Source organism: Nocardioides sp., from assembly GCF_025965415.1.
Classification (GTDB): domain Bacteria; phylum Actinomycetota; class Actinomycetes; order Propionibacteriales; family Nocardioidaceae; genus Nocardioides.
The window spans coordinates 1-51,025 of the sequence record NZ_JAOPWY010000022.1; the positions used below are offsets into that span (position 1 = coordinate 1).

Consider the following 51,025-nt stretch of genomic DNA (forward strand, 5'->3'; position numbering starts at 1 on the left):
CGAACCGCGACCTGACGTTCGCGGGTGCCATCGTCGTCGCACCCGGCGTCTTCACCCACTCCGGAGAACGCGCACCGGACGAGACGATCACCGACGAGCAGAAGACCGCGCTGGACGCACTCCACCTGCGGAAGATCGACCTGGCCGACCGGGTCCTGGTGATCAACCCCGGTGGGTACGTCGGCGAGTCCACGAGCCGGGAGATCGCGTACGCCCGCGCCACCGGCAAGCCGGTCTCCTTCACCGATCCCGTGCAGCACCCGTCCTAGGGCGTGATCACAAGGTTGCCCACCTTGCGACCGGAGTCCACGACGCGGTGCGCCTCGACGATGTCGCTGAGCGGGAGGGTGCGGTCGACGACCGCCCGCAGCTCGCCGGCGGCCAGGCGCTCGAGCAGCCACGCGAAGTCGGCCGGGTCCTCCGACGAGACGCCGGCGCGCACCCGGCCGCGCGCGAGGACGGTGTCCGCGAGGCTGCCCGCCACCAGCAGGAGGACCCCGTCGGCCGACAGCAGCCGCAGCCCCGAGTGCCGATCGAGGTTGCCGACCGTGTCCAGCACCACGTCGTACGTCGTGGCCAGCTCGAGCACGGGGGTGCTGGCGTGGTCGACCACCTCGTCGGCGCCGAGCGAGCGCACGAGCTCGGCGTTGCGGGCGCTGCACACGCCGGTGACGTGGGCGCCGGCGAGGTGGGCGACCTGCACCGCCGCACTCCCGACCGCGCCCGACGCGCCGTTGACCAGCACCCGCCGTCCCGGCGCGAGCCGGTCGCGCAGGAAGTGGCGTGCGGTCTTGCCGCCGAAGAGGATGGCGGCCGCCTGCTCGTGGTCCACCCCGGCGGGCTTGGGGGTCATCCGGTCGGCGCGCACGGCGACGAGCTCGGCATGGGCGCCCATCCCCGCCCCGGTCATCCCGCAGACCTCGTCGCCGACCGCCACGTCGTCGACCCCGGGACCGACCGCCTCCACCACGCCCGAGTAGACGCCTCCCAGCACGGCACGCCGTGGACCGCGGATGCCCAGGGCGAGCCGCCCCGGCAGCGCGAAGCCGCGGGGGAAGCGGCACCCGCGGATGCGGGCGTCGCCGGAGTTGAGGGTCGTGGCCCGCACCCGCACCAGGACCTGTCCCTTGCCCGCGACCGGGTCGGGTGCGTCGACGACCGACACGACCTCCGGCGGCCCGTACCTCGCTACCACGGCTGCCCTCATGACGTCTCCCCTCGCCTTACACCTGTAAGTCTGGTCCCCTGCACAGTAGCCTTACGCCCGTAAGTCCGCCACCCCAGGAGCAGCCCGTGTCCAGACCACCCCTCTCCCGGCAGCGCGTCATCGACGCCGCCAGCCGGGTCGCGGACGCCGTCGGGCTCGCCGGCGTGAGCATGCGCAGCGTCGGGCGCGAGCTCGACGTGGAGGCGATGTCGCTCTACCACCACGTCGCCAGCAAGGACGCCCTGCTCGACGGCCTGGCCGACTGGGTCTTCGAGCGCATCGACACCCCCTCGGCCTCCGCACCGTGGCGCCCCGAGATGGAAGCGCGCGCCCGGTCGGCGCGTGCGGTCCTGGCCGCCCACCCGTGGGGCCTCGGCCTGATCGAGTCGCGCCGCTCCCCCGGTCCCGCGACCCTGCGCCACCACGACGCCGTCCTCGGCTGCCTGCGCGCGGCCGGCTTCCCGGTCGCGCTGGCCGCGCACGCCTTCTCGGTCCTCGACGCCTACGTCTACGGCTTCGTGCTCACCGAGGTGAACCTGCCCTTCCAGCCGGGTGAGTCGGCCGAGGACTTCGTCGAGGACCTCGGCGCGGCCATGGCCGACTACCCCCACCTCGCCGAGATGGTCGCCGAGCAGGTCGTCGGGCGCGACTACGCCTACGGCGACGAGTTCGACGACGGCCTCGAGCTCATCCTCGACGGGCTCGAGGCCCGGCGGGCGTGAGCCCTCAGACGAGGAGCGTCACGACGAGCACGACCGCCGCGGCCGCGATCAGGCCGAGCGGGAGCCACGCCGGCTCACGGCGTACGGCGTCGGGCAGCGCCAGCTGGTCCGGGGAGCCGGGCCGCACCCCGGCGGCGGTGCGCGCGGAGTCGACGAGGTCGTAGAGGCGGTTCTCGACGAAGTCGGCGTAGGGCATGTCCTGGTGGGGCGTCGCCTCACCAGGGGCCTGCCGGGACGTGATCGTCTTGCGCCACGAGCGCCCCACGACGGTCGAGACCCAGCGGCGGTCGGCGGCGCGCACCGCGAGCACCTGGCGCACGGCCATCTCCTCGACGGCGGCGAGCCGGATGTGGACGGTCTCGGCGAGGTTGCGCATCACGAGGTGGTCGCCCGTGGCCCACAGCGCCGGGCGCAGCATCGCGGCCCAGGCGAGCACGCCCACGAGGAGCGCGGCGCCGATCACCCAGGTCGGGAACCCGTCGTCGAGGTAGGCGAGCCCGGCCATCACCACGACGGCCGCCACGGCCACGGTCATCCATCCGGTGACCCGACCACTGGTGGCGTGGAACCTCTCCACGACCGTCGTGTGGTCGTCCTGCAGGCGTGCCATGTCGTCCTCGTCCGATTGGGCAGATGTTGGCCCTCCGTGGATTGCCGGAGGCCTCGACACCAACTCTATGCTGGGTCGGTGACAGCCACTGCCAGCTCAACGCCGAGCGCCGGGGTCTACGACGACATCGTGCGCTCGGACTCCTCGCTCCGCCGCTTCCTCCACGGCCTCCCCGGGGTCGACCAGGTCGGGTGCGAGGCCCGCGCCGCCGGTCTCGGCACCCGGTCCATCAAGACCACGTCGAAGGCCTTTGCCATCGACCTGGCCATCCGGATGGTCGACCTCACCACGCTCGAGGGTGCCGACACCCACGGCAAGGTCCGCGCGCTCGCCTCGAAGGCGATGCGCCCCGACCCGGCCGACCCGTCGTGCCCGGCGACCGCCGCCGTCTGCGTCTACCCCGACATGGTTGCGACGGCGAAGAAGACCCTCGGCGACAGCGGCGTCCACGTCGCAGCCGTCGCCACCGCGTTCCCCAGCGGTCGCGCGGCGATGGACATCAAGCTCGCCGACACGCGTGACGCGGTCGAGGCCGGCGCCGACGAGATCGACATGGTCATCGACCGTGGTGCGTTCCTGTCGGGTCGCTACCTCGACGTCTACGAGGAGATCGTCCAGGTCAAGGAGGCGTGCGCCAAGCCTGATGGGTCGAGCGCCCACCTCAAGGTGATCTTCGAGACCGGCGAGCTGCAGACCTACGACAACGTCCGTCGCGCCAGCTGGCTCGCGATGATGGCCGGCGGCCACTTCATCAAGACCTCCACCGGCAAGGTGCAGCCGGCGGCCACGCTGCCCGTCACCCTGATCATGCTCGAGGCCGTCCGCGACTTCCGTGAGCAGACCGGCCAGATGGTCGGCGTGAAGCCCGCCGGTGGCATCAGGAGCACCAAGGACGCCATCAAGTACCTCGTGATGGTCAACGAGATCGCCGGGCCCGACTGGCTCGACCCCGACTGGTTCCGCTTCGGCGCCTCCACCTTGCTCAACGACCTGTTGATGCAGCGCACCAAGATGACGACCGGTCGCTACTCCGGTCCCGACTACTTCACGCTGGACTGATGGAGATGACCACCATTTTCGAGTACGCCCCCGCACCCGAGTCGCGCGCGATCGTCGACATCAAGCCGTCCTACGGCCTGTTCATCAACGGCGAGTTCGTCGACGGCCACGGCTCGTCGTTCAAGACGGTCAACCCCGCCACCGAGGAGGTCCTCGCCGAGGTCGCCGAGGCCGACGACGCCGACGTCGACGAGGCCGTGAGGGCCGCTCGTCGCGCCTACACCCGCGTCTGGTCGCGGATGTCCGGCGCCGAGCGCGCCAAGTACCTCTACCGCATCGCCCGGATCATCCAGGAGCGCGGCCGCGAGCTCGCCGTCCTGGAGTCGATCGACAACGGCAAGCCGATCAAGGAGTCGCGCGACGTCGACATCCCCGTCGTCGCCGCCCACTTCTTCTACTACGCCGGCTGGGCCGACAAGCTCGAGCACTCCGGCTACGGCTCGACGCCGCTCGGTGTCGCCGGCCAGGTCATCCCGTGGAACTTCCCGCTGCTGATGCTGGCGTGGAAGATCGCCCCGGCGCTCGCGTGCGGCAACACCGTCGTGCTCAAGCCGGCCGAGACCACCCCGCTGACCGCGCTGCTGTTCGCCGAGATCTGCCAGCAGGCCGACCTCCCGCCGGGCGTCGTCAACATCGTCACCGGCGCCGGCGACACCGGCCGCGCGATCGTGTCGCACCCCGACGTCGACAAGGTCGCCTTCACCGGCTCGACCGAGGTCGGCAAGGCGATCGCCCGTGCCGTGGCCGGCACGGACAAGAAGGTCACCCTCGAGCTGGGCGGCAAGGCCGCCAACATCGTCTTCGACGACGCGCCGCTCGACCAGGCCATCGAGGGCATCGTCAACGGCATCTTCTTCAACCAGGGCCACGTGTGCTGCGCCGGGTCGCGCCTGCTCGTGCAGGAGTCCGTCGCCGACGAGGTCATGGAGCGCCTCAAGCGCCGCATGGCCACGCTGCGCGTGGGCGACCCGCTCGACAAGAACACCGACGTGGGTGCGATCAACTCCGCCGAGCAGCTGGCCAAGATCCGCGAGCTCTCCGACATCGGCGAGGCCGAGGGTGCCGAGCGCTGGTCGGCCCCGTGCGACCTGCCGACCAACGGCTACTGGTTCGCCCCGACCGTCTTCACCGGCGTGTCGCAGGCCCACCGGATCGCCCGCGAGGAGATCTTCGGCCCGGTGCTCTCGGTGCTGACCTTCCGCACGCCGTCCGAGGCGATCGAGAAGGCCAACAACACGCCGTTCGGGCTCTCCGCCGGCGTGTGGACCGACAAGGGCTCGCGCATCCTGTCGATGGCCAACCGCCTGCGGGCCGGCGTGGTCTGGGCCAACACGTTCAACAAGTTCGACCCCACCTCGCCGTTCGGCGGCTACAAGGAGTCCGGATACGGCCGCGAGGGCGGCCGCCACGGTCTCGAGGCCTACTTGAAGGGAGCGGACGCGTGAGCCGCATCGACGTGCGCAAGACGTACAAGCTCTACATCGGTGGGCAGTTCCCGCGCTCGGAGTCGGGCCGCTCCTACGTCGTCAACGACGCCAAGGGTCGCCTCCTGGCCAACGCCGCGCAGGCCTCGCGCAAGGACGCCCGCGACGCCGTCGTGGCCGCCCGTGCCGCCTTCGGCGGCTGGTCGGGCAGGACCGCCTACAACCGCGCGCAGGTCGTCTACCGCATCGCCGAGGTGCTCGAGGGTCGCCGCGAGCAGTTCGAGGCCGAGCTGCGCGCCTCGGAGGGCATCAGCCCGGCCAAGGCCCGGACCTACGTCGACGCCGCCGTCGACCGCCTCGTCTGGTACGCCGGCTGGGCCGACAAGATCACCCAGGTCGTCGGCAACGCCAACCCGGTCGCCGGCCCCTACTTCAACCTCTCCACCCCCGAGCCGAGCGGCGTCATCGCCGTCGTCGCCCCGCGCGGCGCCCTCCTGGGCCTGATCAGCGTGGTGGCCCCGGCCATCATCACCGGCAACACCGTGGTCGTGATCGCCAGCGAGCAGAACCCGCTGACGGCCATCACCCTCGGTGAGGTCATGGCGACCAGCGACCTGCCGGGCGGCGTCGTCAACGTGCTCACCGGATCGGTGGCCGAGATCGCCCCGTGGCTGGCGTCGCACATGGATGTCAACGGCCTGGACCTGACCGGTGTCACCGACACCGAGCTGGCCACCCAGCTCGAGGTGGCCGCGGCCGACAACCTCAAGCGCGTGCGCCGTCCCGCCCCCGACACCGACTGGCTCCTCGAGCCGTCCCTCGACCGGATGACACGGTTCATGGAGACCAAGACGGTCTGGCACCCGATCGGCGTCTGAGACCCGGCAGCGACCAGCAGCGACGACGAAGGCCCCCAGAGATCCTCCGGGGGCCTTCGTCGTAGGGCTGCGATCAGCGGTTGAGCAGCGACGAGGAGAGGACGCCGAGGATCTCGTTGGGGTCCTTCACCAAGAAGTTCTGGCCCCCGGTCGCCGCGGCGATCTGGTCGAGCTCACCGGTGTCGGCGTCGTCGGAGATGCCGATGATGATCACCTTGACCGGCTTGGCGGGGTCGCGGATCGACTTGAGCTGGTTGACCAGGGACTCCAACGACAGCGAGCTCGAGTCGTCGCTGGCACCGTCGGTGAAGATCACCACGGAGTTGAACCACGCCGGGTCCCACTTCTCCTGGGCGTACTTGTAGGCCGCGAGCGTCGTGTCCATGACGCCGGTGCCGCCCTTGACGCGCTCGACTAGCTTGACGGCCTCGGCCCGGACCACGTCGCCGTGCGTGCCGGCGTCGCCCGCGGGGGCGTCGAGGCGGTCGAGGGGGGCGTACTCCTCGTAGGACACGCCTCCTTCGCCACGGTTCTTGGAGAAGCCCCAGATGCCGATGCGGGCCTGGTCCGGGAAGGCGTCGAGCGCGACCTGCGAGGCGTTGACGGCCAGCTGGATGCGGGTGATGTCGCCGATCGAGGTCTTCATCGAGCCGGACAGGTCGACCACGGCGAGGATGCTCGACGGGACCGAGAGCACGCGCCACTTGCGGAGCGCGTCGTCGGTGGTCTTCTGCGGCACCTTGGCGAGCACCTCGGCGTCGCCGAGGCCGATGTCGTTGGCCAGCGGGGCGCCGTCGGGGCCACGCAGCTCGGCGGCCGCGATGGCCTCCACACCGGCGGATGAGGTGAACCAGCGGGTCAGCGCGCGGCCCACGCGGGCCGAGAGGTCGCCGCCGGAGGCGAGGATGTCCTTGTTGCCCCGGTTCACATCGACCAGCGGGTACTGCAGCATCGGCGCACCGGTGCCGGGTGCGACCAGGTTGATCTGGTCGTTGCTGCGCCGAGCCGCGAGGTAGGCCTGCTCGGTCGCGGGCACCAGCTGGGTGCTCGAGGCCGAGATCGTGCTGAGGTCGGTCTCGGTGGAGGCACCGGCCACGGCCCGCTCGCCGTAGGTCTGTGCGACCGGGACGGTCTTCTCCTCGATCGAGAGTGCCGTCTCACCGGTCTGCTTCATCTCGGCGTACGGCGCCAGCAGCGCGAGCGCGGAGGCACCCTCGGCGCTCGGGTCGGCCATCGCCAGCACACCGCTGCCGAGCGCCCCGGTCCACGACGAGGGCGCCTTCGCGGCGGGCCCACCGATGAGGCCCACGGGCGTCTGGGCGAGGACGTCGGCGATCGGCGTACCGGTCCAACCGGCAGCGGTCAGCTGACCCTTCCAGGTCGGGCTGTCGGGGATCCAGATCTCGGGGAGCTCGGCGTTGGGGTCGGCCAGGAGCGCCACGACGTCCTTCACGGTGCCGATGGTGACCTGGATGTCGATGCACGGCTCGTCGGCGTTGACGTCCTTGACGGCCTCGGCGACGAGGCTCTCCATCACCGGAGCGGTGGTCAGGGTGACCTGCTCGGAGACGCAGTCGGCCGCCTCGGAGTCGTCGCTCCCGCCCAGGGTGAGGAAGGCGACGACGCCGACCACCAGGAGGAGGGCGAGGCCGACGAGCAGCGGCACGCTGCCGGCCAGGCCGGTACGTCGGTCTGCTCCGGCGGAGCTGGGCGCACTTTCGGGCGCGGTCGAGTCGTCCTGACTCATGAGGTCCTCCCACAAGGCACGTTCGATCTGGGGTCTGCGCGAGACTAGTCTCCGGCGTGACCGTCCGTGGCCGAACGAGGAAATGAGTCCCCAACGATGCAGCGTGCCCAGGTGGTCGTCCTGGCGGGTCCGAGCGGCGCCGGCAAGTCCCGGCTGGCCGAGCGGCTCGGACTGCCGGTCCTCCGGCTCGACGACTTCTACAAGGACGGCGACGACCCGACCCTGCCGCGGATCACCCACGGCGCCAACGCCGGGCTGGTCGACTGGGACGACCCGGAGTCGTGGCACCGCGAGGACGCCCTGACGGCGCTGCGTGAGCTCTGCGCGACCGGTCACAGCGAGGTGCCGGTCTACGAGATCTCGCAGAACGGCCGCTGCGGCTCACGCACCGTCGACCTCGGTGCCAGCACGAGGTTCGTGGCCGAGGGGATCTTCGCCCCGGAGGTCGTGGCCGCCTGCCGCGAGGAAGGCATGCTCGCCGCGGCCTACTGCATCACCCAGCACCCGCTCGTGACCTTCTGGCGACGGCTCACCCGCGACCTGCGCGAGCACCGCAAGCCCCCGCTGATGCTCCTGCGCCGCGGCGTGGCCCTCGCCCACGACCAGCGGGAGGTCGTCGCGCGGGCGCTGCGCCAGGGCTGCCGCCGGGCGACGGGCGACCAGGCGTACGCCGAGCTGACCCGGCAGCCGCAGGGGTCGACGGGGTCGCGCTGATGGCCACCGCCCCGCTCCGACAGCCCGACCGCCGCTCCTGCGGCGCCGCCTCGCTGGTGATGGCCCGGCGACTGGTGCACCCGCGCTATGCGGGGCTGGTGAGCGACCAGGCGACGTTCGCCCACGAGGCGAGCACGCTCCACCTCCGCCTCACCTCGCTGGCGGACACCGCCGGCGGCTGGCAGGTGCCGTGGCCACGGGCCATCGGCACCCCGCCCTGGGCCGTGGCGCGCGAGCTGCGGCTGCTCACCGGCACGCCGTACGCCGTCCACCTCGTGCGCCTGCGCCGCCACGCGTGGACCCACCTCCGCGGCACCGGCCCGGAGCGCCCCGCCGCGGTGTTCGTCGGCGACCGGTGGCTGCCCCGCCACGTCGTGCTGGTCACGGGGGTCGACGACGCCCGCGCCACGACGTACGAACCGGCCTCGGGTCGCACGCTGGCGATCGGCCGCGAGCGGTGGGAGCGCGACGACCTCGACCTGGCCGGCTGGGACCGGCCGTGGCTGGTGGTCAGCCCGCGGTGATCACCCCTGGGCGATCAGGTCGGCGTAGCCCGGCTTGACGACCTGCTCGATGATCGCGAGCCGCTCGTCGAAGGGCAGGAAGGCCGACTTCATCGCGTTGATGGTGAACCAGCGCAGGTCCTCCAGCGTGTAGTCGAAGGCCTCGACCAGGCCGAACATCTCCTGCGTCATCGACGTGCCGCTCATCAGCCGGTTGTCGGTGTTGACCGTGACCCGGAAGCGGAGCTCGGTCAGCAGCCCGACCGGGTGCTCGGCGAAGGACTCCGCCGCCCCGGTCTGGATGTTGGAGCTGGGGCACATCTCCAGCGGGATCCGCTTGTCGCGGACGTAGGCGGCGAGGCCCCCGAGCTCCACCGACCCGTCCTCGGCGACGGTGATGTCGTCGATGATGCGTACGCCGTGGCCGAGCCGGTCGGCGCCGCACCACTGGAGCGCCTCCCAGATCGAGGGCAGCCCGAAGGCCTCGCCGGCGTGGATGGTGAAGTGCGCGTTCTCCCGCTGGAGGTACTCGAAGGCGTCGAGGTGCCGGGTGGGCGGGAAGCCGGCCTCGGCGCCCGCGATGTCGAAGCCCGCCACGCCCCGGTCGCGCCAGGCGATGGCGAGCTCGGCGATCTCCATCGACCGGGCCTGGTGGCGCATCGCGGTCAGCAGCTGGCGTACGACGATCCTGCCGCCGCTCGCGGCCATCCCCGCCTCGAAGCCCTCCTGCACGGCCGCGACGACCTCGTCGAGGGTCATGTCTCCGCTGACGTGCTGCTCGGGGGCGTAGCGCACCTCGGCGTAGACGACGCCGTCCGCGGCGAGGTCCTCGACGCACTCGCGGGCCACGCGGGCGATCGCCGGGCCGTTCTGCATCACCGCGACCGTGTGGTCGAAGGTCTCGAGGTAGCGCACCAGCGAACCCGAGTCGGCCGACTCGGCGAACCACCGGCCCAGCGACTCCGCGTCGTCGGCGGGGAGCCGGTGTCCGATCTCGGCGGCGAGCTCGACGATCGTCTGCGGTCGCAGGCCGCCGTCGAGGTGGTCGTGCAGCAGCACCTTAGGGGCCGCGTGCACCTGCTCGCGGGTGGGGGTGGTCATCGGGCCATCCAATCAGGCTCGCCCATGAGCGAGCACTAGGGTTCGTGCCCATGCGCACCTTCACCACCCTCGACGACGTCGCCGCGGCAGCCGGGTCCGAGATCGGCACCAGCGAGTGGCTCGTGGTCGACCAGGCCCGCATCGACGCGTTCGCCGACGCCACGCTGGACCACCAGTGGATCCACGTGGACGTCGAGGCGGCGGCCGCCGGGCCGTTCGGCACCACGATCGCCCACGGGTTCTTGACCTTGAGCCTGCTCCCCCACTTCGCCTCGCAGGTCTTCGCGCTGGAGACGCCGGGCGCGCGGCTCAACTACGGGCTGGAGAAGGTCCGCTTCCCCAACCCGGTGCCCGTGGACAGCCGGCTGCGCTCGCACGTGCGCTTCGGCGAGGTCCGCGACCTGCCCACCGGCAAGCAGCTGATCGTCGAGCACACGATCGAGATCGAGGGACACGACAAGCCGGCCTGCGTGGCCGCCCACGTGGTGCTGCTCCTCGCCTGACGGCGAGCTCAGCGCGACATCACCGCCCGGGCGAACACCTCGAGTATGTCCTGCGGTTGCGCCGCGAGGTAGGCCTCGCCCCCGGTGACGTGGGCCATCTGCTGCAGCGCGGCCAGGTCGGCGTTCTCACTGATCGCGATGCCGACCAGCCGCACGGGGCGGTCGGGGTCGCGCAGCGCCCTCAGCTGCTGCAGCAAGGGGCGCAGCCCGATGGACCCGGGGTCCTCGTTCTGGCCGTCGGTCATCACGACGACGGCGTTGGAGTAGTGCGGGCGATAGCTGCGCACGCCCTCCCGGTACGCGGCGAGCGCCGTGTCGTAGAGCCCGGTGCCGCCGCCGGTGAGGCCCGGTATCTCCTCCGCCCTCTGGCGCAGGGCGTAGCGCTGGGTGCGGCCGAACCGCAGGTCGTCCAGGCGCCGGATCGGCTCCAGCTCGCGCCAGTCCTGGCCCGGGCCGCCCTTGTCGATGGAGAAGATCCAGAGCCCGACGCGAGCGTGGTCGGGCAGGAACGACAGGGCGATGCCGGCCGCGTCGGCGAGCAGGTCCATCCGGGTGCCTGCCCCCGCGCTGAAGTCCATCGACCCCGAGGCGTCGACGACGACCAGCATCGAGGACGGCACGGCGAGCGTGCGCCACGACGCCACGGTGCCGGCGATGGCTTCGGCGGACGGCGTCGGGAGCACCGTCGTCACGCCCGACACGGAGCCCGGCGACGTCCGCTCGCCCGTGGCACGGAGGCCCTGCGCGTGGAGCTCGGCCCGGCCGTCGGGGCTGCCGAGGTAGTCGGCCACGGCACGTGCCACCTGCCGGGCAGCCGGCTCGGCGTCCTTGCTCACCGTCATCGGGAAGTCCAGGACCGGGGCACCGACCTCCGGGGTCAGGTCGTGCAGGTCGCTGCGGCCTTGGACGGCGGTGAGCTCCTGCTCGGTGGTGACCACCAGGCGTGGCGACCTCCGAGGGAACATCGCCGGCGCCACGTCGGCGTCGTCCCCGCGGGAGCGGCGGGCGCCGTAGCCCTGCGCGAAGGGTACGACGAGCTGGCGCGCGTCGGCGGCGGTGCGGCCGACCGCCCTGGCTTCCGCCTGCGGTGCGACGACGGCCAGGATGCCGGCGACGGTCGTCTCGGGGTCGGGCACCGAGACCAGTCCCGAGGCCTCCGCCTCACCCCACGACGCGAACCGGCGCGCGGCCTGCCCTCCGACGAGGAGGACCGGCGTGTGCGCCAGGCTCCGCGCGACCACCCGCGGGCGCGCGTCACCGAGGTAGCGCTCGGTGGTCAGGAACCGCGACTCCGGGATCCAGATGTCCGGCAGCGCCCCGCCCGTGCCCACGCCGAGGGCCACGGCCAGCCCACGACGCATGTCGGGCTCCACCCGGGTGCACTCGGGTGCGGTCTCCTCGACCGCCTTCAGGACCGCTCCGTAGAGCTCCGGGCCGACCGTGAGCTCGACCGTGTCATAGGCACCGCAGGACCGGGCGTCGGCCGCGGACGTACCGTCCCGCGACATCAGCAGGTAGGCCGCGCCGCCACCGACGACGACGCCGGTCAGCAGGAGGAGGACCACGAGGACAGGCGCCCCCAGCGCGCTCGCGCGGCCAGCGTCGCGCTCGTCCAGGTTGTTCATCGGGACCCCCCGCCCCTTGGGACATCCGCGACGCTAGGCCGCACGGCACAGGGACGAGGGGTTACCGGCGGGTCTTCGTCAGAGTTGGGGACGCTCCTGCGTCAGCCGATCCGGCCGAGCACGAGGTCGGTGGGCGTGAAGGACGCCCCGTCGCCGATGTCGTAGCCGCCCTCGAGCGAGGCCAGTGCACGGTCGAAGCGCTCCGGCTCGTCGGTGAGCAGGGTGAAGAGCGCCTGCCCCTCGGTGACCTCGTCGCCGGGACGGGCGTGCCAGACGACGCCGGCGCCGGCCTGCACCGGGTCCTCCTTGCGCGCGCGGCCCGCACCGAGCCGCCACGCGGCCAGGCCGACGGCCATCGCGTCGAGGCGGGTGAGCGTGCCGGTCGCGGGGGCGTTGACGACGTGCGACTCCCGGGCGACCGGGAGCTCGGCGTCGGGGTCGCCTCCCTGGGCCCGGATCATCGCCTTCCAGGCGTCCATCGCGGAGCCGTCGGCCAGCTTCTCGGCGGGGTCGACGTCGCCGCGCCCGGCGCCGGCGAGCATCTCCCCGGCCAGCGCGAGGGTCAGCTCGACCACGTCGGCGGGGCCGCCCCCGGCGAGCACCTCGACCGACTCGCCGACCTCGATCGCGTTGCCGGCGGTGAGCCCGAGCGGGGTGGCCATGTCGGTGAGGAGCGCGACGGTGTGCACGCCGGCGTCGGTGCCCAGCGCGACCATCGTCTCGGCGAGCTCGCGCGCGGTCGTCAGGTCCTTCATGAAGGCGCCGCTGCCGACCTTGACGTCGAGCACCAGCGCGCCGGTGCCCTCCGCGATCTTCTTGCTCATGATCGAGCTGGCGATCAGCGGGATCGCCTCGACCGTGCCGGTCACGTCACGCAGGGCGTACAGCTTCTTGTCGGCCGGCGCGAGGCCGTCGCCGGCGGCGCAGATCACGGCGCCGACGTCCTCGAGGATGGAGAACATCTCCTCGTTGCTGAGCGCCGCCCGCCAGCCGGGGATCGACTCGAGCTTGTCGAGGGTGCCGCCGGTGTGGCCGAGCCCGCGCCCCGAGAGCTGGGGCACGGCGACCCCGCAGGCCGCGACGAGGGGGGCCAGCGGGAGGGTGATCTTGTCGCCCACGCCGCCGGTGGAGTGCTTGTCGGCCGTGGGACGCGACAGCGTGGAGAAGTCCATCCGCTCCCCCGAGGCGATCATCGCCGCGGTCCAGCGGGCGATCTCGGTGCGGTTCATGCCGTTGAGCAGGATCGCCATGGCCAGGGCCGACATCTGCTCGTCGGCGACCTCGCCGCGGGTGTAGGCGTCGATCACCCAGTCGATCTGGCTGTCGCTGAGCTCGTGCTTGTCGCGCTTGGCGAGGATGACCTCGACGGCGTCGTGGGTGGGCATCAGGACAGTCCTTCCCGGGCCGCGGGTGCGGCGTCGGCCACGAGGGCCAGGTCGTCGGGCCCGAAGGCGTCGGGCAGCACCTCGGACATGGGCCTGACCCCCGCAACAGTCCAGAGCAGCAGGTCACGGCCGCCGTGCTCGAAGAGCAGTTGGCGGCACCGTCCGCACGGCATGATCACGTCGCCGTCGGCGTTCACGCACACGAAGTGGGTCAGCCGGCCGCCGCCGGTGGCGTGGAGCTGAGACACCAGACCGCACTCGGCGCACAGCACCACGCCGTACGCCGCGTTCTCGACGTTGCAACCCACCACCACGCGGCCGTCGTCGACCAGCGCGGCGGCTCCGACCGGGTAGTGCGAGTAGGGCGCGTAGGCGCGGCCCATCACCTCGACGGCAGCTGTCTTGAGGTCGTCCCAGTCCTTCTGATCCACGCGGCAACTATGGCGCATACCTTGAAGCCGTCGTCTTTGGCAGGTTCCGCCGAAAGATCTCCGGCGACTTTTAGGTCTCAAACGCATATCAGGAGTCGCGATCCTGATGACGGGGCCCTCAAGGCGGGGCATCATGCTCCCGAACGCTGACCCCACCCCGGGGTTCATAATTTGGAGGCATTTGTGAAGAAGTCGAGGAAGGTCGTCGCGAGCGGCCTCGTGTCGCTGCTGGCGGCCGCGACCCTTGCTGCGTGCGGTGACGCGCCCGAGGAAGACACCAACACCGGAAGCGGGAGCGAGACGCCCGCTGCCAGCGACTTCCTGCCGTGCATCGTCTCCGACGCGGGCGGGTTCGACGACAAGTCGTTCAACCAGCTCGGCTTCGAGGGCGCCAAGCAGGCCGCCGACGAGCTGGGCGTGGAGCTGAAGGCCGTCGAGTCCAACAGCGAGAACGAGTTCGCCCCCAACCTGGAGAGCCTGGTCGGCGAGGGCTGCGACGTCATCGTGACCGTCGGCTTCGCGCTGGCCTCGGCCACCAAGGAGTCCGCCACGGCCAACCCCGACATCGAGTACGTCCTCATCGACGACTCGGCCGACGGTGGCGACGACGGTGCGACCTTCGACGGCAAGGCCGACGTCGAGAACATCAAGCCGCTGCTCTACAACACCGCCCAGGCCGCGTTCCTGGCCGGCTACGCCGCTGCCGACTACACCAAGACCGGCAAGGTCGGCACCTACGGCGGTCTGCCGTTCCCGACCGTGACGATCTTCATGGACGGCTTCAAGCAGGGCGCGGAGTACTACGCCCAGGAGAACAAGAAGGACGTCGAGGTCGTCGGCTGGGACGGCAAGGACGGCTCCTTCACCGGTGGCTTCGAGGCCAACGAGGCCGCGACCAGCACCGCCAAGCAGATCCTCGACCAGGACGTCGACGTGATCCTCCCCGTCGGTGGCCCCATCTACCAGGGCGCCATCACCGCGATCGAGGACTCGGGCAAGGACATCGCGATGCTCGGCGTCGACGCCGACCTCTACGAGACCGACCCGGCCACCCAGGACTACGTCATGACGTCGATCCTCAAGGGCATGAAGGTCTCGACCTACGAGGCCGTCCTGGCCGCGGGCAACGACGAGTTCGACTTCGCTCCCTACGTCGGCACCCTCGAGAACGACGGAGTCGGCATCGCGCCGTTCCACAACTTCGAGAGCAAGGTCAGCCCCGACCTGCAGGGCAAGCTCGACGAGGTCAAGGCCGGCATCATCGACGGCTCGATCGAGGTCAAGTCCTACCTGGGCTGATCTCGCCAGCACGCTCCACAAGCGGAGGGAGGCCGACGAATTCGTCGGCCTCCCTCTTCTTTGCCAGAACGACGGTCTGACCTTTGGCACATCTGTGTCCAGACCACCCACGCCGTCGGTCGGTACCCTTCCGGCGCCCCTCCGCAGGGCCCCGCCTGACCCAGACCGGGGCTGACCCCCGCCCGTCCCGACCCTAGGATGCGATGCCATGAGACTCGTCCTGCGAGGCATCACCAAACGCTTCGGCAGCGTGGTGGCCAACGAATCGATCTCCCTCACGGTCGAGCCCGGCGAGATCCACTGCCTGCTCGGTGAGAACGGGGCGGGCAAGTCCACCTTGATGAACGTCCTCTACGGCCTCTACAAGGCCGACGAGGGCGAGATCGAGCTCGACGGCGAGGTCCAGCACTTCGCCGGCCCCGGCGACGCGATGGCTGCCGGCATCGGCATGGTCCACCAGCACTTCATGCTCATCCCCGTCTTCTCGGTGGCCGAGAACGTCATGCTCGGCAACGAGGCGACCGGTTTCGCCGGCACGCTCGACCTCGACGCCGCCCGGCAGCGCGTCACCGAGATCTCCGACCGCTTCGGCTTCCACGTCGACCCCGACGCCCTGGTCGAGGACCTCCCCGTCGGCGTGCAGCAGCGGGTCGAGATCATCAAGGCCCTCTCGCGCGACGCCGAGCTGCTGGTCTTCGACGAGCCCACCGCGGTCCTGACGCCCCAGGAGACCGATGAGCTGATGGAGATCATGCGCCAGCTCAAGGAGGCCGGCAAGGCGATCGTCTTCATCACCCACAAGCTCCGTGAGGTCCGCGAGGTCGCCGACCGCATCACGGTCATCCGTCTCGGCAAGGTCGTCGGCGAGGCCGACCCCAAGGCCAGCAACGCCGAGCTCGCCTCGATGATGGTCGGCCGCCCGGTCGAGCTGGTCGTCCACAAGGACGCACCGACCCTCGGCGACGACGCCCTGGTGGTCAAGGACCTCCGCGTCACCGACCTGGCTGGGCACCGCCAGGTCGACGGCCTCAGCTTCACGATCCGCGCCGGCGAGGTGCTCGCCGTGGCCGGCGTGCAGGGCAACGGCCAGACCGAGCTCACCGAGGCGCTCCTCGGCCTGCAGGACGACGTCAGCGGCTCGATCGTCCTCGACGGCGTCGAGCTGGTCGGGCGGTCCACGCGCAAGATCCTCGACGCGGGGGTCGGATTCATCCCCGAGGACCGCCAGGTCGACGGTCTGGTCCCCAACTTCACCATCGCCGAGAACCTCATGCTCAACCGCAGCTTCAGGTCGCCGTTCGTCAAGAACGGCGGCCTGCGCCTCGGCGCGCTGCGCGAGTTCGCGCAGCAGAAGCTCAAGGAGTACGACGTCCGCGCGCGCGACATCGACTCGCTGGCCGCCAACCTCTCCGGCGGCAACCAGCAGAAGGTCGTCGTGGCACGTGAGCTGTCGCGTGACCTGCGCCTGCTCGTCGCCGCCCAGCCCACCCGTGGCGTCGACGTGGGCTCGATCGAGTTCATCCACAAGCAGATCGTCGCGACCCGCGACAGCGGCATCCCGGTGCTGGTGGTCTCCACCGAGCTCGACGAGGTCGTCGCCCTCGCCGACCGCATCATGGTGCTCTACCGCGGCCAGATCGTCGGCGTCGTGCCGGCCGACACCCCTCGCCAGACCCTCGGTCTGATGATGACCGGCGAACGCCCGAAGGACCTGAAGGACGTGGTCGCGTGAGCACCCCACGAAACTGCTCGCTGCACTCGCACTTCCGAGGGGACCCCGCATGACCGACACCACCAAGCCCCAGCCCGACGACAAGCCCGGTGCGGCCACCACGGACGGCGCTCCGCAGGACGTCGAGCCGGACGTCGAGCCGGAGCGCGAGGCCCGGTCCCGCTCGCTGCTGAAGGAGATCGCGTCCGGTGACGCGCTGTCCGGCGCACTTGCCGTGCTGCTCGCCGTGTTCGTCGGCTCGGTGATGATCGCCGCGACCGACGAGGGCGTGCGCGAGACCCTCAGCTACATCACGGCCCGCCCGTCCGACTTCTTCTCCGCCCTGTGGGACGCCATCTCCGGCGCCTACAGCGCGATGTTCCGCGGTGCGATCTTCAACTACAACCTCGACGACACTGCGCAGCAGTGGCGTCCGCTCACGGAGACCCTGAAGTTCGCCGGCCCGCTGATCCTCGGTGGTCTCGGCGTCGGCATCGCGTTCCGCGCCGCGCTGTTCAACATCGGCGGCCGAGGCCAGATGCTGATCGCGGGTGGCGCCGCGGGGCTGGTCGGATCACAGATCGACCTGCCGATGGCGGTCCACCTGCCTCTGGCGATCCTGGTCGGCATGGCGGTGGGCGCCCTGTGGGGCGGCATCGCGGGCCTCCTCAAGGCCCGCACCGGCGCACACGAGGTGATCGTGACGATCATGCTCAACTACGTCGCCTACTACCTGCTCTTCTACGCCCTCGCCGAGGACTTCCTCTTCAAGACGCCTGCGTCGAACAACCCCAAGTCCCTGCCGATGAACGAGACTGCGATCCTGCCCAAGGTGCTGGGCGACCGGTTCAACCTGCACCTCGGCTTCGTGCTCGCCCTCATCGCCGTGGGCGTCGTGTGGTGGGTGATCAACCGCTCCACCCTCGGCTACCGGATCCGCGCCGTCGGTGAGAACCCGCACGCCGCTCGTGCGTCCGGCATCAACGTCGGACGCACCTACACCGTCGTGATGATGATCGCCGGCTCGCTCCTCGGCCTCGCGGGCGTCAACCAGGTGCTCGGCACCGTGAGCAGCGGTGTCTCGCTCGACCTTGACGCATCCATCGGCTTCGACGCCATCACCGTGGCACTGCTCGGCCGGTCACGACCGCTGGGCATCCTGGCCGCCGGGCTCCTCTTCGGCTTCCTCAAGGCCGGTGGATTCACGATGCAGTCGTCCGAGAACATCTCAGTCGACCTGGTGCTGGTGGTCCAGTCGCTGATCGTTCTCTTCCTCGCCGCTCCTCCCCTGGTGCGTGCGATCTTCCGGCTCCCCGCCCAGGAGGCCAAGTGAGCACCGTGACCACTCCGACGCCCGCCGAGCAGGGCGGGCTGGCACCCGACACGGCGATCACGCCCGCCAGGTCGGCCGGCGCCAAGAAGCTGCCGATCATCTTCGGCGTGATGGTGGCGCTGCTGGCGCTCATCCTGCTGCGCTCGTCCCACAAGGGTGACACCACCTTCCAGCTGGCCGCCGACTCCGACTTCGTGACGCTGCCCGACATCACCGTCCCGTCGATGGTCACGGCCTGGTTGATGGTGCTGGTGTGCGCGGTCGTCATCGCCGAGTCCGTACGCCGCCTGCTGGCGCACGCACGGCAGCCCGCGTGGCTGCCGATCGTCTTCGCGCTCGCGTGGATGACCGGCTTCCTGAGCTGGGCAGCCGCCGACGGCCGGATCCGCGTGGTCAGCCTGTTCGCCGGTGCCGTGGCGCTCGCCATCCCGCTCGTCTTCGGCGCGCTCGGCGGCGTGCTCGGCGAGCGGGCCGGTGTCGTCAACATCGCGATCGAGGGTCAGCTGCTCTTCGGCGCCTTCGCCGCCGCCGTCACCGCCTCGCTCACGGGCTCCCCGTGGGCCGGCCTCGTCGCCGCGATGGTGGCCGGCGCGCTGATCGCGCTGATCCTCGGCCTGTTCGCGATCACCTATCTCGTCGACCAGGTGATCGTCGGCGTGGTGCTCAACGTGCTGGTGGTCGGGCTGACGAACTTCCTGTTCCGCCAGGTCCTCACCCCCAACGCCGACACCCTCAACTCCCCCGACCGCATGCGGGTGATGCCGATCCCGATCCTGGGCGACATCCCGCTGGTCGGCCCGATCCTGTTCCGCCAGACCGCGCTCGTCTACGTGCTCTACGCCGTCGTCGCGCTCGTCGCGTTCGCCCTCTACCGCACCCGCTGGGGCCTCCGAGTCCGCGCGGTCGGCGAGCACCCGAAGGCGGCCGACACGGTCGGCATCAAGGTCAACCGCACGCGCTACCGCACGATCCTGCTCGCGGGCGCGATCGCGGGCCTCGGCGGTGCCTACTTCAGCCTCGTCTCGGTCGCCGGCTTCAACCGCGAGATGACCGGTGGTGCGGGCTACATCGCCCTGGCCGCCGTGATCTTCGGCAAGTGGGACCCGATCCGCGCCACGCTTGCCGCGCTGCTCTTCGGCTTCGCGACCAACCTGCAGGGCGTGCTCTCGGCGATCGGCTCCCCGGTGCCGACCCAGTTCATGCTGATGCTCCCCTACCTCGTCACCATCTTCGCGGTGGCGGGCCTGGTGGGCCGGTCCCGGCCGCCCGCGGCCGACGGCGTCCCCTACCAGAAGCAGTGAGCCCCACCCCGTGACCACCAGGAGGGCCCGGCGCGCGCCGGGCCCTCCTGCGTCGTCGCCCCACTCGGCCCTCGCGTGGCCAGGCTCACCCCCTGCTCCGGGCGTAACGAACGCACGGGGCATCGTGTTGTACTGGATGGCACCTCCGACCGAGTCGACCTGGGGTGCTTTCCTGCTCCCGGTGGCCGACTCTCGGAGGTTGAGATGAATGCTCGACAGCCCGACCCCGCGGCGTCCGCAGGAGGCTGGCTCGGCGAGGGAGCGCTCGCGCAGGGCACCGAGCGCTACGCGTCCCTGTTCACCTACCACCCGCACGCCGCCTACTCCGTGGACCGGCACGGCTACTTCACCGACGCCAACCCCCGGGCGCTCGAGATGACCGGGCTGAACCTTCAGCAGATGCGGGAGACGCACTTCTCCGAGGTCATCCACCCCGACGACGTGCACCTCCTCGAGGACGGCTTCGAGGGCGCCATGAGCGGGCAGCCCCAGGTGGTCGAGGCACGCGTGCTGCGAGCCGACGGCGACATCGTCGACATCCGGTGCACCGCGATCCCCGTCGTCGTCGCCGGCGAGGTCGTCGGCGTGCACGGCATCACCGAGGACGTCACCGAGGCCAAGCAGGTGCTGCGGGAGCTCGAGGAGGCCAACGTCGCCAAGTCCCTCTTCCTGGCCACCGTGAGCCACGAGGTGCGTACGCCGCTGGCCGCGCTCGTCGGCGCCACCGACCTCCTGCTGCACGCCGAGCTCGATCCCGAGCCACAGCACTACGCGCAGCTGGTGCAGCGCTCCAGCGAGCGCCTGATGCGCCTGGTCGACGACATCCTGGAGTTCTCCGGGCTCGAGGCCCGCCGCACCGTGCTGCGCCCGAGGCCGTTCTCGGTCCACGCTGTCGTGGAGGACGTCGCCGAGTGGGCGGTCCCCCTCGCCGAGAGCCGCGGCCTGACGCTGACCCTCGTCGTCGACGAGTCCGTCCCGGAGACCAGCACGGGCGACGCGCTGCGGGTGACGCAGGTCGTGACGAACCTCGTGCAGAACGCCCTCACCTTCACCGAGTCCGGTTCCGTCGACGTACGCGTCAGCGCGGGCGCGGCCCCGGCCACCTGGGTCGAGTTCGCGGTCGCCGACACCGGCGTGGGCATCGCCGAGGACCACCTGCGCACGCTGTTCCGGCCGTTCCGGCAGGTGGACCCCCACACCGCCCGTCCGCACCGGGGCACCGGGCTCGGCCTGGCGATCTGTCGCGAGCTCGTCGACCTGATGGACGGCGAGCTCGGCGTCCGCTCCACGGTCGGGGAGGGCAGCACCTTCACGTTCCGCGTCCCGCTGCGACCCGGCACCGAGGACCTCGGGGCAGAGGGCTCGATCAGGCGCTGAGCGCCGTCACCGCAGCCTCGGCGAGCACGCGGGCCGCGATGCAGGTCGCCGCCTCGTCGATGCGGAGGTTGCCCTGGTGGAGGTCGTACGTCGGCCCGCCAGGGGTCCGGGTGCCGAGCCGGGCCATGGCGCCGGGGACGGAGTCGAGGTACCAGCCGAAGTCCTCCCCGCCGAGGCTCTGCGTCGTGGTGACGTGCCCGCCCGGGCCGAGGACGCGGTCCAGCGCGGCGCCGAGCAGCGCGGTGGAGACCACGTGGTTGACCACGGGCGGGACGCCGCGCTGGTAGGTGACCTCGGCGGTCACGCTGTAGGGGGCGACGATCGTGGTGATGAGCTGGCGGATCAGGTGCTCGGCGTCGGCCCAGGCGACGGCGTCGAGCATCCGGACGGTGCCGGCGACGACACCGCCGTGCGGGATCACGTTGGGGGCCGAGCCGGCGCGCACCATCCCCCACACCACGCTGACCCCGGCCCGCGGGTCGAGCCGGCGGCTGAGGATCGCCGGCAGCTCGGTGATCACCTTGCCGAGCGCGAAGGTGAGGTCCTCGGTCAGGTGCGGGCGCGAGGTGTGGCCGCCCTTGCCGATCAGGCGGACGGTCAGCGAGTCGGCGGCCCCGGTGAGCGGTCCCTCGCGCAGGCCGATCTGGCCCACGTCGAGGCTCGGGTCGCAGTGCAGCCCGAAGACGTGGCTCACGCCCTCGAGCGCTCCGGCGGAGATCAGGTGCAGCGCCCCACCGGGCATCACCTCCTCGGCGGGCTGGAAGAGCAGCCGCACGCGGCCGGGCAGCAGGCCGCGCGCGGAGACCTCGGCGAGGGCGAGGCCGGCGCCGACGAGCCCGGCGGTGTGCACGTCGTGGCCGCAGGCGTGCGCGACGCCGGGCGTGGCGCTGCGCCACGGGTCGGAGATCAGGTCGTCCACCGGCAGCGCGTCGAGGTCGGCGCGCAGCGCCACGAGCGAGCCCCCGGTGCCGATCTCGGCCAGGACTCCTCCGCCGTCGGGTCGGGTGACCGCCCAGCCGGCTCCACCGAGGGCGGACGCGACCGCGTCGGAGGTGCGGTCCTCCTCCCAGCTCAGCTCGGGGTGGGCATGGAGGTCGCGACGGAGGGCGACGAGGTCGTCGGCGTGCTTGTCGACGACCTCATCGATGACGGACGTGGCGGGGAGGGTGGGTTCAGGCATGACCCACCCACCCTAGTTCGTCCCGGTGTCGTAGGCCGCGAGCAACCGGTCCGCGGCCAGTGGTGCCGGGAGCTCACCCGCCAGCACCGCCCGCCGTACGTCGTCGCGCACCGCGGCGACCCCGGCCGAGGACCGCAGGCGCTGGGCGAGCTCGTCGCGCACCAGGGCCCACATGAAGTCCAGCTGCTGCTCGGCGCGCTTGTGGGCCAGGCCGTCGACCCCGAGGTGCTCGCGGTGCTCGGCGACCCGCTGCCAGACGTCGTCCACGCCGGCGCCGGTCAGCGCGGAGCACGTCACCACGGGAGGAGCCCACTCCGCGTGCCCGCGCACCAGCCGGAGCGCGCCGGCCAGCTCGCGCGCCGCGACCCGCGCGTCGGCCTCGTGGTCGCCGTCGGCCTTGTTGACCGCGACCACGTCGGCGATCTCGAGGATGCCCTTCTTGATGCCCTGGAGCTGGTCGCCGGTGCGGGCGAGGGTGAGGAAGAGGAACGTGTCGACCATCCCGGCCACCGTCACCTCGGACTGCCCGACGCCGACCGTCTCCACCAGCACGACGTCGTGGCCGGCGGCCTCGAGCACCACCATCGCCTGCACGGTGGCCCGCGCGACGCCGCCGAGGGTGCCCGCCGACGGCGAGGGCCGGATGAAGGCGCGGGGGTCGACCGCCAGTGCGGCCATCCGGGTCTTGTCGCCGAGGACCGAGCCGCCGGTGCGCACCGACGACGGGTCGACGGCGAGCACACCGACGCGGTGGCCGGCCCCCGTCAGCCGGGTGCCGAGGCTCTCGATGAAGGTCGACTTGCCGACGCCGGGCACGCCGCTGATGCCGACCCGCGTCGCCGGGGGCCGTTCGACCGCCGCCAGCCCGGTCAGCAGCTCCCGGGCCGCGGCGCGGTGCTCGGTCCGCGACGACTCGACGAGGGTGATGGCGCGCGAGACGTCGGCGCGTCGACCCGCCACCACCCCCTCGACCAGTGCAGGGACGTCGACCGGACGGGGCATCACGTCCTCACGCCGAGCGCAGCCGGGCCAGCAGGTCGAGCGCGGACTCCGCGATCACGGTGCCCGGCAGGAACACGGCGGCGGCACCCATCTCCCTGAGCGTCTCGACGTCGTCGGGCGGGATGACGCCGCCGATCACGATCATGATGTCCGGGCGCCCCTGGTCGGCCAGCGCCTGCTTGAGCGCGGGCAGCAGCGTGAGGTGGCCGGCCGCCAGCGACGACACCCCGACGATGTGCACGTCCGCGTCGATCGCCTGCTGCGCGACCTCTTCCGGCGTCGAGAACAGCGGGCCCACGTCGACGTCGAAGCCGAGGTCGGCGAAGGCGGTGACGACGACCTTCTGGCCGCGGTCGTGGCCGTCCTGGCCCATCTTGGCGACGAGGATCCGGGGGCGCCGGCCCTCCTCGGCCTCGAACTCCTCGGTCGCCCTCAGCACCTCGGCGACCTTGCTGCCCTCGGCGGTGCCTGCCTCGTCGCGGTACACGCCGCTGATCGTACGGATCACGGCCTGGTGGCGGCCGTAGACCTTCTCCAGCGCGTCGGAGATCTCCCCGACCGTCGCCTTCGCGCGGGCCGCGTCGACGGCCAGCGCAAGGAGGTTGCCCTCCAGCGAGCCGCCGCCGACCGGGCCACGCTCGGCCGAGGCCGTGAGCGCGTCCAGCGCACGGCGTACGTCGTCGTCGTCGCGCTCGGCGCGCAGCCGCTCGAGCTTGGCGACCTGCTGGCGGTAGACGTCGTCGTTGTCGACGCGGAGCACGTCGAGCTTGTCCTCGACCGGGAGGCGGAAGGTGTTGACGCCGATGACCTTCTGGGTGCCGGAGTCGATGCGTGCCTGGGTGCGGGCGGCCGCCTCCTCGATGCGCATCTTGGGGATGCCCTGCTCGATCGCCGCGGCCATGCCACCGGCGCGCTCGGCCTCGAGGATGTGCGCCCACGCGCGCTCGGCGAGGTCGTGGGTGAGCTTCTCGACGTAGTAGGAGCCGGCCCACGGGTCGATGATCTCGGTGGTTCCGCTCTCCTGCTGCAGAAGGAGCTGGGTGTTGCGCGCGATGCGCGCCGAGAAGTCCGTCGGCAGTGCGATCGCCTCGTCGAGGGCGTTGGTGTGCAGCGACTGCGTGTGGCCCTGCGTGGACGCCATCGCCTCGATGCAGGTGCGCCCGACGTTGTTGAAGACGTCCTGCGCGGTGAGCGACCAGCCCGACGTCTGGCTGTGGGTGCGCAGCGAGCGCGACTTGGGGTTCTGCGGGTCGAAGTCGTCGACCAGCCGCGCCCAGATCGCCCGGGCCGCGCGCATCTTGGCGACCTCCATGAAGAAGTTCATCCCGATCGCCCAGAAGAAGGACAGGCGCGGCGCGAACTGGTCGATCGTCATGCCGGTGCCGAGGCCCGCGCGGATGTACTCGACCCCGTCGGCCAGCGTGTAGGCGAGCTCCAGGTCGGCCGTCGCCCCGGCCTCCTGGATGTGGTAGCCGGAGATCGAGATGGAGTTGAAGCGCGGCATCCTCTGGGAGGTGAAGTCGAAGATGTCGCTGATGATCCGCATGCTCGGCGCCGGCGGGTAGATGTAGGTGTTGCGGACCATGAACTCCTTGAGGATGTCGTTCTGGATCGTCCCCGCGAGCTGTTCCGGCTTCACCCCCTGCTCCTCGGCCGCCGCGATGTAGAGCGCGAGCACCGGCAGCACCGCGCCGTTCATCGTCATCGACACCGACATCTCGTCGAGCGGGATGCCGTCGAAGAGCGTGCGGGTGTCGTAGATCGAGTCGATCGCCACGCCCGCCATGCCGACGTCGCCGCGCACCCGCGGGTGGTCGGAGTCGTAGCCGCGGTGGGTGGCGAGGTCGAAGGCGACGCTCAGGCCCTTCTGCCCGGCCGCGAGGTTGCGGCGGTAGAACGCGTTGGACTCCTCGGCGGTGGAGAAGCCGGCGTACTGCCGGATCGTCCACGGCTGGGTCGTGTACATCGTCGGGTAGGGCCCGCGCAGGAACGGCGCGATGCCCGGCCAGGTGTCGAGCCCGTCGAGGCCCTCGAGGTGCTCGGGGCCGTAGACCGGGAGGATGTCGATGCCTTCGGGGCTCGTCCACGGCTCACCCCCGCCCTCGGTGGTCGAGGCTGGGGCGGAGCGAGCCTCGAGACCACTCAGCGGCACCTCGGCGAAGTTCTTCGGGATGCTCACTTCGAGAGCTCCTCTCGGGTCCGGGCCAGGAAGGCCAGGGCGTCCACCCCCATGGCACACGAGTCGTCGACGTCGGTCACGGTCCGCTCCCCTGGCTTGCCCGCCAGCACGACGTACGACGCTCCTGCCGCACGGAGCGCGGTGACCAGGTCGGCGCCCCACTCGGCGTACGCCGCATCGGTGCCGGCCAGGCAGACGACCGGCTGGCCGGCGTAGGCCGACGTGACCGCCTCGACCCCGTCGGTGGCGCCGGCCGCCTCGACGGCGACGCCGCCGGCGGCGAACAGGTTGGTGGCGAAGGTGGCCCGCGCGGTGTGCGCGGCGACCGGGCCCATGGTGGCCAGGAAGACGGGCCGGGTCGCGGGCTGGGCCCGGAGGTCCTCGAAGGCCGAGCCGTAGTGCACCCCGGTCCTGCTCCACGGCTCCCGCTCGGGCAGCACCTCGGCGAGGTGGGGGAACTCCGAGATCCCGGTCAGCGGGCGCGAGCGGTCGGCGATCCCCGCCGCGCGCGCGTCCCGGACCTCGCGCACGCGCGCCTTGACGCCCGCGGCGGCCTGCTCGCCGAACCCCCCGTCGGCCTCGATCCGGCCGAGCTCGGCCCAGCCGGCGACGGCGAGGTCGTCGGTGAGCTTCTCGACGGCGTACGAGCCGCCGGCCGGGTCGGTCACGGTCGCGACGTGGGACTCCTCGATCAGCAGCGAGGAGGTGTTGCGCGCGATGCGGCGACCGAGCGCGTCGGGGCGGCCGAGCCGCTCGTCGAAGGGCACGACCGTGATCGCGTCGGCCCCGCCCACGCCGGCGGCGAAGGCCGCGACCGTGCCGCGCAGCATGTTGACCCAGGGGTCGACCCGGCCCATCATCGCGCGGCTGGTGATCACGTGCTGGCGCTGCGGGACGTCGACCGCGACACCGCTGGCCTCGAGCACCCGCGCCCAGAGGCGGCGGGCCGCGCGGAGCTTGGCGATCGTGGGGAACTGCTCGTCGGTCGCGGCGTAGCGGAACTCGACGAGCCGCGCCGCCTCCTCGACCGAGAAGCCGGCCTCGGCGAGGAGGCGGAGGTAGTGCACCCCGACGGCCATCGTCCAGCCGAGCTCCTGCGCGTCGCTGGCGCCGCGGTCGTGGAGCGCGGTGCCGTCGACGACCGCGCCCAGCACGCCGAGCGACTGCGCGCGGCGGACGGTGCCGACGAAGCCGTCGGCGACCGTGCGGCCGTCGTCGTCGACCCGCTCGCCGAACATCAGCGCGGTGGCGGGGTCGGCGGAGAGGTTGTTGCCGGGGTGCGGCTCGGCGGCGGTGTCCTCGAGCAGCTGCGCGAGGGCCTCGGACTGCTCCGTGCTCGGGCGTTCGAGCGTGACCGGGGCGAGGTCCAGCAGCACGCCCTGCAGCGCGACGGCCAGGTCGGTGCCGTGCTCCACGTCGAGGTGCAGGGAGGTGGCGCCGTTGTCGAGGTCGACCAGGGCGTCGTCGTTGACCGCCTTCGCGTCGTCGCCGACCACGGACGTGCGCACGTCCCAGGCACCGGCGCGCACCGGCCGCCCGGCGGTGACGAGGCCCTCGAGGTCGGACTGCTGGCCGATCGGCGCGACGTCGATCCCGTCCAGCGTGGTGCGCGTCAGCGCCGCCCAGACGTCGGAGTCCGGGGCGTCGTCGCCGAGACGACGGGCCTTGCGCAGCACCGCCGCGGTGGCCGCCTCCCACGCGGCGACGTCGTAGGTGTCGTCGTCGCCCACGAGGCGCAGCGAGCCCTCCTCGGGCTGCAGCTCCTCGGGCTCGGCCAGTCCACCCTCTGCGACACCATCGGGGGCGCCCTCGCGGTCGGTCATGAGTCGCAGGATAGGACGAGCGTCACGCCACGGGCACTGCGCGGCCCTATGGGATACGTCTCAGACCTCGGTGCGGCCTTCGTTGTCCTTGGTGCGCAGCCCGATCTTGTTGCCCAGCCACACGAGCGGGTCGTACTTCTTGTCCACGACGCGCTCCTTCATCGGGATGATCGCGTTGTCGGTGATCTTGATGCCCTCGGGACAGACCTCGGTGCAGCACTTGGTGATGTTGCACATCCCGAGGCCGGCCGCACCCTGGGCCAGCTCGCGCCGGTCGTGGGTGTCGAGCGGGTGCATGTCGAGCTCGGCGTAGCGGAGGAAGAAGCGCGGTCCGGCGAAGAACTCCTTGTTGTCCTCGTGGTCGCGCACGACGTGGCACACGTCCTGGCACAGGAAGCACTCGATGCACTTGCGGAACTCCTGGCCGCGCTCCACGTCGATCTGCGCCATCCGCCGCTTGCCGTCGGCGTCGCGCGGACCGAGCTGGGCCGACGGCACCTGCTTGGCCTTCTCGTAGTTGAAGGACACGTCGGTCACGAGGTCGCGGATGACCGGGAAGGTGCGCATCGGCGTCACCGTGATCGTCTCGTCCTCCTCGAAGTCGGAGAGCCGGCACATGCACATCAGCCGCGGCCGGCCGTTGACCTCGGCGCTGCACGACCCGCACTTGCCGGCCTTGCAGTTCCAGCGCACGGCGAGGTCGCCGGCCTGGGTCGCCTGGACGCGGTGGATCGCGTCGAGCACGACCTCGCCCTCGGAGACCTCCACCGGGAAGTCCTTGACCTCGCCGCCGTCCTTGTCCCCTCGCCAGATCCGCAGCTTCAACGTGTAGCTCATGCGCGTACTCGCTTCGCTCCGTGCGCGCATGAGGCACGTGGCGCACTGTGTTGGATGACTCGCTCGCTCCGCTCGCTCATGCGAAGTACCCCTTCAGCTCGTCGGGCATCTCGGGCAACGGCTTCTCGTGCAGGTCCACCCCGGTGCCCTCGGCGTTGAGGGTGACCACGAGGTTCTTGGTGCCCCACTCGGCGTCGGGTCCGGGGAAGTCGTCGCGCGTGTGGCCGCCGCGCGACTCCTCGCGGGCGAGCGCCGCCCTGGCGATGCACTCGCTGACGATGAGCATGTTGCGCAGGTCGAGGGCGAGGTGCCAGCCCGGGTTGTACTGCCGGTGCCCCTCGACGACCATCGTCTGTGCACGCACCTTGAACGCCTCGATCTCGCGGAGCGACTCCTCGAGCTCGGTGCGGGTGCGGATGATGCCCACCAGGTCGTTCATCGACTGCTGCAGGTCGGACTGGATCGTGTAGGGGTTCTCGCCGCCCTCGACCTCGAACGGCGCCAGCGCGCTCTGCTGCGCCGCCTTCACGTCCGCCTCGTCCACCTGCGGCCGCGGGCCGAGCGGGGCGGCGTACGACGAGGCGTGCTCGCCCGCCCGCTTCCCGAAGACCAGCAGGTCCCCGAGCGAGTTGCCGCCCAGCCGATTGGAGCCGTGCATGCCGCCGGAGCACTCGCCGACGGCGTACAAGCCGGTCACCGCGCTCTCCTGGGTGTCGGCGTCGACCTCGACGCCACCCATCACGTAGTGGCACGTCGGGCCGATCTCCATCGGCTCCGCGGTGATGTCGACGTCGGCCAGCTCCTTGAACTGGTGGTACATCGAGGGCAGCCGCTTGCGGATGAACTCAGGACTACGACGTGACGCGATGTCGAGGTAGACGCCGCCGTGCGGCGTGCCCCGTCCGGCCTTGATCTCCGCGTTGATCGCCCGGGCCACCTCGTCGCGGGGCAGCAGCTCGGGTGGACGCCGGTTGTTCTTCTTGTCGTCGTACCAGGCGTCGGCCTCCTCGACCGTGTCCGCCGTCTCCGACCTGAAGAACTCCGGGATGTAGTCGAACATGAAGCGCTTGCCCTCGGAGTTCTTCAGGATGCCGCCGTCGCCGCGCACGGACTCGGTGACCAGCAGCCCCTTCACCGAGGGGGGCCAGACCATGCCCGTCGGGTGGAACTGCACGAACTCCATGTTGATGAGGCTCGCGCCGGCCCGCATCGCCAGGGCATGGCCGTCACCGGTGTACTCCCACGAGTTCGACGTCACCTTGAAGGACTTGCCGATGCCGCCGGTCGCGAGGATGACGCTCGGCGCGTCGAACACGATGAAGCGTCCGGACTCGCGCCAGTAGGCGAAGGCGCCCGCGATCTTCCCGTCTTCCTTGAAGAGGTCGGTGACGGTGCACTCCATGAAGACGTCGATGCCGAGCGCGACCGCGCGCTGCTGGAGCGTGCGGATCATCTCCAGGCCGGTGCGGTCGCCCACGTGGGCGAGCCGGGCGTACTTGTGGCCGCCGAAGTCGCGCTGGGAGATCAGCCCGTCCTCGGTGCGGTCGAAGAGCGCGCCCCAGTCCTCGAGCTCCTGCACTCGCTCGGGCGCCTCCTGCGCGTGCAGCTGCGCCATCCGCCAGTTGTTGAGCATCTTGCCGCCGCGCATGGTGTCCCTGAAGTGGACCTCCCAGTTGTCCTCCGGCCAGCGGTTGCCCATCGCCGCAGCGATGCCGCCCTCGGCCATGACGGTGTGGGCCTTGCCGAGCAGCGACTTGCACACGATCGCCGTACGGGCGCCCGCGTCGTGCGCCGCGATCGCCGCGCGCAGCCCGGCCCCGCCCGCGCCGACGACCACGACGTCGTAGGAGTGCCGCTCCATGCCGCCGTGGGCGTCGCCGGACAGCGCGTTGCCGGTCATCGGGTGGCGGCCCTCCGCGGGTCCGCTTGTCTGGGTGTTCAAAAGAACCTCAGGTCCTGGATCGTGCCCGTGGCGAGCAGGAAGATGTAGAAGTCGACGAGGGCGACCGAGAAGAGCGAGTACCACGCCCACCTGCCGTGGCTGGTGTTGAGCCTCGACACCCAGGTCCACAGCCGGTAGCGCACCGGGTGCTTGCTGAAGTGGCGCAGCCGGCCGCCGACGACGTGGCGGCACGAGTGGCACGAGAGCGTGTAGAGCCAGATGAGGACGACGTTGGCGAGCATCAGCACGGTGCCCAGCCCCATGTGGATGCCGCTGGTCTCGCCGTCGCCGACGGCGTACTCGGCCGGCATCGGGCGGAAGGCCAGGAACACGTCGAAGGTGAGCACCAGGCCCACCAGCACCGCGGCGTACCAGAAGTAGCGGTGCACGTTCTGCAGGATCAGCGGCAGCCGCGTCTCACCGGAGTAGGCCCGGTGCGGCTCGGCGACGCCGCACGCCGGCGGGGACAGCCAGAAGGCGCGGTAGTAGGCCTTGCGGTAGTAGTAGCAGGTCATCCGGAAGCCCAGCGGGAAGATCAGGATGATCAGCGCGGCCGAGAGCGGGAACCAGCCGAAGGGCTGGCCGAAGTCGGACGCGCCCTCGACGCAGTCGCCCAGGCAGGGTGAGTAGAACGGCGAGAGGTAGGGCTCGGCGTAGTAGTCGCGCCCCATGAAGGCACGCACGGTGGCGAAGACGACGAACCCCGAGAAGACGATGAACGTGGTCAGCGGAGCCAGCCACCATCGATCCTGGCGCAGGGTGCGGGCGTCGATGCGCGCCCGTGTCGGACTGGTCACGCCCTGATCGGTCGATGCCATGCATCCTCCACGAGGTCCGGAAATGGCGTCCGGGGAACACAGGCGACTATGTCGTGTGTCACACGCAAGCGGAAGACAACGCGCCCAGCAAAACGTCACACGGCCTCGGCGCGTCGGTTGCGCGAGCGGGGCGATACGGTGAATGGGTGGCAACCCAACTCACTCCCCCGACCCTCGTGAAGGGCGCGCGGGCCTCGCGCACCACCATCGCGCTCAAGCTCGGCATGGCGCTGAGCGGGATCATCTTCCTGGGCTTCGTGCTCGCGCACATGTACGGCAACCTCAAGGCGTTCGGCGGTCACGACGCCTTCAACGAGTACGCCGAGCACCTGCGCGAGATCGGCGTGCCGATGCTCCCCCACTCGGGGCTCCTCTGGATCCTCCGAGTCGGCCTAATCGCAGCGCTCGTCGTGCACGTCTACTGCGCCGTCGTGCTGTGGCGCCGGGCCGCTCGCGCCCGGACGACCAAGTACGTCATGAAGAAGCACACCGGCGCCACCCGCGCCAGCCTGATGATGCGCTGGGGCGGGGTGACCATCTTGCTGTTCCTGGTCTGGCACCTCCTCAACTTCACGATCGGCAAGGTCAACGTGCAGGGCGGGGCGACCAACGACCCCTACAACCTGCTCGTCGACACGTTCGACGTCTGGTGGCTGACCCTGATCTACATCGTGGCGATGCTCGCCCTGGGTGCGCACCTGCACCACGGGATCTGGAGCGCCGCCCAGACGCTCGGCTGGACCGGCACCGCGGCCAAGCGCCAGCGGGCCAAGGCGATCGGCTTCGTCATCGCGCTGATCGTCTCGGTCGGCTTCTCCCTCGTCCCCCTCGGCGTCCTCGCCGGCATCATCACCAAGTAAGGGATCACCTTCGTGAGCCACGACATGGACATGCCCGACACCATCACCGCGGCGGAGGCGTCGGTCTCCGGTTTCCTCGACGGCGACTACGACGACGCGGCCGGCTACTACACGCCGGGCGCGCCGATCGCCGACACCAAGGCGCCCGACGTCCCGATCGAGGAGCGCTGGCAGACGCGCAAGTTCGAGGCGCGACTGGTCAACCCGGCCAACCGCCGCAAGCTGTCGATCATCATCGTCGGCACCGGTCTAGCCGGAGCCTCCGCCGCGGCGACGCTCGGCGAGGCCGGCTACCGGGTGAAGTCCTTCTGCTACCAGGACTCCCCGCGCCGCGCGCACTCGATCGCCGCGCAGGGCGGCATCAACGCCGCGAAGAACTACAAGGAGGACGGCGACTCGGTCCACCGTCTCTTCTACGACACCGTCAAGGGCGGCGACTACCGCTCGCGCGAGTCCAACGTCTACCGGCTGGCCGAGGTCAGCGCCAACATCATCGACCAGTGCGTCGCGCAGGGCGTCCCGTTCGCCCGCGAGTACGGCGGCCTGCTCGACAACCGCTCGTTCGGTGGCGTCCAGGTCTCGCGCACCTTCTACGCCCGCGGCCAGACCGGCCAGCAGCTGCTGATCGGCGCCTACCAGGCCCTCGAGCGCCAGGTCGCCGCCGGCACCGTGACGACGTACACGCGCCACGAGATGCTCGAGCTCGTCGTGGTCGACGGCAAGGCGCGCGGCATCATCGCCCGCGACATGGTCACCGGCGCGGTCGAGACCCACCTCGCCGACGTCGTCGTCCTCGCCTCGGGCGGCTACGGCAACGTCTTCTACCTCTCCACCAACGCGATGGGCTGCAACGTCACCGCCGCGTGGCGCGCGCACCGCAAGGGCGCCTACATGGCCAACCCGTGCTTCACGCAGATCCACCCGACCTGCATCCCCGTGTCCGGCGAGCACCAGTCCAAGCTGACGCTGATGTCGGAGTCGCTCCGCAACGACGGCCGGATCTGGGTGCCCAAGAACCAGGCCGACTGCGAGAAGGACCCGCGCGACATCCCGGAGGAGGACCGCGACTACTTCCTGGAGCGGATCTACCCCTCGTTCGGCAACCTGGTCCCCCGCGACATCGCCTCGCGCGCCGCGAAGTACATGTGCGACGAGGGCCGCGGCGTCGGCCCCAAGGTCGACGGCGTACGCCGGGGCGTCTACCTCGACTTCGCCGCGGCGATCGAGCGCCTGGGCCGCGACGGCGTGGAGGAGAAGTACGACAACCTCCTCGACATGTACGAGCGGATCACGGGCGAGAACCCCTACGAGGTCCCGATGCGGATCTACCCCGCCGTGCACTACGTCATGGGCGGCCTGTGGGTCGACTACGACCTGCAGTCGACCATCCCCGGCCTGTTCGTGACGGGTGAGGCCAACTTCTCCGACCACGGCGCCAACCGCCTCGGCGCCTCGGCGCTGATGCAGGGCCTGGCCGACGGCTACTTCGTCCTCCCGCACACCATCCGCGACTACCTCGCGGACGGTCCGTTCGAGGAGATCCCCGAGGACCACCCGGCCGTCGTCGAGGCCCGCGAGTCGGTCACGAGCCGCATCGACCACTTCCTGTCGGTCAACGGCACCCGCAGCGTCGACTCCTACCACCGCGAGCTCGGCAACATCATGTGGGAGTACTGCGGCATGGAGCGGAGCGAGACCGGCCTGAAGAAGGCGATCGACCTGATCCGCTCGCTCCGGGACGACTTCTACCGCAACGTGAAGGTCCTCGGCAGCGCCGAGACCCTCAACCAGTCGCTCGAGAAGGCCGGCCGCGTGGCCGACTTCTTCGAGCTCGGCGAGCTGATGTGCATCGACGCCCTCAACCGGCGCGAGTCCTGTGGCGGCCACTTCCGTGTCGAGTCGCAGACCGAGGACGGGGAGGCGCTGCGCCACGACGAGGAGTACGCCTACGTCGCCGCGTGGGAGTGGGCCGGCGACGACACCGCCCCCGTCCTGCACAAGGAAGAACTCGTCTACACCGCCATCGAGATGAAGCAGCGGAGCTACAAGTAATGAACCTGACCCTGAAGATCTGGCGCCAGCCCGACACCGAGACGGCGGGTGCCATGCACACCTACCAGGTCTCGGACGTGTCGCCGGACATGTCCTTCCTCGAGATGCTCGACGTGCTCAACGAGCAGCTCAACGACAAGGGCGAGGAGCCGATCGCCTTCGACTCCGACTGTCGCGAGGGCATCTGCGGCGCCTGCGGTCTGATGATCAACGGCGACGCGCACGGGCCGGAGGTCACCACGACCTGCCAGCTCCACATGCGCTCGTTCAGCGACGGCGAGACCATCACCATCGAGCCGTGGCGCTCCGACGCCTTCCCGGTGCTCAAGGACCTCGTGGTCGACCGCAGCGCCTTCGACCGGATCATCCAGCAGGGTGGCTTCATCTCGGTCAACACCGGCTCGGCTCCCGAGGCCCACTCGGTGCCGGTGCCGCGTGACGACGCCATGCGCGCCTTCAACGTCGCCACCTGCATCGGTTGCGGCGCCTGCGTCGCGGCGTGCCCCAACGGCTCCGCCTCGCTCTTCATGGGTGCCAAGATCACTCACCTCGGCGAGCTCCCGCAGGGCCAGCCGGAGCGCGACAGCCGCGTGGTCAACATGGTCGCCCAGCACGACCACGAGGGCTTCGGTGGTTGCACCAACATCGGTGCCTGCACCGCCGCCTGCCCCAAGGAGATCCCGCTCGACGTGATCTCCCAGCTCAACAAGGACCTGCGCACCGCGCTCAAGCACGGCCACTGATCGTCCCGCGGTCCGCCCCCGGGCGGTGATCCAGCCACATTTCGTGGCTGCGAAGTGTGGCTCCATCACCGCTGCGGGGCGTGTCTCGACAGACGCGCCCCGCAGCGGTGGTCCACCCACATTCCTGAGCGCGAGAAGGTGGCTCCACCACCGCCCACCGGTGGGGGTCAGGCGGCGCGACGGGGACGTACGACATCGGACAGTGGCAGGAACAGGGTCGCCCAGAGTCCCCCGAAGTCGGGCGGCGGCCCGTCGTACCCGCGACGCACCAGGGCCGCGTGCACCCGCCGGACCGTCGCCTTCGGTGAGCGCATCCGCTCCTTGGTGATCAGCTCGTAGGTCACCTCGTGTCGGCGATAGGCGGCGTACCGATCGATGTCCGCGTTGTACTGACCGCGGTCCTCCTGGTGCTGGCTGCCTTCGTACTCGACAGCCACGCCGTACGGCTCGTACCACTGGTCCGGGGCGACCTCGAGCCCGGGTGCGAGCTCGATCGTCTGGTTGACCTCGGGGATCGGGACGCCGGCGCACACGACGTACGCCAGCAGCTCCGCCTCCGGCAGCGAACGAGGTCGGCCGTCGAGGAAGGGCAGCACGTACGTCGTCTCCGGCACGCCGCGGCGCCCCTTCTCCTCGGACAGGACGAGCTCGAGCGTGCCCGGGTCGAGGAGCTCCAGGTGCAGCAGCATGCAGCCGACCTTGATGGCATCGATGGTCCGCGACTCCGCGCAGTGGGCGATGAACGCGGCCTCCGCGCTGGTGCCGTCGTCGTCGCTCGACGGCATCTTCACAGTCCGATGCAGGAAGACCCCGTCGAGCGTCAGGTGCAGGTCTCCCTGGACCACGAAGTGCAGCGGCGATCGCGGGCCGCCGACGTCGACCCCGAGCTCCTGCAGTCGCGTGGCGCCGGTCGTGCGGGCCGAGGCGGGAAGGGCAAGACGAGCAGCGGCTACCCGGTCCTCGCACGTCATCGTGTGTGGTCGCGGTGGCAGTAGACCCCTTTGTGCAGCCTGCGGAACCGGCTGCCCTCGACGACCCGCGCGGGGATGCCGGCGTCGAGCGCTGCGGTGCGGTCGAACGGGCCGCCGAGGAATCCGTCGGGAAGGCTGAACATCTCCCGATTCCGCCACAGCCGTCGGCAGCGGCACCGCGCTCCGGAACCACCTGTGGACGGGAGCCGATCGATCCGGCCTGTGGACGGCTGGCGGCTCATCACGGCCACGTCAGCAGCGGTGATCCAGCCACCCTCTGGAGCAACCGGAATGTGGCTCCAGCACCGCCCGACCGGGGACCTAGGGCCGGCGGCGGCGCACCAGGGCGACGAGGCCGAGCATCGCGGCAGCACCCGCCGCAAAGGCCGACGCGGCCGACGTGGGAGCCGAGCCCGCCGACCCGGACGCGCGTACGACGCCCGCTGCCGCCGCGAGGTCGATCCGCGGGCCCTCGACGGTCTGCTCGGCCACCATCCGCGCCGCGCGCGCGGCGCGGGCTTCGGGCGAGGTGTGCGCCCAGGAGGCGGCGTACACGACGACGCGGGAGAAGTAGTTGATCCACACCACGAGGATCAGCGCGATGCCGAAGGCCTGGAAGGCGTCGGAGTCGGCGGTGGACTTGAGCAGGTAGGTGGAGAGCTGCTTGAGCAGCTCGAAGGCGACGGCGCCGAGGAGGGCTCCCGACCAGAGCGAGCGGGTGGGCACCTCGGGGGCGGCCAGCAGCCGGAAGAAGGCGAAGAAGAGCACCGCGTTGGCCCCCAGCCCCAGCACGATGGCGAGCGCGCCGAGGAACCAGCCCGCCACCGGACCCAGCTCGAGGAGTTCGAGGATCGGCCCCAGCAGCTTGGTCGTCACCCCGGAGACCGCGACGCTGACGACGAGCACCGAGCCGAGCGTCAGCAGCGCGAGGATGTCGCGCACCTTGCCCATCACGAAGCTGGGCTGCTCGCGCGGCGGCTCCTCGAAGACGGCGACCAGGGCCTGGCGCATGCCCGAGAGCCAGCCGAGGCCGGAGTAGAGGGTCAGCAGGATGCCGACGCTGAAGATGCCGGGAGCGGCCGCCTGGAGCGTCTCCAGCGCGACGCCGTTCGGAGGTCCGACGAGCCCAGGCAGCATCGAGTTCGCAGCGTCAACCAGCGTGTCCTGCGCGGCGGGGTAGACCTTGGCGACCTGACCGAAGATCGCGAAGGAGAGCGCCAGGATCGGGAAGAACGAGAGGAACGCGAAGTAGGTCACCGCGCCGGCGAGGGCGCTGCCCTTGACCTTCCCGTAGTGCTCCACCATCCGCACGAGGTGGTCGACGAACGGGCGTCGCTCGCGCAGGCGCGCGATGCGCTCCTTGGCTGCCGAGACGAGGGACATCTCAGCCGAGGGCGTACTGGTGGGTGGGCTGCCAGCCGTTGCGCTGGTCGTGGACGTAGAGGGAGAAGGCGTCCACGGCGAAGCGGCAGTCGAAGGCGGACAGCTCGTCGAAGGCCCGGTCGAGCGCCTGGTCGTCGAGGTGGTGGGCGATCGTCACGTGGGGGTGGTAGGGGTAGTCGAGCTCGACCGCGAGCGGACCCTGCCGTACGGCGTCGGCGAGCACCTCGCACGCCGAGATCCCTTCGGCCAGGGTGACGAAGACGACCGGCGATATCGGGCGGAACGTGCCGGTGCCGCGCAGGTGGATGTCGAAGGGCTCCACGGCCGCCGCCGCACCCGCCAGGTGCTCGGTCACGGCGTCGAGCTCGGCGTCGTCGACCTCGGCCGGCGGGATGAGCGTGATGTGGGTCGGGATGTGCGCCGCAGTGGTGTCGCCGACGGAGGTGCGGTAGTCCTGGAGCTCGGTGGCCCAGGGCTCCGGGATCGCGATGGCTACTCCGATGGTCGGCACCCCACGGACCCTACAGAACCCCTTCGCGGCGCCGGGCAGCCGCGTGAGAGGATCGGCCGTCGTGAGTGACACCTTCCGCGCCGCCCAGTCCCGCAGCGACGCCATCGAGCAGCAGATGGTCGACGATCCGGCCTCGCTGCGCATGCTGACCGGGGACCGTCCGACCGGAGCGCTGCACATCGGCCACTACTTCGGGTCGATCCGCAACCGCCTCCGGCTCCAGGACAGCGGCGCGGAGATCTGGCAGCTGATCGCCGACTACCAGGTGATCACCGACCGCGAGGTGGCCGGCGACATCGCCGGCAACGTGCGCAACCTGCTGCTCGACAACATCGCGGCCGGCCTCGACCCGGAGAAGGCGACGATCTTCACCCACTCCTCGGTGCCGGCCCTCAACCAGCTGATGCTGCCGTTCCTGAGCCTGGTCAGCGTCGCCGAGCTCCAGCGCAACCCCACGGTCAAGGACGAGGCCAGGTCGGCGGGCATCACCTCGATCGGCGGGCTGCTGCTGACCTACCCCGTCCACCAGGCCGCCGACATCTTGTTCTGCAAGGCCAACGTGGTCCCGGTGGGCCGCGACCAGCTCCCCCACCTCGAGCAGACGCGGGTCGTGGCGCGCCGCTTCAACGACCGCTACGCCCCCGTCTTCCCCGAGCCGGGCGCGCTGCTCTCGGAGGCCCCGCTGATCCTGGGCACCGACGGCACCAAGATGAGCAAGTCCAAGGGCAACGTCGTCGAGCTGCGGATGACCGCGGACGAGACGGCCAAGAAGCTCAAGGCCGCCAAGACCGACAGCGACCGGGTCATCACCTACGACCCCGACCACCGCCCCGAGGTCGCCAACCTGCTCACCCTCATCGGCCTGTGCGAGGGCGTCGAGCCCGCGGTCGTCGCCGAGGAGATCGGCGACGGCGGGGGCGGGGCGCTCAAGCGACGTCTCACCGACGCGATCAACACCCAGCTCGCGCCGCTGCGCGCACGGCGTACGGAGCTCGAGGCCGACCCGGGCTACCTCCAGGACGTGCTGCGACGCGGCAACGAGCGCGCCAACGAGGTCGCCGAGACCACCCTCGACGAGGTCCGCGCGGCGATGGGCATGGTCTACACCTGATCCGCCGCTGACCGGCCCGCCGCGAGGTAGTGTCCCGCCGAGCGACGAGCCGTCGTCGCACCGATCGGGGGATCCAGCACATGAGCGAGCCTGCACCCCAGCCGTACGCCTTCGGGGCGGTGCCACCCGCCGCCGCGCCAGGGGTCCCGACGGGCCTCGCGGTGACCGCGCTCGTGCTGGCGGCCGTCTACACACTCGTGGAGGTGCTGCTCTTCCTGGCCTCGTTCGGCGCCGCCGAGAGCTACGGCGCGGCCGCCCGCGAGGGCGCCGACGTGGCCACGGTCTTCACGGCCTACGACGTGGTGGGCATCGGCTACGTCGTGCTGCTGCCGCTGTGGATCGTGACGAGCCTCTTCCTCCAGCGCGCCCGTGCTCGGGCCGTGGCGCTTGCCCCCGACTTCCCCCACCGGCGCGGGCCCGTGTGGACGTGGCTCGGCTGGGTGGTGCCGGTGGTCGGGCTGTGGTTCCCCTACCAGGTGGTGCGCGACCTCGTCCGCAACGCCTGGCGGGACGCGTGGGGCGACCAGGAGCAACGGCTCCACCTGGGGTTCTGGTGGACGACGTGGGTCCTGGCGCTGGTCGCCAGTCAGATCACGTCGCGGGTGATTCCGTGGTCGGGCGTGCCCGACGCGGACGCCGTGGCCCTCCTCCCGCTCCTCCACGGGACCACCGCCGTCGCGACCGTGGTCGGCCTCGTGCTCTGGGTGCGCATCGTGACCTCGCTGCTCCACGCGCTCGAGGCGCCACCGCATGTGACCGCCGTCACAGAGCCGGCTAAGTGACTCACCAGTAGGTTCCGGACGGTTCGCCGGGCTGCCGCAGCTCAGCAACTGCTGGCTGCTCTAGCCGCTTCCCGCGCGGATGCAACCGGCCCGCCCTCCCACGAGTCGTCCTCATGAGAGCCGATGAGCGGGAGGGTGGGCCATGCCCCGGACGAGTGCGGTGGACCGCGTGCAGGAGGTCTATGCCACGTCCTACCGCCGCCTCGTCGGACAGCTCACCGGCGTGACCGGCGACCCCGAGGAGGCCGAGGACGCGGTCATGGAGGCCTTCGCGCGGGCGGTGAACTCGTCGCGCTCCTTCCTCGCCGCGGACAACCCCGAGGCCTGGCTGCGCACCGTCGCGGTCAACGTCACCCGCACCCGCTGGCGACGCAGCCGGTACTTCCGCGACGTCAGCCACCGCGTCGCCCCCGACCCGCGGGTGGGGTCGTACGACGACCTGCCCGACGACCGCCTCGCCCTGCTGGCGGCGCTGCGGCAGCTGCCGGCGGCCCAGCGCGAGGCGATCGCGCTGCACCACCTCGCCGACCTGCCGGTCCACGAGGTCGCCGAGACCGTCGGGGCGCCTGTCGGCACGGTCAAGGCACGGCTCGCCCGGGGACGCGCGGCCCTGGCCGTGCTGCTCGCCGAGCCCGACACCCAGAGGAGCCCCCGATGAGCCTGCCGACCGACTTCCACCGCGAGATCTCGGAGCGGGCGGAGCAGCCCGGCTTCGACGTCGTGCTCGAGCGGGCCCGCGGCCACCGGCGGCGCCGTCGTACGTCGCTCGCGTCGGGCGTCGCGGCCGCGGTCGTGGTCGCCGGGCTGGCCTTCGCCGTCAGCGGCCCCGGGGACGAGTCCCCCGACCCGGCCCCGCCCGCGCCGACCACGCCCTGGGACGGCACGTCCGAGGTGGACCCCCGGCTGCCCGGCAGCGTCCGGGTGATCCTCGAGAACAAGCGGCTCGACCTGTGGGCCGTCTCGGGCTCCGGCGGCGTGGCGGCCCTGTGGCGCGGGTGCGACGTGGAGCCCTGCACGTTCGCCGTGGTCATCCGCGACGGCGACCAGGTCGTCGGGTCGACCCTCGGGGCGTCGCTGCCACGGATCTCGCCCGTGCCCGGTGGGTGGCTCTACGAGGACACCCGCGGGATCAGCATGCTGAACCCGGCCGGCGGGCGGGATCCGGTCTACGTCATCGACTCGCGCGCCACGGACGTGATGGCGGGTGACACTGTCGTCGACACCAGCGACGGCCCCCGGCTGCTGCGGGGCACCAAGGTCATCGGGATCCCGACGCCGTCGGGGCGCGAGGCCGTCAGTGCCTACGTCACGCCGGACGGCCGGATGGTGGCGGCCACGGGTGCCGGCGGCGGCGTCCTCGTCGCGGCAACCGACGACGGCCGGACCTGGGACAGCGCGCTGCCGTCGCACACCAGCGAGCCGGTCAGCAGCGTGATGGTCGCCGGGCACGGTGACCACGTCGCCGTCGCACTCCTCGGCGACGCTCCCGACGGATCGATCCCGGTCCTCGAGGTGCAGGTGTCCCACGACGCCGGCCGCACGTGGACCTGGGTCCGGGGCCTCGACACCGACGGTGGCGACCGGGTGCGCGACCCGTCGTCGATGGCCGTCACCGCCGACGGGCTGGCCTTCCTGGCCACCGCGTCGCACCACGTGATTCGCATCGACACCGACGGCGACGCCCTCCCCGTGCAGCTCTCGTCGTTCGACGCGAGCGTCTTCGAGCTCGCGGGCACCGTGTGCGCGGTCAGCGAGCGGGGCCGCTACGACCAGCTCTCGTGCTCCACGGACGGCGGCACCAGCTGGTTCGGGCAGCCGCTGCCGGGTCTGCGGTGACGGCCTGCCACCTCGGACGCGCCTCGGACGCGCCTCGGACGCGCCTCAGGCGCGCCTCAGACGACCCAGCCGACGTTGTCCGCGACCAGGTCGGCCATCGGGTAGATCCCGCGGATGTCCTGGCGGCGCTCGAAGAGGTTGACGACGTCGTGCACGTTGCGGTCGGCCAGCTCGCGGCGACGCTCCATCTCGTCGTAGATCGTCTCGTCTTCCATGTCCCCACCTCCGGATCCTTCGGGCGGCTCGTCCGCCCCCGTGACTTGGATCGTTCCAAAGTCAGTTTAAGCAGGAGTTCCGGCTGTGTTAACTCCAGGAAAATCAGCCGGAGGTGACGGCGCCGTCTCGCACGTGCATCCGTGCCGAGACGAGCAGGATCGCGACGCCGGCGAGCGACAGCGCGAGGCCCACGAGGGCCGGGGCGCGCAGGCCCCAGCCGGCGGCGATGACCAGGCCGCCCAGCCAGGCGCCCAGCGCGTTGGCGATGTTGAGCGAGGCGTGGTTCATCGCGGCGCCCAGGGTCTGGGCGTCGCCGGCGACGTCCATCAGCCGCAGCTGGAGGTTGACGACGAGCACCGACCCCAGCGTGGTGATGAGGAAGACGACCGGCAGGGCGGCCCAGCCGTGCGGGGCGGCGACCCAGAAGGCCAGCATCGTGGCGGCCATCCCGACGCCGCCGATGATCAGGGAGCGGAAGATCGACCAGTCGGCCATGATCCCGGCCAGGAAGGTGCCCGCCACCATGCCGAGGCCGAAGGACAGCAGGAAGATCGGGACGGCCCGCTCCCCCAGCCCGGACACGTCGGTGACGACCGGCGCGATGTAGGAGTAGACGGCGAACATGCCGCCGAAGCCGACGGCACCGGCGAGCAGCGTCAGCCAGACCTGCGGCACCTTGAAGGCGGCGAGCTCGCGACGGCCGCTGGCCGCGGCATCGCCCGCGACGGACGGGACGAACCAGGTCACGAGCGCCAGCGTCAACACGCTCAGCCCGGCGGCGGCCCAGAAGGCCGAGCGCCAGCCGAGCTCCTGGCCCAGCAGCGTCGCCGCCGGAACCCCGAGCACATTGGCGACCGACAGCCCGAGCATCACCTGTGAGACCGCGCGTCCCTTGCGGGAGGGGCGGGCCATGCTCGCCGCGACGAGGGAGGCGACGCCGAAGTAGGCGCCGTGCGGCAGGCCGGCCGCGAACCGCGCGAGCATCAGCTGCTCGTACGACGTCGCGAGGGCGCTGACGCCGTTGCCGACGGTGAACGCCGCCATCAGCGCGATCAGCAGCGCGCGCCGGGGCAGGCGGGCGCCGAGGAAGGCCAGGAGCGGGGCACCGACCACGACCCCGACGGCGTACGCCGAGATCACGTGGCCGCCGGTCGGGATGGAGACGTCCACGCCCGCGGAGATCTGCGGGAGCAGGCCCATCGTGACGAACTCGGTGGTGCCGATCGCGAAGCCACCCATGGCCAGCGCGACCACGGCGAGGCCGAAGTGTCGGGCGGTCACCGAGGGGACGTCGAGGTCCTCCGACGGAGGATGCCCGGGACGATCGGTGGCGGCGGTGGTCGTGGTCATCACCTCCTGCAAGACAGGACCCCCGAGGAGGTATTCCCCGGGGGTCCTGGATGTGACGCGGGTCGCGGTCAGCCGATGGTGGCGATGGCCTCGTTGAAGGTCTCCGACGGGCGCATGACCGCCTCGGCCTTCGCCGGGTCGGGGCGGAAGTAGCCGCCGATGTCGGCCGGCTTGCCCTGGACGGCCAGCAGCTCGTCGACGATCTTCTGCTCGTTCTCGCGCAGCGTGGTGGCCAGCGCGGCGAACGCGGCGGCCAGGTCGGCGTCGTCGGTCTGCTTGGCCAGCTCCTCCGCCCAGTAGAGCGCGAGGTAGAAGTGCGAGCCGCGGTTGTCGATGGTGCCGAGCCTGCGGCCGGGCGAGCGGTCCTCGTTGAGGAACGTCTCGGTGGCCCGGTCGAGGCTGTCACCCAGCAGCTCGGCGCGCTGGTTGTCGTCGTACGACGCGAGGTGCTCGAGCGACGCGGCCAGCGCGAAGAACTCGCCCAGGCTGTCCCAGCGGAGGTAGTCCTCCTTGACCAGCTGCTGCACGTGCTTGGGCGCCGAGCCGCCGGCGCCGGTCTCGAACAGGCCGCCGCCGTTCATCAGCGGGACGATCGAGAGCATCTTGGCGCTGGTGCCGAGCTCGAGGATCGGGAAGAGGTCGGTGTTGTAGTCGCGCAGCACGTTGCCGGTCACCGAGATGGTGTCCTCACCCTTGCGGATCCGCTCCAGCGAGTACGTCGTCGCCTCGGCGGGGGGCATGATCTCGAGGGTCAGGCCCTCGGTGTCGTGCTCCGGGAGGTAGGCCTCGATCTTGGCGATCAGGTTGGCGTCGTGGGCGCGCCGCTCGTCGAGCCAGAAGATCGCCGGGGTGCCGCTGGCGCGGGCGCGGGTGACGGCGAGCTTGATCCAGTCGCGGATCGGCGCGTCCTTCGTCTGGCACGCGCGCCAGATGTCGCCGGCCTCGACGGCGTGGGACATCAGCACGTCACCGGCCGCGTTGCGGACCTCGACGGTGCCGGAGGCGGGGATCTCGAAGGTCTTGTCGTGCGAGCCGTACTCCTCGGCCGCCTTGGCCATCAGTCCCACGTTGGGGACCGAGCCCATGGTGGCGGGGTCGAGCGCGCCGTGCGTGCGGCAGTCGTCGATCGCGGCCTGGTAGACGCCGGCGTACGACGAGTCGGGGATCACCGCGAGGGTGTCCTGCTGCTGGCCGTCGGCGTTCCACATCTGGCCCGAGGTGCGGATCATCGCCGGCATGGACGCGTCGATGATGACGTCGGACGGGACGTGCAGGTTGGTGATGCCCTTGTCGGAGTCGACCATCGCGAGCGCGGGGCCCGCGGCCAGGCCGGCCTCGAAGGCGGCCTTGATCGCGGCCCCGTTGTCGAGGGCGTCGAGGCCGGACAGAATGGCGCCCAGGCCGTCGTTGGCCGACAGGCCCGCGGCGGCCAGCTCCTCGCCGTACTCCGCGAAGACGTCGGCGAAGTAGGCGCGCACGACGTGGCCGAAGATGATCGGGTCGGAGACCTTCATCATGGTGGCCTTGAGGTGGGCGGAGAACAGGACCCCGTCGGCCTTGGCCCTGGCGACCTGGGCCTCGAGGAACTCGTCGAGCGCCGCGGCGCTCATGAAGGTGCCGTCGACGACCTCGCCGGCGAGGACCTTCAGCCCCTCCTTGAGCACCGTCTCCTCGCCGCCGACGCCCACGTGCACGATCGAGAGGGTGTCTTCGGCGTCGAGGACGACCGACTGCTCGTTGCTGAAGAAGTCGTCGTGGCCCATGGTCGCCACCGCCGTCTTCGAGTCGCTGCTCCAGGCGCCCATCGAGTGCGGGTGCGACCTGGCGTAGTTCTTCACCGAGGCGGGCGCGCGGCGGTCGGAGTTGCCCTCGCGCAGGACCGGGTTGACCGCGGAGCCCTTGACCTTGTCGTAGCGGGCGCGGGTCTCGCGCTCCTCGTCGGTCTGCGGGTTCTCGGGGTAGGGCGGCAGGTCGTAGCCCTGCGACTGCAGCTCGGCGATCGCCGCCTTGAGCTGCGAGATCGAGGCGGAGATGTTGGGGAGCTTGATGATGTTGGCCTCGGGCTTGGTGGCCAGCTCGCCCAGCTCGGCCAGGGCGTCGTCGACGCGCTGCTCGGCCGTGAGCCGGTCGGGGAACTGCGCGAGCACGCGCGCGGCCAGGGAGATGTCACGGGTCTCGACCTCGACACCGGCGGTCTTCGCGTAGGCGGCGATGATCGGGAGGAACGAGTACGTCGCGAGCAGCGGCGCCTCGTCGGTGTGGGTGTAGATGATCTTGGCCATGGGTACGACAGCTCCTGGGTGGTCGGTCCGGCGATAACTCTTGACGTCAAGATACCTGACGTGGCGTGGGGGTGCGACTCGCCTACCCTCGCACCCCCGCCAGCGACGCGGCTAGGCTTCCGACCGGCCTACGCGGGGTACGGCCACCACGACTGGGAGGACTGCTCACCATGAGCGACACCATCGACACACCGACCACCGGCCAGAAGTTCACGGCCGAGACGCTGGGCACCTTCGTCCTGGTCTTCTTCGGCTGCGGGGCGGCCGTCTACAGCGGCGGCGACCTCGTCGCGACCGGGCTGACCTTCGGCCTCACCGTCGTCGTCATGGCCTACGCCGTCGGTCGGATCTCCGGCGGCCACTTCAACCCGGCTGTCACGCTCGGGGCCGTCCTCGGTGGCCGCCTCCCGTGGAACCAGGCCGGCCTCTACATGGCCGCCCAGCTCCTCGGCGGACTGCTCGCCGGCGCCGTCCTCTTCGGCCTCGGCCACGGCTTCGAGGGCTTCAGCGCCGAGGGCAACATGGGGCAGAACTTCTTCGGCGACCAGGGCTCCGGCTTCGCGTGGTGGGCCGCCCTGCTGCTCGAGATCATCCTCACCGCCGTCTTCTTGTGGGTGATCCTCGCGGTCACCGACGAGCGCAACGAGGTCAACGTGGCGCTCGGCCCGCTGGCGATCGGCCTCGCGCTGTCGATGATCCACTTCGTCGCCATCCCCCTGACGGGCACCTCGGTCAACCCGGCCCGCTCCATCGGCGTGGGCGTCTTCGCCGGCACCGACGCCATCGTCCAGCTCTGGCTGTTCGTCGTCGCCCCGCTCGTCGGCGCGGCCATCGCCGGTCTCACCTACCCCGTCCTGTTCGGCCAGGGTGCCGAGCCGGTCGCGGGGTCCGGCCTCAACTTCGGCGGCGGGCGCAAGGGCAACCAGTTCGTGCCCGGCAGCTACGAGGCCCAGTGGAACCAGGGCCAGCAGGGTGGCTGGGGCCAGCCCGGCGCCGCGTGGGGCGCTCCCCCGCAGCAGCAGTGGGGCCAGCCCACCCCGTCCCAGCAGCCGCAGCAGCAGCCCGACCCGGCGTACGGCGCACCGCAGGGCCAGCCCGGCCAGTGGGGCCAGCCCCAGCAGCCGACCCCCCACCCCGGCCAGCAGCAGCCCGGCCAGCAGCAGCCCGGCCAGTGGGGCGCCCCGCCGGCCCAGCAGCCCGGCCAGCAGGGCGTGCAGCCCGGCGAGCCCGGGCACTGGGGCAACCCGGAGGGCGACGACGACGGCCGCACCCAGGTGCGCCGGCCCGACTAGTCGTCGAGCACGGCCTGCCAGCCCGCGTCGAGGTCCTCGACGCTGACCAGGCCGACCCCCGACTCGTAGACGTTGCGCGTCGAGGTGTCGGCCTCGTCGCGCGTCTGCACCATCTCGCGCGACTGGTCCTCGACGGTCGTGCTCGCCTCCCGCAGGTCGGCCAGGCGATAGGTCAGCCACCCGTCGCCCAGGCGCGGCTCGGCGGGCATCGCCAGTCCCGCCTGCGCGTTGCCCTCGCCCGCACGCCAGCTGATCCCGGGGAGCTGGTCCAGGCCCACCAGCCAGACGTTGCCGTCGTCGTCCTGGGCGTAGAACCGCGTCTCCTCCACGTCCCGGTCGTCCCCGTCGAGGTCGGTGACCGTCCGGACGGCGGTGGCGGTCAGTCCGGCGACGTCGCTCGTCGTGTCGAGGACCTCGGCGTCGATGGTGCCCAGCGTCCGACCGCCCTCGGTCACGTCGTAGTGCCACGCCGCGCCCGGCTCCAGCGCGAGCCACGGGTTGTCGACCGTGTCGACGAAGTCGCCCGGGGCCGGCGACGGGGTCGGGATCTCCAGGCCGTTGATCCCCGGGGAGTCGTACGGCGCGGGCTGGCCGAGTCCGGCACACGCCGAGAGCCCGCCGAGGAGGAGCATTCCACCGAGCCGCGCGGCCGCGCGGCGTCGTCGTACGGCGGGGGGCATGGGCGCCAGCATGCCAGCCGCACACCAGCCCGCCACGAGCAGCACCGGAGGCGCTGCTAGCGTCAGCAGGACACCACGCTCGCGCTCACCTCACGAGGAGAAACCCACCGTGACCTCCGCTGAACCTCTCAAGGTCGCCGTCACCGGCGCCGCCGGCCAGATCGGCTACAGCCTGCTCTTCCGCCTCGCCAGCGGTGCGCTGGCCGCGGACCGCCCGATCGAGCTGCGACTGCTCGAGATCGAGCCCGCCCTCAAGGCGCTCGAGGGCGTCGTCATGGAGCTCGACGACTGCGCGTTCCCGCAGCTCGCCGGAGTCCAGATCGGCTCCGACGCCGAGAAGATCTTCGACGGCGTCAACCTCGCCCTGCTCGTCGGCGCCCGCCCGCGCGGCCCCGGCATGGAGCGCGGCGACCTGCTGTCGGCCAACGGCGCGATCTTCACCGCCCAGGGCAAGGCCCTCAACGCGGTCGCGGCCGACGACGTACGCATCGGGGTGACCGGCAACCCGGCCAACACCAACGCCCTCATCGCGATGAGCAACGCCCCCGACATCCCGCGCGAGCGCTTCTCCGCGCTGACCCGCCTCGACCACAACCGCGCGATCTCGCAGCTCGCGGCCAAGACCGGCGCGCGCGTCACCGACATCAAGAAGATGACGATCTGGGGCAACCACTCCGCGACGCAGTACCCCGACCTCTTCCACGCCGAGGTCAAGGGCCAGAACGCCGCCGAGCTCGTCGGCGACCAGGCCTGGCTGGAGAACGACTTCATCCCGACCGTCGCCAAGCGCGGCGCCGCGATCATCGAGGCCCGTGGCTCGTCCTCGGCCGCCTCGGCCGCGTCGGCGACCATCGACGCCGCTCGCGACTGGCTGTCCGGCTCGGCGCCGGACGACTGGGTCTCCATGGCCGTCGTCTCCAGCGGCGAGTACGGCGTCCCCGAGGGCCTCATCTCGTCGTTCCCGGTGACCACCTCCGGTGGCGACTGGTCGATCGTCGAGGGCCTCGAGATCGACGAGTTCTCCCGCGCCCGGATCGACGCCTCCACCGCCGAGCTCGCCGAGGAGCGCGCCGCGGTCACGGAGCTCGGCCTGATCTGATCCACGCCACGCCACACACCGAGCGGTGCGTGACGCAGGTTCCGGACACCGGAGACCTGCCTCACGCACCGCTCGTGCGTTGTCGGGTCAGAACCCCGGCTGGTCCGGGATCGAGCCCGCGAGGAAGATCAGCGATCCGCCGAGCAGGAGGAGGATCACCGCGTCGAGCGCCTTGTGGCGTACGGCGAGCATGCCGGCGTCGCGCGACCTCAGCAGCAGGCGTACGCCGGCCGCGAAGACGAGCGAGCCGCCCATCAGCCGGATGCCGGTGCGCCACTCGTCGAGGGCCACCACCAGCACGAGCGAGACGACGACGACCGCCAGCACCAGCACGTAGAACGCTCCCCCGATGGTCGAGGGGTAGCGGCGCGGCTCGTCGGGATCGACCGGCTCGGCCGAGACGGGTTCCACCGACTCGGGTGGCTCGAGATGATCCGGCTCCGTCATGTCAGGCCCGGACGGACTTCTCGGCGATCTCGACGATGTTGGTCAGCAGCATCGCGCGGGTCATCGGACCGACGCCCTTGGGGTTGGGCGAGACCCAGCCGGCCACGTCCCACACGCCCGCGTGCACGTCGCCGGTGACCTTGCCGTCGACGCGCGAGACTCCCACGTCGAGGACCGCCGCGCCGGGCTTGACCATGTCGGCGGTGATGATGCCGGGCACCCCGGCGGCGGCCACGACGATGTCGGCGTGCCGCACGTGCGCGGCGAGGTCGACGGTGCCGGTGTGGCAGAGCGTGACGGTGGCGTTCTCGGACCGGCGGGTGAGCAGCAGCCCCAGTGGCCGGCCGACGGTCAGGCCACGTCCGACGACGACGACCTCGGCCCCGGCGATCTCGACTCCGTGCCGGCGCAGCAGCTCGATGACGCCGACCGGCGTGCACGGCAGCGAGCCCTGCTCGCCGAGCACGAGCTTGCCGAGGCTGACCGGGTGCAGCCCGTCGACGTCCTTGTCCGGGTCGACCCGCGACAGCAGGGCGAACTCGTCGAGGCCGGTGGGCTGCTGGACGAGGAAGCCCGTGCAGGCCGGGTCGGCGTTGAGGGTGTCGATCACGGCCTCCACCTCGGCCTGGGTGGCGGTGGCCGGCAGGTCGACGCGGATCGACTCGATGCCGATCTCGGCGCAGTCCTTGTGCTTGGCGCCGACGTACCAGTGCGACCCGGGGTCGTCGCCGACCAGCACGGTGCCCAGCCCGGGGACGACGCCCCGCTCGCGCAGCCTGGCCACGCGTTCGGTCAGCTCGGCCTTGATCACCCGCAGGGTGGTGGTGCCGTCGAGCTTCTGTGCAGTCTCGTGCTCATCCTTTCACTCACGCGTCGGTGGTCGAGTGCCGCGCACCCCTCGGTGGTCGAGCGCCGCGCACCACTCGGTGGTCAGGCGCCGCGCACCCCTCGGTGGTCGAGCGCCGCGCACCCCTCGGTGGTCGAGTGCCGCCGAGGAACGAGGCGATGCATCGAGACCCGCGGCCCCGCCGCGGCTCAGTGGTAGAAATGTCTGGTGCCGGTGAAGTACATCGTCACGCCGGCCGCCTTCGCGGCCTCGATGGTGAGCTCGTCGCGCACCGACCCGCCTGGCTGCACGATCGCGGCCACACCGGCGTCGATGAGGATCTGCGGGCCGTCCTCGAACGGGAAGAACGCGTCGGAGGCGGCCACCGAGCCGGCGGCCCGCTCTCCCGCCCGCTGGACGGCGAGCCGGCACGAGTCGACCCGGTTGACCTGCCCCATGCCGACGCCGACCGAGGCGCCGTCGCGGGCGAGCAGGATCGCGTTGGACTTGACCGCTCGGCAGGCCTTCCACGCGAACGCGAGGTCGGCGAGCAGCTCGGGCGACGCCGCCTCGCCGGTGGCGAGGGTCCAGGTCGCGGGGTCGTCTCCGGGGGCGTCCACCGCGTCGCGCTCCTGGGCGAGCAGCCCGCCGGAGACCGGCCGCAGCTCCACGCCACCGCGCACGGCCGGCACGCACTCGAGGACCCGGATGTTCTTGCCGCCCCGCGGCAGGGACTGGAGGACCTCGACGGCGCCGTCGTCGTACGCCGGTGCCACGATCGCCTCGGTGAAGGTCTCGCGCATCGCCTCGGCCATGGCCACCGACACCGGTCGGTTCACCGCGATGACGCCACCGAAGGCGGACGTCGGGTCGCACGCCGCCGCCTTGGCGTACGCGTCGGCCGCGTCGGAGCCGACGGCGATGCCGCACGGGTTGGCGTGCTTGATGATCGCGACGGCCGGCTCGTCGAAGTCGTACGCCGCTCGTCGCGCCGCGTCGGCGTCGACGTAGTTGTTGTAGGACATCTCCTTGCCGTGCAGCTGGGTCGCCTGCGCCAGCCCCGCGCCGACGTCGTTGGTGTAGAGGACGGCGGCCTGGTGCGGGTTCTCGCCGTAGCGCAGCACGGCCTGCCGCTCCCAGGTCCCGCCCATCCACGCGGGCGCGCCGGACCCGTCGGTGGTGTCGGTGAGCACGTTGCTCATCCACGTGGCGACGGCCACGTCGTACGACGCCGTGTGCACGAACGCCTCCGCGGCGAGCCGCTGGCGCTCGGCCAGCGTGAACCCACCGGCCAGGGTGGCCGCCAGCACGTCGGCGTAGCGCTCGGGCGACGTGACGATCGCGACCGACGGGTGGTTCTTGGCGGCGGCGCGGACCATCGACGGGCCGCCGATGTCGATCTGCTCGACGCACTCGTCCGGGCCGGCGCCGGAGGCGACGGTCTGGGTGAACGGGTAGAGGTTCGAGACGACCAGCTCGAACGGCTCGACGCCGAGGTCCGCGAGCTGCTGGACGTGGGTCTCGAGGCGCCGGTCGGCGAGGATGCCCGCGTGCACCTTCGGGTGCAGGGTCTTCACCCGGCCGTCGAGGCACTCGGGGAAGCCGGTGAGGTCCTCGACCCTGGTGACCGGCAGGCCGAGCTCCTCGATGAGGGCGGCGGAGCCGCCGGTCGACACCAGCGCGACGCCGGCCTCGTGCAGCCCCCTGACGAGGTCCTCGAGGCCAGTCTTGTCGTAGACGGAGACGAGGGCTCGCCTGATCGGGATCCGGTGGTCACTCATGGACTGCACTCCTGCTCGGGTGGAGGAGCACCCAGGCGGTCGATGCTCCCGACGTCACTCCCTGGTGGTCGACCCACCTGCGCCAGTCGTGT

General features: G+C 71.3%; 46 protein-coding genes and 1 pseudogene. 22 read left to right on the forward strand and 25 right to left on the reverse strand.

What is annotated here, in order from left to right; genetic code table 11:
• A partial coding sequence (locus JWN97_RS02480; RefSeq protein WP_297617681.1) for a hypothetical protein occupies positions 1-269 on the forward strand: 269 nt, incomplete at its 5' end.
• Here JWN97_RS02480 and JWN97_RS02485 read toward each other — a convergent pair.
• The gene (locus tag JWN97_RS02485) at positions 266-1,207 is read right to left on the reverse strand and encodes an NAD(P)-dependent alcohol dehydrogenase (RefSeq protein WP_297617684.1); all 942 of its coding nucleotides are present in this window, start codon (positions 1,205-1,207) and stop codon (positions 266-268) included. The two genes, JWN97_RS02480 and JWN97_RS02485, sit on opposite strands and share 4 nt — an antisense overlap.
• A gap of 86 nt (positions 1,208-1,293) precedes the next feature.
• Between JWN97_RS02485 and JWN97_RS02490 the strand changes: the two genes are divergently transcribed.
• Positions 1,294-1,929: a TetR/AcrR family transcriptional regulator gene (locus JWN97_RS02490; RefSeq protein WP_297617687.1), complete on the forward strand. Its 636-nt coding sequence runs from the start codon at positions 1,294-1,296 to the stop codon at positions 1,927-1,929.
• Between the two features lie 4 nt (positions 1,930-1,933).
• Here JWN97_RS02490 and JWN97_RS02495 read toward each other — a convergent pair whose 3' ends face one another.
• Entirely contained in the window at positions 1,934-2,539 is a 606-nt protein-coding gene (locus JWN97_RS02495; RefSeq protein ID WP_297617690.1) for a hypothetical protein, read from the reverse strand.
• Between the two features lie 78 nt (positions 2,540-2,617).
• Here JWN97_RS02495 and deoC point away from each other — a divergent pair, with 78 nt between their 5' ends.
• From deoC to JWN97_RS02510, 3 genes are read left to right on the forward strand one after another with little or no spacing between them, the layout of a single operon-like run.
• Positions 2,618-3,598 (forward strand): deoxyribose-phosphate aldolase, encoded by a 981-nt coding sequence (gene deoC / locus JWN97_RS02500; protein ID WP_297617693.1) that lies wholly within the window; start codon positions 2,618-2,620, stop codon positions 3,596-3,598.
• A gap of 5 nt (positions 3,599-3,603) precedes the next feature.
• On the forward strand, positions 3,604-5,043 hold the full coding sequence (locus tag JWN97_RS02505; protein ID WP_297617696.1) for an aldehyde dehydrogenase family protein: 1,440 nt from the start codon (positions 3,604-3,606) through the stop codon (positions 5,041-5,043).
• Entirely contained in the window at positions 5,040-5,900 is an 861-nt protein-coding gene (locus tag JWN97_RS02510; protein WP_297617699.1) for an aldehyde dehydrogenase family protein, read from the forward strand. The genes JWN97_RS02505 and JWN97_RS02510 overlap by 4 nt, the downstream gene beginning before the upstream one ends.
• 73 nt (positions 5,901-5,973) lie before the next feature.
• On the opposite strand, the gene JWN97_RS02515 is transcribed toward JWN97_RS02510, so the two are convergent.
• Complete coding sequence (locus JWN97_RS02515; protein WP_297617700.1) at positions 5,974-7,647, reverse strand: VWA domain-containing protein; 1,674 nt, start codon at positions 7,645-7,647, stop codon at positions 5,974-5,976.
• Positions 7,648-7,743: 96 nt separating this feature from the next.
• Between JWN97_RS02515 and JWN97_RS02520 the strand changes: the two genes are divergently transcribed.
• Together JWN97_RS02520 and JWN97_RS02525 are read left to right on the forward strand one after the other, a co-directional pair.
• Positions 7,744-8,361 carry an ATP-binding protein gene (locus tag JWN97_RS02520; protein ID WP_297617703.1) on the forward strand — a complete coding sequence of 206 codons (618 nt, stop codon included), beginning with the start codon at positions 7,744-7,746 and terminating at the stop codon, positions 8,359-8,361.
• On the forward strand, positions 8,361-8,885 hold the full coding sequence (locus tag JWN97_RS02525) for a hypothetical protein (RefSeq protein ID WP_297617706.1): 525 nt from the start codon (positions 8,361-8,363) through the stop codon (positions 8,883-8,885). The genes JWN97_RS02520 and JWN97_RS02525 overlap by 1 nt, the downstream gene beginning before the upstream one ends.
• Here the strand turns inward: JWN97_RS02525 and JWN97_RS02530 are convergent, their stop codons facing one another.
• Positions 8,886-9,965: an adenosine deaminase gene (locus JWN97_RS02530; protein ID WP_297617709.1), complete on the reverse strand. Its 1,080-nt coding sequence runs from the start codon at positions 9,963-9,965 to the stop codon at positions 8,886-8,888.
• A gap of 50 nt (positions 9,966-10,015) precedes the next feature.
• Between JWN97_RS02530 and JWN97_RS02535 the strand changes: the two genes are divergently transcribed.
• Positions 10,016-10,468 (forward strand): MaoC family dehydratase, encoded by a 453-nt coding sequence (locus JWN97_RS02535; protein ID WP_297617714.1) that lies wholly within the window; start codon positions 10,016-10,018, stop codon positions 10,466-10,468.
• 8 nt (positions 10,469-10,476) lie between these two features.
• Here JWN97_RS02535 and JWN97_RS02540 read toward each other — a convergent pair whose 3' ends face one another.
• The 3 genes from JWN97_RS02540 to JWN97_RS02550 all read right to left on the reverse strand — a co-directional run bounded on the left by JWN97_RS02540 (position 10,477) and on the right by JWN97_RS02550 (position 13,909).
• Positions 10,477-12,093, reverse strand: a complete 1,617-nt coding sequence (locus JWN97_RS02540; protein WP_297617717.1) for a VWA domain-containing protein — start codon at positions 12,091-12,093, stop codon at positions 10,477-10,479.
• 101 nt (positions 12,094-12,194) lie between these two features.
• Entirely contained in the window at positions 12,195-13,478 is a 1,284-nt protein-coding gene (locus JWN97_RS02545; protein WP_297617720.1) for a thymidine phosphorylase, read from the reverse strand.
• The gene (locus JWN97_RS02550) at positions 13,478-13,909 is read right to left on the reverse strand and encodes a cytidine deaminase (protein ID WP_297617723.1); all 432 of its coding nucleotides are present in this window, start codon (positions 13,907-13,909) and stop codon (positions 13,478-13,480) included. The genes JWN97_RS02545 and JWN97_RS02550 overlap by 1 nt, the downstream gene beginning before the upstream one ends.
• A 183-nt stretch (positions 13,910-14,092) precedes the next feature.
• On the opposite strand from JWN97_RS02550, the gene JWN97_RS02555 reads away from it, so the two are divergent.
• The 5 genes from JWN97_RS02555 to JWN97_RS02575 all read left to right on the forward strand — a co-directional run bounded on the left by JWN97_RS02555 (position 14,093) and on the right by JWN97_RS02575 (position 20,930).
• Positions 14,093-15,208, forward strand: coding sequence for a BMP family ABC transporter substrate-binding protein (locus JWN97_RS02555; protein WP_297617726.1), 1,116 nt, complete (start codon positions 14,093-14,095; stop codon positions 15,206-15,208).
• 208 nt (positions 15,209-15,416) lie between these two features.
• Positions 15,417-16,940: an ABC transporter ATP-binding protein gene (locus JWN97_RS02560; protein WP_297617729.1), complete on the forward strand. Its 1,524-nt coding sequence runs from the start codon at positions 15,417-15,419 to the stop codon at positions 16,938-16,940.
• A 49-nt stretch (positions 16,941-16,989) separates the two neighbouring features.
• On the forward strand, positions 16,990-18,252 hold the full coding sequence (locus tag JWN97_RS02565) for an ABC transporter permease (protein WP_297617732.1): 1,263 nt from the start codon (positions 16,990-16,992) through the stop codon (positions 18,250-18,252).
• Complete coding sequence (locus JWN97_RS02570; RefSeq protein WP_297617735.1) at positions 18,249-19,553, forward strand: ABC transporter permease; 1,305 nt, start codon at positions 18,249-18,251, stop codon at positions 19,551-19,553. The genes JWN97_RS02565 and JWN97_RS02570 overlap by 4 nt, the downstream gene beginning before the upstream one ends.
• 204 nt (positions 19,554-19,757) lie before the next feature.
• Complete coding sequence (locus tag JWN97_RS02575) at positions 19,758-20,930, forward strand: ATP-binding protein (protein WP_297617738.1); 1,173 nt, start codon at positions 19,758-19,760, stop codon at positions 20,928-20,930.
• Here the strand turns inward: JWN97_RS02575 and JWN97_RS02580 are convergent.
• The 7 genes from JWN97_RS02580 to JWN97_RS02610 all read right to left on the reverse strand — a co-directional run bounded on the left by JWN97_RS02580 (position 20,920) and on the right by JWN97_RS02610 (position 30,711).
• Positions 20,920-22,110: an amidohydrolase gene (locus tag JWN97_RS02580; protein ID WP_297617741.1), complete on the reverse strand. Its 1,191-nt coding sequence runs from the start codon at positions 22,108-22,110 to the stop codon at positions 20,920-20,922. The genes JWN97_RS02575 and JWN97_RS02580 overlap by 11 nt on opposite strands.
• Before the next feature lie 12 nt (positions 22,111-22,122).
• Complete coding sequence (gene meaB, locus JWN97_RS02585; protein WP_297617744.1) at positions 22,123-23,112, reverse strand: methylmalonyl Co-A mutase-associated GTPase MeaB; 990 nt, start codon at positions 23,110-23,112, stop codon at positions 22,123-22,125.
• A 7-nt stretch (positions 23,113-23,119) separates the two neighbouring features.
• Complete coding sequence (scpA, locus tag JWN97_RS02590; RefSeq protein ID WP_297617825.1) at positions 23,120-25,264, reverse strand: methylmalonyl-CoA mutase; 2,145 nt, start codon at positions 25,262-25,264, stop codon at positions 23,120-23,122.
• A 23-nt stretch (positions 25,265-25,287) separates the two neighbouring features.
• Positions 25,288-27,114, reverse strand: coding sequence for a methylmalonyl-CoA mutase family protein (locus JWN97_RS02595; RefSeq protein ID WP_297617747.1), 1,827 nt, complete (start codon positions 27,112-27,114; stop codon positions 25,288-25,290).
• Between the two features lie 60 nt (positions 27,115-27,174).
• A complete protein-coding gene (locus JWN97_RS02600) occupies positions 27,175-27,951 on the reverse strand; it encodes a succinate dehydrogenase/fumarate reductase iron-sulfur subunit (protein WP_297617751.1) in 777 nt (258 codons plus the stop codon).
• Positions 27,952-28,027: 76 nt separating this feature from the next.
• Positions 28,028-29,893 carry a fumarate reductase/succinate dehydrogenase flavoprotein subunit gene (locus tag JWN97_RS02605; RefSeq protein ID WP_297617754.1) on the reverse strand — a complete coding sequence of 622 codons (1,866 nt, stop codon included), beginning with the start codon at positions 29,891-29,893 and terminating at the stop codon, positions 28,028-28,030.
• Positions 29,890-30,711 carry a hypothetical protein gene (locus JWN97_RS02610; protein ID WP_297617757.1) on the reverse strand — a complete coding sequence of 274 codons (822 nt, stop codon included), beginning with the start codon at positions 30,709-30,711 and terminating at the stop codon, positions 29,890-29,892. Before JWN97_RS02610 ends, JWN97_RS02605 begins: the two co-directional genes overlap by 4 nt.
• 146 nt (positions 30,712-30,857) lie before the next feature.
• Here JWN97_RS02610 and JWN97_RS02615 point away from each other — a divergent pair, with 146 nt between their 5' ends.
• From JWN97_RS02615 to JWN97_RS02625, 3 genes are read left to right on the forward strand one after another with little or no spacing between them, the layout of a single operon-like run.
• Positions 30,858-31,571 carry a succinate dehydrogenase cytochrome b subunit gene (locus tag JWN97_RS02615; protein WP_297617760.1) on the forward strand — a complete coding sequence of 238 codons (714 nt, stop codon included), beginning with the start codon at positions 30,858-30,860 and terminating at the stop codon, positions 31,569-31,571.
• A gap of 30 nt (positions 31,572-31,601) precedes the next feature.
• Positions 31,602-33,623: a fumarate reductase/succinate dehydrogenase flavoprotein subunit gene (locus JWN97_RS02620; RefSeq protein WP_297617828.1), complete on the forward strand. Its 2,022-nt coding sequence runs from the start codon at positions 31,602-31,604 to the stop codon at positions 33,621-33,623.
• On the forward strand, positions 33,623-34,366 hold the full coding sequence (locus tag JWN97_RS02625; RefSeq protein ID WP_297617763.1) for a succinate dehydrogenase/fumarate reductase iron-sulfur subunit: 744 nt from the start codon (positions 33,623-33,625) through the stop codon (positions 34,364-34,366). The genes JWN97_RS02620 and JWN97_RS02625 overlap by 1 nt, the downstream gene beginning before the upstream one ends.
• 167 nt (positions 34,367-34,533) lie before the next feature.
• On the opposite strand, the gene JWN97_RS02630 is transcribed toward JWN97_RS02625, so the two are convergent.
• The 4 genes from JWN97_RS02630 to JWN97_RS02645 form a co-directional block, all read right to left on the reverse strand.
• Complete coding sequence (locus JWN97_RS02630) at positions 34,534-35,337, reverse strand: hypothetical protein (protein WP_297617766.1); 804 nt, start codon at positions 35,335-35,337, stop codon at positions 34,534-34,536.
• Positions 35,334-35,480, reverse strand: coding sequence for a hypothetical protein (locus tag JWN97_RS02635; protein WP_297617769.1), 147 nt, complete (start codon positions 35,478-35,480; stop codon positions 35,334-35,336). The genes JWN97_RS02630 and JWN97_RS02635 overlap by 4 nt, the downstream gene beginning before the upstream one ends.
• A 178-nt stretch (positions 35,481-35,658) precedes the next feature.
• Positions 35,659-36,720 carry a YhjD/YihY/BrkB family envelope integrity protein gene (locus JWN97_RS02640; RefSeq protein ID WP_297617772.1) on the reverse strand — a complete coding sequence of 354 codons (1,062 nt, stop codon included), beginning with the start codon at positions 36,718-36,720 and terminating at the stop codon, positions 35,659-35,661.
• Position 36,721: 1 nt separating this feature from the next.
• Complete coding sequence (locus JWN97_RS02645) at positions 36,722-37,231, reverse strand: 2'-5' RNA ligase family protein (protein ID WP_297617775.1); 510 nt, start codon at positions 37,229-37,231, stop codon at positions 36,722-36,724.
• Positions 37,232-37,292: 61 nt separating this feature from the next.
• Here JWN97_RS02645 and trpS point away from each other — a divergent pair, with 61 nt between their 5' ends.
• The 4 genes from trpS to JWN97_RS02665 all read left to right on the forward strand — a co-directional run bounded on the left by trpS (position 37,293) and on the right by JWN97_RS02665 (position 40,960).
• Entirely contained in the window at positions 37,293-38,342 is a 1,050-nt protein-coding gene (trpS, locus tag JWN97_RS02650) for a tryptophan--tRNA ligase (RefSeq protein WP_297617778.1), read from the forward strand.
• 80 nt (positions 38,343-38,422) lie between these two features.
• A complete protein-coding gene (locus JWN97_RS02655; RefSeq protein WP_297617791.1) occupies positions 38,423-39,124 on the forward strand; it encodes a DUF4328 domain-containing protein in 702 nt (233 codons plus the stop codon).
• 142 nt (positions 39,125-39,266) lie between these two features.
• Complete coding sequence (locus JWN97_RS02660) at positions 39,267-39,782, forward strand: sigma-70 family RNA polymerase sigma factor (protein ID WP_297617794.1); 516 nt, start codon at positions 39,267-39,269, stop codon at positions 39,780-39,782.
• Positions 39,779-40,960, forward strand: a complete 1,182-nt coding sequence (locus JWN97_RS02665; RefSeq protein WP_297617797.1) for a hypothetical protein — start codon at positions 39,779-39,781, stop codon at positions 40,958-40,960. The genes JWN97_RS02660 and JWN97_RS02665 overlap by 4 nt, the downstream gene beginning before the upstream one ends.
• Before the next feature lie 56 nt (positions 40,961-41,016).
• Here the strand turns inward: JWN97_RS02665 and JWN97_RS02670 are convergent, their stop codons facing one another.
• The 3 genes from JWN97_RS02670 to JWN97_RS02680 all read right to left on the reverse strand — a co-directional run bounded on the left by JWN97_RS02670 (position 41,017) and on the right by JWN97_RS02680 (position 44,808).
• Entirely contained in the window at positions 41,017-41,175 is a 159-nt protein-coding gene (locus tag JWN97_RS02670; protein ID WP_297617800.1) for a hypothetical protein, read from the reverse strand.
• A gap of 103 nt (positions 41,176-41,278) precedes the next feature.
• Positions 41,279-42,526 carry an MFS transporter gene (locus JWN97_RS02675; protein WP_297617805.1) on the reverse strand — a complete coding sequence of 416 codons (1,248 nt, stop codon included), beginning with the start codon at positions 42,524-42,526 and terminating at the stop codon, positions 41,279-41,281.
• Positions 42,527-42,594: 68 nt separating this feature from the next.
• Positions 42,595-44,808 carry an NADP-dependent isocitrate dehydrogenase gene (locus JWN97_RS02680; RefSeq protein WP_297617808.1) on the reverse strand — a complete coding sequence of 738 codons (2,214 nt, stop codon included), beginning with the start codon at positions 44,806-44,808 and terminating at the stop codon, positions 42,595-42,597.
• A 170-nt stretch (positions 44,809-44,978) separates the two neighbouring features.
• On the opposite strand from JWN97_RS02680, the gene JWN97_RS02685 reads away from it, so the two are divergent.
• Positions 44,979-46,100 (forward strand): MIP family channel protein, encoded by a 1,122-nt coding sequence (locus JWN97_RS02685; protein WP_297617811.1) that lies wholly within the window; start codon positions 44,979-44,981, stop codon positions 46,098-46,100.
• Here JWN97_RS02685 and JWN97_RS02690 read toward each other — a convergent pair.
• Positions 46,097-46,780: a hypothetical protein gene (locus tag JWN97_RS02690; protein ID WP_297617814.1), complete on the reverse strand. Its 684-nt coding sequence runs from the start codon at positions 46,778-46,780 to the stop codon at positions 46,097-46,099. The genes JWN97_RS02685 and JWN97_RS02690 overlap by 4 nt on opposite strands.
• 109 nt (positions 46,781-46,889) lie before the next feature.
• Here JWN97_RS02690 and JWN97_RS02695 point away from each other — a divergent pair, with 109 nt between their 5' ends.
• A complete protein-coding gene (locus JWN97_RS02695) occupies positions 46,890-47,879 on the forward strand; it encodes a malate dehydrogenase (RefSeq protein ID WP_297617817.1) in 990 nt (329 codons plus the stop codon).
• Positions 47,880-47,966: 87 nt separating this feature from the next.
• Here the strand turns inward: JWN97_RS02695 and JWN97_RS02700 are convergent, their stop codons facing one another.
• The 3 genes and pseudogenes from JWN97_RS02700 to purH form a co-directional block, all read right to left on the reverse strand.
• Positions 47,967-48,326: a DUF3017 domain-containing protein gene (locus tag JWN97_RS02700; protein WP_297617819.1), complete on the reverse strand. Its 360-nt coding sequence runs from the start codon at positions 48,324-48,326 to the stop codon at positions 47,967-47,969.
• A 1-nt stretch (position 48,327) separates the two neighbouring features.
• Positions 48,328-49,173, reverse strand: a pseudogene (locus JWN97_RS02705) (bifunctional methylenetetrahydrofolate dehydrogenase/methenyltetrahydrofolate cyclohydrolase); the annotation flags it as partial.
• 188 nt (positions 49,174-49,361) lie between these two features.
• Entirely contained in the window at positions 49,362-50,933 is a 1,572-nt protein-coding gene (gene purH / locus JWN97_RS02710) for a bifunctional phosphoribosylaminoimidazolecarboxamide formyltransferase/IMP cyclohydrolase (protein WP_297617822.1), read from the reverse strand.
• Between the last annotated feature and the right edge of the window lie 92 nt (positions 50,934-51,025).

Bases quoted from the DNA above. Each gene is read 5' to 3' on its own strand.
- JWN97_RS02485 (WP_297617684.1), bottom strand. From the start codon at position 1,207: ATGAGGGCAGCCGTGGTAGCGAGGTACGGGCCGCCGGAGGTCGTGTCG.
- JWN97_RS02495 (WP_297617690.1), bottom strand. From the start codon at position 2,539: ATGGCACGCCTGCAGGACGACCACACGACGGTCGTGGAGAGGTTCCAC.
- JWN97_RS02505 (WP_297617696.1), top strand. From the start codon at position 3,604: ATGACCACCATTTTCGAGTACGCCCCCGCACCCGAGTCGCGCGCGATC.
- JWN97_RS02515 (WP_297617700.1), bottom strand. From the start codon at position 7,647: ATGAGTCAGGACGACTCGACCGCGCCCGAAAGTGCGCCCAGCTCCGCC.
- JWN97_RS02520 (WP_297617703.1), top strand. From the start codon at position 7,744: ATGCAGCGTGCCCAGGTGGTCGTCCTGGCGGGTCCGAGCGGCGCCGGC.
- JWN97_RS02525 (WP_297617706.1), top strand. From the start codon at position 8,361: ATGGCCACCGCCCCGCTCCGACAGCCCGACCGCCGCTCCTGCGGCGCC.
- JWN97_RS02530 (WP_297617709.1), bottom strand. From the start codon at position 9,965: ATGACCACCCCCACCCGCGAGCAGGTGCACGCGGCCCCTAAGGTGCTG.
- JWN97_RS02535 (WP_297617714.1), top strand. From the start codon at position 10,016: ATGCGCACCTTCACCACCCTCGACGACGTCGCCGCGGCAGCCGGGTCC.
- JWN97_RS02540 (WP_297617717.1), bottom strand. From the start codon at position 12,093: ATGAACAACCTGGACGAGCGCGACGCTGGCCGCGCGAGCGCGCTGGGG.
- JWN97_RS02545 (WP_297617720.1), bottom strand. From the start codon at position 13,478: ATGCCCACCCACGACGCCGTCGAGGTCATCCTCGCCAAGCGCGACAAG.
- JWN97_RS02560 (WP_297617729.1), top strand. From the start codon at position 15,417: ATGAGACTCGTCCTGCGAGGCATCACCAAACGCTTCGGCAGCGTGGTG.
- JWN97_RS02565 (WP_297617732.1), top strand. From the start codon at position 16,990: ATGACCGACACCACCAAGCCCCAGCCCGACGACAAGCCCGGTGCGGCC.
- JWN97_RS02575 (WP_297617738.1), top strand. From the start codon at position 19,758: ATGAATGCTCGACAGCCCGACCCCGCGGCGTCCGCAGGAGGCTGGCTC.
- JWN97_RS02580 (WP_297617741.1), bottom strand. From the start codon at position 22,110: ATGCCTGAACCCACCCTCCCCGCCACGTCCGTCATCGATGAGGTCGTC.
- meaB (WP_297617744.1), bottom strand. From the start codon at position 23,112: ATGCCCCGTCCGGTCGACGTCCCTGCACTGGTCGAGGGGGTGGTGGCG.
- JWN97_RS02595 (WP_297617747.1), bottom strand. From the start codon at position 27,114: ATGACCGACCGCGAGGGCGCCCCCGATGGTGTCGCAGAGGGTGGACTG.
- JWN97_RS02600 (WP_297617751.1), bottom strand. From the start codon at position 27,951: ATGAGCTACACGTTGAAGCTGCGGATCTGGCGAGGGGACAAGGACGGC.
- JWN97_RS02610 (WP_297617757.1), bottom strand. From the start codon at position 30,711: ATGGCATCGACCGATCAGGGCGTGACCAGTCCGACACGGGCGCGCATC.
- JWN97_RS02620 (WP_297617828.1), top strand. From the start codon at position 31,602: ATGCCCGACACCATCACCGCGGCGGAGGCGTCGGTCTCCGGTTTCCTC.
- JWN97_RS02625 (WP_297617763.1), top strand. From the start codon at position 33,623: ATGAACCTGACCCTGAAGATCTGGCGCCAGCCCGACACCGAGACGGCG.
- JWN97_RS02630 (WP_297617766.1), bottom strand. From the start codon at position 35,337: ATGACGTGCGAGGACCGGGTAGCCGCTGCTCGTCTTGCCCTTCCCGCC.
- JWN97_RS02635 (WP_297617769.1), bottom strand. From the start codon at position 35,480: ATGTTCAGCCTTCCCGACGGATTCCTCGGCGGCCCGTTCGACCGCACC.
- JWN97_RS02640 (WP_297617772.1), bottom strand. From the start codon at position 36,720: ATGTCCCTCGTCTCGGCAGCCAAGGAGCGCATCGCGCGCCTGCGCGAG.
- JWN97_RS02655 (WP_297617791.1), top strand. From the start codon at position 38,423: ATGAGCGAGCCTGCACCCCAGCCGTACGCCTTCGGGGCGGTGCCACCC.
- JWN97_RS02660 (WP_297617794.1), top strand. From the start codon at position 39,267: ATGCCCCGGACGAGTGCGGTGGACCGCGTGCAGGAGGTCTATGCCACG.
- JWN97_RS02665 (WP_297617797.1), top strand. From the start codon at position 39,779: ATGAGCCTGCCGACCGACTTCCACCGCGAGATCTCGGAGCGGGCGGAG.
- JWN97_RS02670 (WP_297617800.1), bottom strand. From the start codon at position 41,175: ATGGAAGACGAGACGATCTACGACGAGATGGAGCGTCGCCGCGAGCTG.
- JWN97_RS02675 (WP_297617805.1), bottom strand. From the start codon at position 42,526: ATGACCACGACCACCGCCGCCACCGATCGTCCCGGGCATCCTCCGTCG.
- JWN97_RS02680 (WP_297617808.1), bottom strand. From the start codon at position 44,808: ATGGCCAAGATCATCTACACCCACACCGACGAGGCGCCGCTGCTCGCG.
- JWN97_RS02685 (WP_297617811.1), top strand. From the start codon at position 44,979: ATGAGCGACACCATCGACACACCGACCACCGGCCAGAAGTTCACGGCC.
- JWN97_RS02690 (WP_297617814.1), bottom strand. From the start codon at position 46,780: ATGCCCCCCGCCGTACGACGACGCCGCGCGGCCGCGCGGCTCGGTGGA.
- JWN97_RS02700 (WP_297617819.1), bottom strand. From the start codon at position 48,326: ATGACGGAGCCGGATCATCTCGAGCCACCCGAGTCGGTGGAACCCGTC.
- purH (WP_297617822.1), bottom strand. From the start codon at position 50,933: ATGAGTGACCACCGGATCCCGATCAGGCGAGCCCTCGTCTCCGTCTAC.